Annotated in this window: 43 protein-coding genes and 1 tRNA gene (2 of these 44 cut by a window edge); 37 read left to right on the top strand and 7 right to left on the bottom strand. The window is 47.2% G+C overall.

Annotated features, from left to right (window positions below):
• The 6 genes from dnaE to H5336_RS04590 all read left to right on the top strand — a co-directional run.
• Positions 1–448 carry the 3' end of a DNA polymerase III subunit alpha gene (dnaE, locus tag H5336_RS04615; RefSeq protein WP_185231852.1) on the top strand. It extends 3053 nt beyond the left edge of the window, so only the last 448 of its 3501 coding nucleotides appear in the window; the start codon falls outside the window, past its left edge; its stop codon occupies positions 446–448.
• A 126-nt stretch (positions 449–574) separates the two neighbouring features.
• Entirely contained in the window at positions 575–1531 is a 957-nt protein-coding gene (gene accA / locus H5336_RS04610; protein WP_185231850.1) for an acetyl-CoA carboxylase carboxyl transferase subunit alpha, read from the top strand.
• A 250-nt stretch (positions 1532–1781) separates the two neighbouring features.
• A complete protein-coding gene (gene hrpA, locus H5336_RS04605; protein WP_185231848.1) occupies positions 1782–5864 on the top strand; it encodes an ATP-dependent RNA helicase HrpA in 4083 nt (1360 codons plus the stop codon).
• Between the two features lie 93 nt (positions 5865–5957).
• Complete coding sequence (locus H5336_RS04600; protein WP_185231846.1) at positions 5958–6746, top strand: MlaA family lipoprotein; 789 nt, start codon at positions 5958–5960, stop codon at positions 6744–6746.
• Between the two features lie 249 nt (positions 6747–6995).
• The gene (locus tag H5336_RS04595; protein WP_185231843.1) at positions 6996–8117 is read left to right on the top strand and encodes an efflux RND transporter periplasmic adaptor subunit; all 1122 of its coding nucleotides are present in this window, start codon (positions 6996–6998) and stop codon (positions 8115–8117) included.
• Positions 8114–11251: an efflux RND transporter permease subunit gene (locus H5336_RS04590; protein WP_185231841.1), complete on the top strand. Its 3138-nt coding sequence runs from the start codon at positions 8114–8116 to the stop codon at positions 11249–11251. The genes H5336_RS04595 and H5336_RS04590 overlap by 4 nt, the downstream gene beginning before the upstream one ends.
• A 556-nt stretch (positions 11252–11807) precedes the next feature.
• On the opposite strand, the gene H5336_RS04585 is transcribed toward H5336_RS04590, so the two are convergent.
• A complete protein-coding gene (locus tag H5336_RS04585; protein ID WP_185231839.1) occupies positions 11808–12128 on the bottom strand; it encodes a PilZ domain-containing protein in 321 nt (106 codons plus the stop codon).
• Positions 12129–12509: 381 nt separating this feature from the next.
• On the opposite strand from H5336_RS04585, the gene H5336_RS04580 reads away from it, so the two are divergent.
• The 13 genes from H5336_RS04580 to H5336_RS22610 all read left to right on the top strand — a co-directional run bounded on the left by H5336_RS04580 (position 12510) and on the right by H5336_RS22610 (position 23520).
• Entirely contained in the window at positions 12510–13784 is a 1275-nt protein-coding gene (locus H5336_RS04580; RefSeq protein ID WP_185231837.1) for a SpoIIE family protein phosphatase, read from the top strand.
• A gap of 5 nt (positions 13785–13789) precedes the next feature.
• Positions 13790–14299 carry an STAS domain-containing protein gene (locus H5336_RS04575; RefSeq protein ID WP_185231835.1) on the top strand — a complete coding sequence of 170 codons (510 nt, stop codon included), beginning with the start codon at positions 13790–13792 and terminating at the stop codon, positions 14297–14299.
• A 128-nt stretch (positions 14300–14427) separates the two neighbouring features.
• Complete coding sequence (locus H5336_RS04570; protein WP_185231833.1) at positions 14428–14781, top strand: FHA domain-containing protein; 354 nt, start codon at positions 14428–14430, stop codon at positions 14779–14781.
• A gap of 89 nt (positions 14782–14870) precedes the next feature.
• Positions 14871–17342, top strand: a complete 2472-nt coding sequence (locus H5336_RS04565) for a serine/threonine-protein kinase (RefSeq protein WP_246439027.1) — start codon at positions 14871–14873, stop codon at positions 17340–17342.
• Positions 17343–17386: 44 nt separating this feature from the next.
• On the top strand, positions 17387–17746 hold the full coding sequence (locus H5336_RS04560) for an FHA domain-containing protein (RefSeq protein ID WP_185231831.1): 360 nt from the start codon (positions 17387–17389) through the stop codon (positions 17744–17746).
• A 579-nt stretch (positions 17747–18325) separates the two neighbouring features.
• Complete coding sequence (locus H5336_RS04555) at positions 18326–18865, top strand: hypothetical protein (RefSeq protein WP_185231829.1); 540 nt, start codon at positions 18326–18328, stop codon at positions 18863–18865.
• A complete protein-coding gene (locus H5336_RS04550; protein WP_185231827.1) occupies positions 18858–19418 on the top strand; it encodes a hypothetical protein in 561 nt (186 codons plus the stop codon). Before H5336_RS04555 ends, H5336_RS04550 begins: the two co-directional genes overlap by 8 nt.
• A gap of 73 nt (positions 19419–19491) precedes the next feature.
• Complete coding sequence (locus H5336_RS04545) at positions 19492–19836, top strand: hypothetical protein (RefSeq protein ID WP_185231825.1); 345 nt, start codon at positions 19492–19494, stop codon at positions 19834–19836.
• A gap of 45 nt (positions 19837–19881) precedes the next feature.
• Positions 19882–20466 carry a rhomboid family intramembrane serine protease gene (locus H5336_RS04540; RefSeq protein ID WP_185231823.1) on the top strand — a complete coding sequence of 195 codons (585 nt, stop codon included), beginning with the start codon at positions 19882–19884 and terminating at the stop codon, positions 20464–20466.
• A gap of 69 nt (positions 20467–20535) precedes the next feature.
• Positions 20536–21069, top strand: a complete 534-nt coding sequence (locus H5336_RS04535; protein ID WP_185231821.1) for a hypothetical protein — start codon at positions 20536–20538, stop codon at positions 21067–21069.
• Entirely contained in the window at positions 21066–21227 is a 162-nt protein-coding gene (locus H5336_RS04530; RefSeq protein WP_185231819.1) for a hypothetical protein, read from the top strand. Before H5336_RS04535 ends, H5336_RS04530 begins: the two co-directional genes overlap by 4 nt.
• Before the next feature lie 1164 nt (positions 21228–22391).
• Entirely contained in the window at positions 22392–22754 is a 363-nt protein-coding gene (locus tag H5336_RS04525; RefSeq protein ID WP_185231817.1) for a cupin domain-containing protein, read from the top strand.
• Positions 22755–23373: 619 nt separating this feature from the next.
• Positions 23374–23520: a hypothetical protein gene (locus tag H5336_RS22610; RefSeq protein WP_221627980.1), complete on the top strand. Its 147-nt coding sequence runs from the start codon at positions 23374–23376 to the stop codon at positions 23518–23520.
• Positions 23521–23617: 97 nt separating this feature from the next.
• Here H5336_RS22610 and H5336_RS04515 read toward each other — a convergent pair whose 3' ends face one another.
• Positions 23618–24766 carry an endo-1,4-beta-xylanase gene (locus H5336_RS04515; protein WP_185231813.1) on the bottom strand — a complete coding sequence of 383 codons (1149 nt, stop codon included), beginning with the start codon at positions 24764–24766 and terminating at the stop codon, positions 23618–23620.
• Positions 24767–25367: 601 nt separating this feature from the next.
• Complete coding sequence (locus tag H5336_RS04510; protein WP_185231811.1) at positions 25368–26678, bottom strand: pectate lyase; 1311 nt, start codon at positions 26676–26678, stop codon at positions 25368–25370.
• 913 nt (positions 26679–27591) lie between these two features.
• On the opposite strand from H5336_RS04510, the gene H5336_RS04505 reads away from it, so the two are divergent.
• Both H5336_RS04505 and H5336_RS04500 read left to right on the top strand, forming a co-directional pair.
• Positions 27592–29706 (top strand): DUF6242 domain-containing protein, encoded by a 2115-nt coding sequence (locus H5336_RS04505; protein ID WP_185231809.1) that lies wholly within the window; start codon positions 27592–27594, stop codon positions 29704–29706.
• A 199-nt stretch (positions 29707–29905) separates the two neighbouring features.
• Positions 29906–30832: a hypothetical protein gene (locus H5336_RS04500; protein WP_185231807.1), complete on the top strand. Its 927-nt coding sequence runs from the start codon at positions 29906–29908 to the stop codon at positions 30830–30832.
• Positions 30833–31071: 239 nt separating this feature from the next.
• Here the strand turns inward: H5336_RS04500 and H5336_RS04495 are convergent, their stop codons facing one another.
• From H5336_RS04495 to H5336_RS04485, 3 genes are all read right to left on the bottom strand, one after another.
• On the bottom strand, positions 31072–33066 hold the full coding sequence (locus H5336_RS04495) for a TonB-dependent receptor plug domain-containing protein (protein ID WP_185231805.1): 1995 nt from the start codon (positions 33064–33066) through the stop codon (positions 31072–31074).
• Positions 33067–33205: 139 nt separating this feature from the next.
• Positions 33206–35842 (bottom strand): zinc-dependent metalloprotease, encoded by a 2637-nt coding sequence (locus H5336_RS04490; RefSeq protein WP_185231803.1) that lies wholly within the window; start codon positions 35840–35842, stop codon positions 33206–33208.
• A 103-nt stretch (positions 35843–35945) separates the two neighbouring features.
• The gene (locus H5336_RS04485; RefSeq protein WP_185231800.1) at positions 35946–36644 is read right to left on the bottom strand and encodes an ABC transporter permease; all 699 of its coding nucleotides are present in this window, start codon (positions 36642–36644) and stop codon (positions 35946–35948) included.
• A 118-nt stretch (positions 36645–36762) separates the two neighbouring features.
• Here H5336_RS04485 and H5336_RS04480 point away from each other — a divergent pair, with 118 nt between their 5' ends.
• The 11 genes from H5336_RS04480 to H5336_RS04430 all read left to right on the top strand — a co-directional run bounded on the left by H5336_RS04480 (position 36763) and on the right by H5336_RS04430 (position 48156).
• Positions 36763–37995, top strand: a complete 1233-nt coding sequence (locus H5336_RS04480) for an argininosuccinate synthase (RefSeq protein ID WP_185231798.1) — start codon at positions 36763–36765, stop codon at positions 37993–37995.
• Positions 37996–38289: 294 nt separating this feature from the next.
• Complete coding sequence (gene ccoN, locus H5336_RS04475; protein ID WP_185231796.1) at positions 38290–39735, top strand: cytochrome-c oxidase, cbb3-type subunit I; 1446 nt, start codon at positions 38290–38292, stop codon at positions 39733–39735.
• A 13-nt stretch (positions 39736–39748) separates the two neighbouring features.
• The gene (gene ccoO / locus H5336_RS04470) at positions 39749–40360 is read left to right on the top strand and encodes a cytochrome-c oxidase, cbb3-type subunit II (RefSeq protein ID WP_185231794.1); all 612 of its coding nucleotides are present in this window, start codon (positions 39749–39751) and stop codon (positions 40358–40360) included.
• A gap of 9 nt (positions 40361–40369) precedes the next feature.
• Complete coding sequence (locus tag H5336_RS04465; RefSeq protein ID WP_185231792.1) at positions 40370–40576, top strand: cbb3-type cytochrome oxidase subunit 3; 207 nt, start codon at positions 40370–40372, stop codon at positions 40574–40576.
• Positions 40577–40590: 14 nt separating this feature from the next.
• Positions 40591–41493 (top strand): cytochrome-c oxidase, cbb3-type subunit III, encoded by a 903-nt coding sequence (ccoP, locus tag H5336_RS04460; RefSeq protein WP_185231790.1) that lies wholly within the window; start codon positions 40591–40593, stop codon positions 41491–41493.
• 675 nt (positions 41494–42168) lie between these two features.
• Positions 42169–43605 carry a cytochrome c oxidase accessory protein CcoG gene (ccoG, locus tag H5336_RS04455; protein WP_185231789.1) on the top strand — a complete coding sequence of 479 codons (1437 nt, stop codon included), beginning with the start codon at positions 42169–42171 and terminating at the stop codon, positions 43603–43605.
• Between the two features lie 19 nt (positions 43606–43624).
• Positions 43625–44134: a FixH family protein gene (locus tag H5336_RS04450; protein WP_313556201.1), complete on the top strand. Its 510-nt coding sequence runs from the start codon at positions 43625–43627 to the stop codon at positions 44132–44134.
• A gap of 5 nt (positions 44135–44139) precedes the next feature.
• Entirely contained in the window at positions 44140–46527 is a 2388-nt protein-coding gene (locus H5336_RS04445) for a heavy metal translocating P-type ATPase (protein WP_185231787.1), read from the top strand.
• An 88-nt stretch (positions 46528–46615) separates the two neighbouring features.
• Positions 46616–46831 carry a cbb3-type cytochrome oxidase assembly protein CcoS gene (gene ccoS / locus H5336_RS04440; RefSeq protein ID WP_185231785.1) on the top strand — a complete coding sequence of 72 codons (216 nt, stop codon included), beginning with the start codon at positions 46616–46618 and terminating at the stop codon, positions 46829–46831.
• Between the two features lie 2 nt (positions 46832–46833).
• Positions 46834–47562, top strand: a complete 729-nt coding sequence (locus tag H5336_RS04435; protein ID WP_185231783.1) for a sulfite exporter TauE/SafE family protein — start codon at positions 46834–46836, stop codon at positions 47560–47562.
• Between the two features lie 33 nt (positions 47563–47595).
• Entirely contained in the window at positions 47596–48156 is a 561-nt protein-coding gene (locus H5336_RS04430) for a DJ-1 family glyoxalase III (RefSeq protein ID WP_185231781.1), read from the top strand.
• 16 nt (positions 48157–48172) lie between these two features.
• Here H5336_RS04430 and H5336_RS04425 read toward each other — a convergent pair.
• Positions 48173–48249, bottom strand: a tRNA-Pro gene (locus H5336_RS04425).
• Positions 48250–48763: 514 nt separating this feature from the next.
• Between H5336_RS04425 and H5336_RS04420 the strand changes: the two genes are divergently transcribed.
• From H5336_RS04420 to pabB, 5 genes are all read left to right on the top strand, one after another.
• On the top strand, positions 48764–51787 hold the full coding sequence (locus H5336_RS04420) for a TonB-dependent receptor (RefSeq protein ID WP_185231779.1): 3024 nt from the start codon (positions 48764–48766) through the stop codon (positions 51785–51787).
• A gap of 320 nt (positions 51788–52107) precedes the next feature.
• Positions 52108–53592 (top strand): tryptophan halogenase family protein, encoded by a 1485-nt coding sequence (locus tag H5336_RS04415; protein ID WP_185231777.1) that lies wholly within the window; start codon positions 52108–52110, stop codon positions 53590–53592.
• Positions 53593–53649: 57 nt separating this feature from the next.
• Positions 53650–55224, top strand: a complete 1575-nt coding sequence (locus H5336_RS04410) for an FG-GAP repeat domain-containing protein (protein ID WP_246439026.1) — start codon at positions 53650–53652, stop codon at positions 55222–55224.
• 533 nt (positions 55225–55757) lie between these two features.
• Complete coding sequence (gloA, locus tag H5336_RS04405) at positions 55758–56141, top strand: lactoylglutathione lyase (RefSeq protein WP_185231775.1); 384 nt, start codon at positions 55758–55760, stop codon at positions 56139–56141.
• 30 nt (positions 56142–56171) lie between these two features.
• Positions 56172–57671: the 5' portion of an aminodeoxychorismate synthase component I gene (gene pabB / locus H5336_RS04400; RefSeq protein WP_185231773.1), read on the top strand. The gene runs 621 nt beyond the window's last position; only the first 1500 of its 2121 coding nucleotides appear in the window; its start codon is at positions 56172–56174; the stop codon falls past the right edge of the window.

Raw genomic sequence — 57671 nt, 5'->3', positions numbered from 1 at the left:
CAATATGGCCTTTATTACACTTGATGACCGCACTGGCCGCGTAGATGTGGCGATATTTTCCGACACCTACAATGAATACCGAGAAAAACTGGTAAAAGATGCATTATTAGTTGTAGAAGGCCAGGTGAGCAACGACGATTACAGTGGTGGCTTGAAAATGCGCGCCGATGGCATATTCGACTTAACCGAAAAGCGCCAGGCCAGTGTGCGCGCCATCAAGCTCGCTTGGCACAGCGAAAGCGTGCCGCTAAACTTTGAAAACCAGTTTAAGCAGCTGTTACAGGGCCATAGTCGAGGGGTTTGCCCTTTGATTATCGAGTACCGAAAGGCCGATATTAGTGCAAACTATACGCTTTCGGTTGATTGGAATATGGTGCCAACAGATGAGCTAATGGATGATTTACGGGTACTTTATGGCCACAAAAATGTGGAGTTGCTCTACCATTAAAGCTCAAGTGCCAATGGATTTTCGTTTTTCTTCAAAACAGGTGTTAAACTTGCGTCCCCTTGCCGAGAGCATAAAAAATGCCTCTAGTTCTCGGGTTACGCTACCAGCTAAGGTCGAACCATTGCTATGAATTTAAACTATCTCGATTTCGAACAGCCCATTGCCGAGCTGGAAGGGAAAATCGAAGAATTGCAGTTGGTCGGAACGGATAACGACCTCAATATCAGTGAAGAGATTTCACGCCTGCGCGAAGAAAGCATCAGTCTGACTGGGCGCATCTACTCAAACTTGTCCTCCTGGCAGATTGTTCAGGTGGCCCGCCATCCTCAGCGGCCCTATACCGCAGACTACATACCCCGTATTTTTGATGACTGGGATGAACTGCACGGTGATCGTCATTTTGCCGATGATAAAGCCATTATTGGGGGTGTTGGGCGTTTGAACGGCAAGCCGGTTATGGTTATTGGCGAAGAGAAAGGCCGTTCGGTTAAAGATAAAGTTCTCCGCAACTTCGGAATGCCCAAGCCCGAAGGGTATCGTAAGGCGTTGCGTTTAATGGAGATGGCCGAGCGATTCAAAATGCCCGTGCTCACGCTTATTGATACGCCTGGGGCATACCCGGGGATCGACAGCGAAGAGCGTGGGATCAGTGAGTCCATTGCACGAAATTTGGCGGTTATGTCGCGCTTGCGCACGCCTATTATTTGTACCGTAATAGGAGAGGGTTCATCCGGTGGCGCTTTGGCCATTGGTGTTGGTGACCATCTGAATATGCTGCAGTACTCAACGTACTTTGTTATTTCTCCAGAAGGTTGTGCCAACATTATTTGGAAAACGGTGGAAAAAGCGCCCCTCGCAGCCGAAGCTATGGGGGTAACATCCAGTATTTTGCAGGACCTTGGTATCGTTGATGAAACCATAGCAGAGCCCTTGGGTGGTGCTCACCGCGATATGGATGCGATGGCCGCAAAACTCAAAGAGCGGTTGTCCGAACAGCTCGACCAGCTTGCCGCTGAAGACTTGGACAGTTTGCTAGAAAAGCGGTATCAACGCTTAATGTCTTACGGTAACCTCACCGAATAACCGTCATGAAATGAGCGCCGAAATAGTTTTCGGCGCCAGCTTCCTTCTTGTTTTCATCCCTACCTAAACCCACCGAGTACAATAATTGTAGGCATTTACGGTTGAGTCCAGCCGGCAATTCTCCAAGGCAAATGCGCAGTTCACGTGCTAATTTGGACGGCGTGCTCACTAATTTGCGTCGTTAGATCTTACCGGAATGCCATAATGGCCGCGCCGTGCGTATAATGCGCGCTCGATTTGAGCGTGTGCCATGACCTTCCAAGCAATCTCCACTAACATACCCGAGCAACTTAGCGCAGAAATTGTGCATGCACACCTGCGCTTGTTATGCAGTAACGACCAGCAAATACTGCGCAGGTTGTGGCAGTTTATTAGTCGACGGCAGCAAGAAAACCAGCCCTGTGACCGCAAGCTGGCGGAGTTTCGGCAAAAACTAATGCGCGCTATTACGCGTGTAAATACGCGTAATGAAGCCATCCCGGCTATTACCTACGACGATAAATTACCCATTTCCGCCAAGCGGGAAGCGATCGCCGAGCTTATTCAGCAGCATCAAGTCGTTATTCTTGCGGGTGAAACCGGCTCCGGGAAAACCACGCAAATACCCAAAATATGCCTAGAATTAGGGCGTGGTGTAAAGGGAATGATCGGCCATACCCAGCCGCGTCGCATTGCTGCGCGAACGGTCGCCAGCCGAATTGCAGATGAACTGCAGGTACCTCTTGGTGGCGCAGTGGGTTATCAGGTGCGTTTTACCGATCACTCAGATCACAGCACGTATATCAAGCTGATGACCGACGGCATACTGTTGGCCGAAATCCAGCAGGACCCGCTGTTACTTAAATACGACACGCTGATTATTGACGAGGCCCACGAACGAAGCCTGAATATCGACTTTTTATTGGGCTATCTGAAAGAGTTGTTGCCCAAGCGTAAAGATTTAAAAGTGATTGTAACGTCGGCAACGATAGATCTGGAAAAGTTTTCGGCGCACTTCTCGAGTTTTGGCGAACATAAAGCCCCTGTTCTCGAAGTGTCCGGTAGAACTTTTCCGGTAGAAACATTGTATCGGCCTTGGGATGAAGAATACGAAGATGCGACCGAGGCTATTGTGGGTGCCGTCGATGAAATTCTTCAAAGCTCAAAACAGCAAGGTGGGGATATTTTGGTTTTCCTCAGTGGTGAACGAGAGATTCGCGAAACGTCCCACGCCATTAAAAAAGCTGGCTTTGCCCAGCTCGATATTCTGCCGCTCTATGCTCGCCTAGGCCTTGCTGAGCAAAATCGCGTGTTTCAAGGCCACCGTGGTCGCCGAGTTGTGCTCGCAACAAATGTTGCTGAAACCTCCCTAACCGTGCCCGGTATTCGCTATGTTATCGACCCCGGTCGCGCGCGTATCAGCCGCTATAGTGTGCGCACAAAGGTCCAGCGCCTACCAATCGAAGCTATCTCGCAAGCCAGCGCCAATCAGCGTAAGGGCCGCTGCGGGCGGGTATCTGAAGGCGTGTGCTACCGGCTTTACAGTGAAGAAGACTTTGTTAGCCGTCCGGAATTTACCGACCCGGAAATTCAGCGCACCAGTTTAGCGGCGGTTATTTTGCAGATGCTGCAGTTACGCATTGGTGATGTGCGTAAATTCCCTTTTGTCGACAAACCCGAAAACCGACTGATTAACGACGGTTTTAAATTGCTGGAAGAAATTCAGGCGGTCGATAAAAAAGGCCAAATAACAGTGTTGGGCAAGCAGCTACATGGGCTGCCAGTAGACCCGCGTTTTGCGCGCATTATTATTGAAGCGGGCAAGCTCAACTGCCTAAGCGAAATACTCATTATTGTCAGCGGGCTAAGCATACAAGACCCACGGGAGAGGCCAGCGGAAAAACGCCAGGCGGCCGATGAACAGCATCGTCGTTTTCGCGATGAAGAATCGGATTTTATTGCATTGACTAACCTTTGGCGTTATCTCGAAGAGTTACGTCAGGAGCTATCACAGAATAAATGGGGAAAACGCTGCAAGAAAGAATTTATCAGCTATTTACGTGTGCGAGAATGGCGGGATCTACACCATCAATTACGGCTTGCTATAAAAGCGCTAGGCCTAAAAGAGAATGCGGAGCCCTCCAGTTACGAGAATGTTCATCGCGCGTTGGTGGCAGGCCTGCTGTCAAACCTCGGGTTAAAAAATGAAGAGGGCAAAGGTTCCGATTCCCCGCGAGACACTAAGCGCGAGAAAAGTAAAACGGGCCGCAGTGCTATTGAGTACCTGGGTAGCCGAAACCGAAAGTTTCAAATTTTTCCTGGCTCTTCGCAGGCGAAGAAAAAGCCTAAGTGGTTGGTGGGCGCGGAGTTTATAGAAACTACCCAGCTCTATGCCCATATGGTGGCCAAGGTGGATCCAGACTGGGCGCTAGAGTGCGGCCGGCACCAGTTAAAATACCACTATTTCCAACCCTTTTATGATGCTCTTAGCGGCCAGGTAATGGCCTATGCACGTATTTCCATATACGGGCTGATACTGGTTGAAAAAAAACGTGTGGCCTATGGAAAGATTGACTCGGTTGAGGCACGCACTATTTTTATTCGCGAAGCTCTGGTTGAGGGTAAGTATAGAAAGCATAAAAGTGTATATAAAAAACTGGAAGCCGAAACGAGAGAACTCGCCGATAAAAGCCTTGGTGCCCAAGGCGACCTTCCTGCTACTAGTCACTTCTTTGCCTACAATCAATGGTTAGTAGAGCAGGTACAGTCACTGGAAGCTAAAGCAAGGCGGCGGGACATATTGGTAGACGACGAAATCATATTCGACTTCTATGCTGCGGTTATTCCTGCGGATATTTGCAACCTCGCCAGCTTTGAGCAATGGCGTAAAAAAGCAGAAGCAAATGCCGCTTCGGTACTTAAATTAGTGCCAGAACAACTCATGTTGCACGGGGCCGAGGGAGTAAGTGAAAACCAATTTCCTGATGTGCTGGAGAGCGACGGTTTAACGTTACCGTTGCACTACCATTTTGAACCGGGGCACAGTGATGATGGCGTAAGCGTGAGGGTGCCCGTTGAGTTTTTACATCTGGTACCTGAAGGGCGGTTGGAATGGTTGGTGCCTGGGTTGTTGCGAGACAAATGTATAGCGCTGGTGAAGGCGTTGCCGAAACAAGAGCGAAAAAAACTGGTGCCGGTACCACAATATGTCGATCGTGCGCTGGCGCGATTGAAGCCGAGCAAACGTCCGCTAGCCGAAAGTTTAGCGGAGGTTTTAGAGCATATTGCGAACATTCGCATTGAGCACTGGCCTATCGATACACTTGAAGACTTCTACCGTATGAATATTCAGGTGGTAGATGAGCGTGGAGATGTTATCGACCGCGACCGTGATTTAGCGACATTGCGCGAGCGTTATCGCCAGCAGGTACGCAATACACTCAGTGCTGCCCATCATTCGCTAGAGCGAGAAAATATTACTCGCTGGGATTTTAATGCACTACCGGAAGAGGTGAAAATGCCTCGCGGAAAAATTCAAGTAAAGGCGTTTCCTGCGCTGGTAGATCGAGGGACGCATGTAGATCTTGAGGTGTTAGATAACCCTTTAGATGCGCATTATAGTTCCACAAGGGGTATTGTTCGTCTTGCTCAGCTCGCATTGGGGCCTACGATAAAGTACCTGCGCAAGGAGCTTTTACGTGGAAAAGATTTGGGTTTGGCGGTTCTGAATCTGGGCAAGCGTGACCAAGTAATCGATGATATTTTATTTGCAGCTGTTCAGCGTGCCTGCTTTCAAGGCGAGGGCGAGCTGTTTGAGTTAGTGCGTGACCAGTCGGAATTTGAGCGGCGCTTAGAAGCAGGCCGTGGCGAGGTGGTTGAAATCGCCCAGCAAATTGCCGAATTAGTTGCCGAGTTACTGCCTCTCGCAGTGGAGATACGCAAGCAAATGAAGGCCAATAAAAATGCTTTGGTGCTCGCTTTTGCTTTTGGTGATATTAATCATCAGATGCAGAGCTTGTTCGCCCCCGGCTTTCTTGTGACGACGCGGTGGCACTGGTTAAAACAGTATCCGCGCTATTTACGAGGAATAATCGTCCGCTTGGAGAAAGCACCGCAAAACCCTCAAAAAGACAAAATGCACATCGCCAGCCTCGAAGCTATGTGGCGCAAGCATGCCGATCAATTCGAAAAGGTTGGCATTGCGCAATACACCGAGTGCGAACCTTGGCAGCAGTATCGATGGATGATTGAAGAATTACGGATTTCTCTTTTTGCGCAAACGTTAAAAACCCTCTTTCCTGTATCGGAAAAACGTTTGAATAAGCAGTGGCAATCGGTGCTGGATACCCTCTGAGTACGGCATTTTACATAATGCATGAAGGGGTTGGAGTATAGTGTCCCTTACTTTGTATCGGTCCCAGGGGTTCGCCTGCTAAGGAAGTAAGCTATGAAAATGTTACTCACGTTGTTGCGCCAAAACGTGCGGCGGCTGAAGCGGTTATCGCTCGGGTTCATTACCGCTATTCTCCTCGGGTGCACAACTTCGCCCCAAGCTGCGGACAATACCGATGCGCCAATGCAAATCGAGCATTCACGCGATCGGTTCGAGCGTTTTAATCGCGGGGTCTACTCCTTTAATATGTTTGCCGACAAATGGCTGCTGAAACCTGTGACGAAGGGGTACGTCGCAATAACACCAGACCCGGTAGAATCGGGTGTAAGTAATTTTTTCGATAACCTTAGCGAACTCAATAACATTGTAAACGATGTTTTACAGTGGAAATGGAAGCAGGCTGGAAATGATGCTGGGCGTTTATTGATCAACTCTACGGTCGGCGTGGCCGGGCTATTTGACGTAGCCCGTAAGGCCGGCTTGAGCGAAGCAGACGGAGAAGATTTTGGCCAAACGCTAGCTGTTTGGGGGGTGCCCGAAGGCCCCTACCTCGTGTTGCCTTTATTGGGCCCCTATACCGTTACTGAGGCCGTCGGTTTGCCGGTAAACTGGCAGATCCACCCCGTTTCGAATATCGGCCATAGAACAACACGCTACTCGTTGGTGGCGTTAGATTTTATTGATATTCGCGCAAAGCTACTACAAACCGAAGAACTGATTTCCGGTGATGAATACACGTTTATTCGCGATGCCTATTTGCAGCGAAGAGAGTATTTAGTTAAGGACGGCAATGTAGAAGACGATTTTGGCGGTGAATTTGATGAACAGGAGTTCGATTTTTAAGGCGCTTTGCTTCTCGTTGGGTAACCTGAAGTATTGGTCGTCCGAAATAGCTTTCAAGCGCTTGCTAAACCGGGCTCAGCCGTTGTTAGTCGTATACCGACTGGTTATACTCACTTTTTATTGATCCCCGATAGGGAAGTGTCCGGGAACCTATGTAGGCGAAAAACAATAACGTTCGCCTCCTGTTGCCCTCCCATTCAGAAGTTAATGATTTTTAGTCGATATAAAAACTAAAACAGGAGATATTCCATGCGCATCCTATTTGTATTATTTCTATGCCTCAGCCTTTTTGCCTGCGGCGAAGAGGTCGCGCAGGTAAAAGAAGACCCGGAAGTATTTGTGGTCACGGTCAAGGAGCAACCCTATCACCCATCAAGGGGTTTTAACGGGCGTATTCAGTCCCGTTCGGATGTCGATATTATTGCGCAGGTGTCAGGTGAATTAACCGCCATTCACTTCAAAGAAGGCGATACGATAGAAGACGGGGCGCCTCTATTTGATATCGACCCAGCGCCATACAAAGCTCAGCTCTCAAAGGCCAATGCCGAACTTGCCCGCGCCAAAGCGAACAAGGTAAATGCCGAGAAAAATTATGAGCGCGGTAAAAAGCTGATTAAAGATGGTTATATTTCAGCATCCGAATTCGACACTTTGGAGGCTCGTACCTTAGAGGCTCAAGCCGCTACCCAGTCGGCAGAAGCCGCTGTAGAAAGTGCCCAAGTTAATTTAGATTACACCAGTATAAAGGCGCCTCAAGCGGGTCGCGTTGGCCGTTCCTTGCCGGCAGTAGGCGATATAGTTAGCCCGCAGTTGGGCGCTCTTACTAGTTTGGTTGGTCAGGATGGAACAGATGTGGTGTTCCAGCTGCCAGAAAAACTGCTGATCTCTGTTGTAAACGCGGAAAGCAAGATTACCGTTGAGGATATTACTGTCGCTATTGTGTTGGCCGGTGGCACTGAATACGCCCATACCGGTAAAATTGATTACTTCTCTAACCGCGTAGACAGTAAAACCGGCACAGTAGAAAGTGTGGCTAGCCTGCCCAACCCTGATGACATACTGCGCCCCGGTATGTTTGTACGCGTAATTTTACGCTTAGAAGAACCCTTGATGAGCTTGACTGTGCCGCAGGCAGCCGTGCAGGTTGATCAGCGTGGCACCTATGTTTTAGCTGTAGATGACAACAGCCAGGTCACGCGAAAGAACCTGATTGTGGGCGAACGTTTGGGTGAAAATACAGTGGTAAATTCCGGTTTGGATGCCGGTACCCGTGTGATTGTGCGCGGGGTACAAAAAGCGCGCCCAGGGCAAACGGTAAATGTGTCGGAATATAAACCCGCCACTCAAGCCAGTGAGGGTGGCGAAAAATGATCAGTAAAACGTTTATCGAGCGGCCCAAGTTTGCCATTGTTATTGCCTTGGTCATTACGCTTTCGGGTGTTGTTGCGCAAATGATGTTGCCGATTTCCGAATACCCGGAAATCGCACCTCCTCAAGTACAGGTACAAGCTAAGTGGCCGGGCGCCTCTGCCGAAGTGATGGAAGAGAGTATTGGCCAAATAATTGAAGATGCGGTCAACGGTGTAGAGGGCATGGAGTACATGAGCTCCAACTCTGCAAACGACGGCAGCTATAGTTTAAAAATTACGTTTAATGTGGGCGACGATCCGGACATGGCGCTTGTACGCGTGCAAAACCGGGTAAAACTTGCCGAACCCTCTCTGCCGGTTGAAGTACGCGCGCAGGGTTTAGTCATTCAAAAAATTTCGCCAGACATTTTATTTACCGTCAGCCTTTATTCTCCCGACGAAAGTTTGGACGAATTATTTATAGCCAATTACGGCCTTATTAATATTGAGAGCCGCTTAAAGCGTATTTCTGGGGTTTCCAATGCGGTTGTATTTAGTACGGCCGACTACTCTATGCGCCTGTGGTTGAACCCTGGTGAAATGACGGCGCTGGGTATTACTGTCGACGACATTAGTAACGCGTTAAAAGAGCAAAATATTCAAGCCCCCGCAGGTAAAATTGGCGCGCCGCCCTACACCGGTAACCTGAGTACTGAATACACCTTACAGCTTAAGGGCCGTTTGAAAACCCAAGCGGAGTTCGAAAACATTATCTTAAGGGTGAACGCTAGTGGTGCCATGGTGCACCTTAAAGATGTTGCTCGTCTTGAACTCGGGCAGTTGGATTATAAAGTTAGCGGCAGCTATAAAAACAAACCGGCCACGGTTATGGCGGTGTACACCTTGCCTGGCGCCAATGCTTTGGAAACCGCCAACAAAGTAAAAGCCGAACTTGTTGAAATGCAAAAAGATTTTCCTGCAGGCATGGAGTACGACATAGGCTACGATACTACTCGCTATGTTGAAGTATCAATTTCTCAAGTGGTTACATCGCTAATGCAGGCGGTGGGTTTAGTGGTACTCATCACCTTTATTTTTTTGGGGGACTGGCGACCCACCTTGGTGCCTACCGTGGCTATTCCGGTTTCACTTATCGGCACCTTTGGCGTCATGCTAATGATGGGTATGACTATTAATACGGTCACGCTATTCGGGTTAATATTGGCTATTGGTATTGTGGTAGACGATGCCATATTAGTGGTGGAAAACACTGACCGCCACCTGCGCGCAGACCCTAATATTACCCCCAAAGAAGCCGTTACTAAAACCATGGAAGAGGTGAGCGGCCCTATTGTGGCAACCACCTTAGTGTTACTGGCGGTGTTTGTTCCCGTGGCGCTATTACCGGGTATTACCGGTGTCATGTATAACCAATTTGCGGTTACCATTTGTGTGGCAGTAGTGCTCTCATCCGTGTGTGCTTTGTCACTCAGCCCGGCGGTAGCGAGTTTAGTTTTGCGCCGTAGCGAAAAAGAACCGGGGTGGTTTCGCGTTTTTAACCGTTATTTTGGCGGGGTCACACAAAAATTTACCGGCTTGGTAGGCTTTCTTTTAGCACGTCGTATTTTAGTGGGTGGTCTATTTGTTGGTATTATGGCCGCGTTGGTTCTTGGCGTAAAAATAGTGCCCTCCGCCTTCGTGCCCACTGAAGACAAAGGTGTGCTCATGATTAATGTGCAGCTCCCCGATGCTGCCTCCATAACTCGCACCCAAGCGGTTATGGCCAAACTGCAAACCATGATTGAAGAAGACCCTGCCGTCGAAAGTGCCACGTTTCTTTCTGGCTTCTCCATATTGGCTGGGGCGGCACAGAGTAATGGCGGCGCGGGCTTTATTGTATTGCGTCACTGGGAAGATCGCCCCGACTTTAAAGACGTATCTTTTGCGGTTGCTCGCCGAATTAACGAGCGTGCATACCGCGAAATTCCTGAAGCGTTAATTCAAGCATTTCCGCCTCCTTCCATCCCTGGAATGGGTGTTGTAGGTGGTTTGGAATTAGTGGTGGAAGACACCCAAGGCCGTTCCCATGAGCATCTAGCTGCCGCGATACAGTCTGTCGCTGCAGTAGCGAATAGTTCGCCGCTTATTGCGGATGCTTCCACCACCTTTCGTGCGAATGTGCCACAGTATTTTGTGGATATCGATCGCGACAAAGCGAAAACTTTACACGTGCCGCTCACCAGTATTTTTTCCACGCTGCAATCGCAATTGGGCTCGGCTTACGTCAACGATTTTTCGCTGTTTGGTCAAACTTACCGTGTAATGATGCAGGCCGCACCGGAATTTAGGTCAAATTTAAACGACATTATGCAGTTAGATGTGCGCTCGACCACGGGTGAAATGGTACCGCTTTCAACTCTTGTAAGTACAGAGCCTACGCTGGGTGCCGATGTGGGCACACGCTATAATCTCTACCGTTCGGCAATATTACGGGCTAACCCTGCCGCCGGCGTTGCCAGTGGAGAAGCAATGTTGGAGATGGAGCGCATTGCGGCCGAAACCTTACCCGAAGGGTATACGGTGGAATGGACCGGCATGAGCTACCAAGAACGAAAGGCGGGCAATCAAGCAATAATTGCTTTTGCTTTGGCGATCGTCTTCGTTTATTTATTCCTTGTTGCGCAATATGAAAGTTGGTCGATGCCGGTGGCGATTATTCTCGTTGTCCCTATCGCCGTTACCGGTGCGATATACGGGTTATTGTTGGTGCGCCAGCTAGGTATTCCGCAGCTCGGGGCCTTGGACCTGTTTGCGCAGGTGGGGCTGGTACTCCTAATTGGTCTCGCTGCGAAAAACGCGATTCTGATTGTGGAGTTTGCCAGCCAGCGTCGTGCCGAAGGCCTTAGTATAATGGAAGCCGCCGCCGAAGCCGCCAAGCTACGCTTTCGCGCTGTGTGTATGACCGCCCTATCTTTTGTATTAGGGATTCTACCCTTGGTATTTGCCTCGGGCGCGGGCATGTTTAGCCAAATGAGTTTGGGTCATACCGTAATGTGGGGAATGATTGTCGCCCTTGTGGTGGGCACACCGTTTATTCCGGTGTTTTTCGCCATCGTGCAATCTGTACGTGAAACCGTAAAGGGGGCACCTACCTAGCGTTTTAAGTGAATTGATCGCTTACCCGTTTGTTGTGTGAATAACGGCCCCTTCGTTTAAAACCATTCCCTAGTCAGCTTTAGGGAATGGTTTTTTTCAATGCCCAGTTTTCTAGGGCAAATACGTTTCTGCATCCTTCAAGGGGGCACTTCTACCGCTTTCTTAATGCTCTTCATACATCAACCCGGTATTGAGTGAGAGGCTGGGCTCTGGGTGGCGTGGCAGCATTCAATAATGTTAAGACATATCTACTTTTGAGTGAAATTAACGGCAATAACGCGAGAGTTTAGTGCGGCGTTTTGGTTGAGAACGTTATTGGGAAGGTGCGGAATTTTGAGGGAAGGGTGTTCTGGCGGTGGAAAGGTTACCGCTTTTTTGGGGGGAAGAATCCCCTGCTCGAGCGACAACCGTTGCTCGAAAGTGTTTTACCCGGGGTGACGTTAAGCTGAAACCTACATTAGCCTGCGTTTACTTTTCATTACAATTTTTTGTGTAAACCCCACGGTTTTCTCGAAAGTCAGTTTTATAACTGCTTCGTGTTACAGATATCGAGTGTTCAGCTAGCGAGTACCTCTTCTATTTCCATTCCCAACAAGCAGGGGCGGGCGGTTGTATCGGGTTGCGCTTCAACCCGGCTTACCCGTACCCGTGCATGGAGCATTGGGCTGTGGCCGTGGCTGGATTGAATCGATACTTCGGCAGATGTTCCAATCGGTAGGGCTGTGGGCACTTCAACCAAAAGGCCGCCACCGCTTAAGTCTCGGCAAATACCTTGAAGTGATTCGTGGTCGCGGGTGAGTAGAATATCGATTGGAGTATCAACTTTCATGCGAATGAAATTGCGCTTTTCCAGATAGTCTCTGTTGGCAAGAGTCATAGTACTGTCCTTCTTTTAATTAGGTGTTTATTGAAGGTTTTGACTGGTCGAAGAGCTAATGGATACCCCCCAATCAGCCTTCAAAACAGTATGGCTGATAGTCGAACGCTTTGCTCAACTTATGTGCAACAATATCGCAAAATTCGCGTTTTGGGTAGCTTGCGTGAGCGCCAATATGGGAGTACTGTTAGAGCCTCTATAGCCCATTTTAAAGCTACTTTTTTGTTCTAAACACAGCGACATAAGAAACGAGCAGCGCTCAAAAAAATGTGTATAACGAAAAACGGGTGTACAGCAGGTTGTTTTAAATGAGCGTTAACAGCTTTTAAAATCTCCCCTTCAGAAATGCAATCTAAATCAGAGAAAAACGGACGAATATCGATGGTTGAATCCAATCGGCAGCTGTTGGTGATTGATGATGACACCATTGTGCGCGAAAGCATTGCCGCCTACCTGGAAGATACAGGTTTTCGTGTGCGCCAAGCAGGCGATGCTGCTAGCGGCATGGCTTGGCTACACAATAATACCGTAGACCTGATTACTACTGACCTCTGCATGCCCGAAATTGATGGCTTGAATGTACTGCGAGCCGTACGTAAAGCTTGCCCAGAAGTTCCGGTTATTGTTGTCTCGGGTATGGGGGTTGTGCGCGATGTTGTGGAAGCGCTGCGTTTGGGTGCTGCCGATTACTTGGTAAAGCCTCTTGTGGATATGGAGGTGTTGATACACGCCATTAACCGCGCCTTGGAGCGTAACGATTTACGCCAGGAAAACAAACGCTACCGAGAAAAGCTGGAAACAGCCAACCGCGAATTGCGTGAATATGTTCGTCTGCTAGAGCACGACCAAAAGGCGGGCCGGGAGGTACAGAGCAAATTGATGCCCGACACACCTCGGCAGTTTGGCAGTCTTACGGTTAATTACCGAATGATCCCTTCGCTTTACCTTAGCGGTGATTTCATTGACTACGGTCTTATTGGCGGTCGCTACCTGGCTTTTTATCTAACGGATGTATCGGGCCATGGTGCCGCGCCAGCGTTTGTCACCGTTTGGCTCAAGCAGTTAGTCAGCCGGGTTTTTAGGGAGCATCGCATCTTTCAAACGGAAGAATCTTTCCAGCGCGACGCAGGAACCCTGATGAAACTCATTAATAGGGAAATACTCCATTCCAAAGTGGGTTGTCACCTTACGTGCTTTGTTGGCGTGATCGACACCAAAACCTTGGAAATGCGGTATGTAGTGGCTGGGCATCTACCCTTACCTGTCCTCATAACCGGGAATCGGTCGGAATATTTAGCGGGGAAGGGCAAGCCCTTGGGAATATTCCCCGACGGCGAGTGGGAGGTAAATATTCTTCAGCTGCCGCAGGCATTCACCTTGGTGATATTTTCAGATGGCGTATTGGAGGTGCTCCCGCGCAAAGGTCTCATTGAAAAGGAAAGCTATTTGTTGGAGCAATTAACAGGGAATGAAGCGCTGTTGCCGCAAAATACAAAGGTTGCAACCGAGATAGAAGACCTGTGCCAGGTATTGAATTTACACAATGTTGAAACGATTCCTGACGATATTGCTATATTAAAAATTAGGGGTGGTGCCCGTGCGGGTGCCGCCGAGGATGTTCGGGCTCCCGAAGTACCCACAACCAGCGTAGAGTAGGCAGTATGAGTTCAGGTGAAATCAAGGTAGCGGCACACGACGGCGTTTATGTTATTAAGATGGAGGGGGATGTCCGCCTCACCCTCTGTTTGTCCTTCGATGACTTCATTGAAAAAATGTTTGATGCACCCGATTTTTGCTCGGTAGTGTTCGACCTGTCGGATGCTCAGGCCATCGACAGCACAACATTGGGGCTAATGGCCAAAATTTCCATTAAAGGTCGGGCCCTAAAACACGATGATCCAACGGTACTGTCGGGCAATCCTAGTATTACCCGTTTGCTGGCATCCATGGGTTTCGAGGATATTTTCCGCATCGTTGAAGAGCAGGCAGCCATTGGCGCGGCGGCTTTGGCGCCCGGGGAAGAGCAAGTACTCCATGAAGATATCTCCGATGAGCACAAGGTTCAGCAGCGGGTGCTGGAGGCGCATCGTTTACTCATGGATATGAACGCGTCCAATCGTGATACCTTCAGTGAACTGGTGGATTCGCTGGAAAACTCGACGCACCATTAGTACCCTTTCGGGTGGTGTAGTTGTCACCCAAACTCTCCATTCGCGACCCGGTTCTCGGAACCTTAATACCAATCCCCTTGGCTTGCTGTTACCCTAGAGAGCCGTGAATTCAATGGAGCTTTTAGCCTATGGCCTACCTCCGGCATCTGGTCAATGGCGCTACTGTAACCGTCTACGAGCTGGGTGAAACCACGCTAATTGGCCGCAGTAGTGAATGCCCAATTAAAGTAGAAGACCCAACGGTAAGTAGTATGCACGCAAAAATAGAACCTACGGGTGATGGTTGGCGCGTATTGGATTTGGGTAGTACCAATGGCATTTTTGCTAACGGTGTAAGGGTTTCCGAAGTATTGTTGGAACCCGGCGTGGTGCTCACCGTTGGTACCCACGAATTTGAGTATCTGCCTAAATTACCGAATGATCTCGAACGAACCTTGAAGATTAAAAAAAGCTGGATTCCGGGCGTGTATTATACCGAATAGAAAACGGCGATCCTCGTTTGCTAGGCAAGAGGTTCCCCTGTAGTAATTAACTAACACCCAAACCAACCAAAACGAATTATCGATCGCCAATGCTGGCCAAACTGCCTTTTACCAAGATCGCCAATTTCAGCCTGCGCACCTGGGTGATGACCATTGGTATTCTACTTTCCATCGTGCCAGCTCAGTTTAGTGGTTGGCTGCAAGCCTTCGACCAAAAATTGTTTACCCTCAGCAGCTATTTACTCGAAGCCCCTAAAGGTGGAGCGAACATAGGTATTGTGCGTGTGCCTGATGCTGAGCTGAACAGCTGGCAGCAAGACATCAACAGCGCAGGTAAACTGGGTGCGCTGCTGGCCAACATACTCCATAGCTCAGACGCGACGGTAGGCTTAATACTGCCGGAATCTATTGAGTTACGCGAAGGCGTTGCCGACGGTTTACTTCAACGCATTGGCGCAAGCAGCAACAATTCGGGCTTAGCTGAAGAAGCCGAAGAAATTGTGGTGCGAAAGCAGTTACTTATTGACACCCTACGCAGTAAACGGGTGATTGTTGCCAGCCATGCAGGCGTGCAAAGCGGGCAGAAACCCTTACCCCGGCAGGCCGACATTTTCGACGGTGTTCCCCCTATGTTAATGGGTTGGTTATGGCCAATTGACGAACTTGGGCGAGACCGCGCCGCGCTTGCGCCAACGCCACCGCGCTCTAGCCTTGAACATTACCCCTTACTAGGCGTAAGTGAAAACGAGCGCTACCTAGCTGTTTCCGACAGTGAAAATACGGCCTATGGAGATTTTCTTGCGTATTATTTATTTGCCGTAGAGAGGCGGCAGGGAGAAGCCAGTGACACCAACCCTTGGTCGTTTTATTGGCAGCGCGACCGAGGTTTAACGGTGGGCAACAGCGAGGTCCGCACCTCCGTAGGTGGGCGCTTACTCACCTATCACACGGCTACAGATCGCTTGTCCCCGCTTCTTAACAGCATGTCACTGGAGGAGGGGTTAGCCAGGGGCAAGTTTCCTAGCCATGTCCTTATTGCCTCCAGCTCCTCAGTGCACGTGGAAGCCTACGCTGCCGCGATTTACAGCTTGTTGAACAGTAAAACCGCTTACACGCCTTGGTGGTTTTCCCCCGCAAGCGCAACGTTAACACTGCTCATAACCCTTCTGTTGGTGATTGGTTTGTCCCGTGTATCCGCTGCGGCCGGTAGCGCAATGGTGGCATTAATACTGATAATTCTGTTGGTTGTTCAAATGGTGATGGCCGTGAACCGTGGCTTATGGATGCCCATGGGCGCGCAGATGGCATGGCTAATCGTTGGTTTTGCGCTCATTCGAATTTGGCAAAGCCAGCACCAGCGGTGGCAACACTTACAGGGGCGAGTGGATGAAGCTGGCGTTATTCAAGCCGACATGCTTATAAATCGTGGTCAATACAGCGAAGTGCCCGCCATATTGGACGACTGCTCGCCAAACTCAGCGGTGCTACAGAAATACTATGAGCTGGGTAGTGCTTACGCGGGTAAACGACAGTACCGGTCGGCAATCGACACCTTTAAACACCTTGCGCAACGCAGCAAAGGGTTCCGCGATACCGAGCAAAAAATTGGCGCACTGGAAGCTATGCTGGCTAGCTCCGGCCCCAGTAAAACCCAGGTGGCTTCGGCGGGCGATGCTACGGTGGTTATCGACCAGCCAGAAATCGACAGGCCCGTACTCGGCCGCTACGAAATTCGGCGGGAATTGGGCCGTGGAGCCATGGGTACGGTGTACTTGGGGTACGACCCAAGAATTGCCCGTCAGGTGGCCATAAAAACCTTAACCTATAGCCAGTTCGCGGCGGATCAATTAGACGGCATAAAGTCGCGTTTCTTTCGCGAAGCCGAAGCGGCTGGGCGACTGAACCATCCCAATATTGTCTCGGTATACGATGTGGGGGAAGAGGCCGACCTTGCGTTTATTGCCATGGACTACGTAGAAGGAAAAGCCCTGAGCGCCTTTGTGAATGAAAATCACCTGCTGCCAGTGTTCGAGGTTTACCGCTTAATGGCCGATGTTGCGACAGCATTGGAATACGCTCACGGCTCTAATATTGTTCACCGCGATATAAAGCCCGGCAATATTATGTACAACCCCGCACCCTACCAACTGAAAGTAACCGACTTTGGTATAGCGCGATTAGTAGATGACTCCAGAACCAGTACTGGCGAAATACTGGGCAGCCCCCTGTACATGTCCCCAGAACAATTAAAAGGTAAGCGCGTTAACCATGCTGCGGATGTGTTTAGCCTAGGGGTAACGTTTTACCAATTGCTTACCGGCGGCCTGCCATTTATAGGCGATAACCTAGCAAGCCTCACCTATGAAATAATTCACAGCAAGCACCGGGGGGTGCGTACGTTACGCAAGGAGCTCCCTACGAGTGCGTCGCGCATTACCAATCAGTGTTTGCAAAAAGACATAGAAGACCGCTACGAAAGTGCAGGCGAATTGGCACTGGTGTTGAAAAAAGCAATCAAACGAGACTTCGCGCACGAAGCAAGAAAATCGGGTTATCTATGATGACGCCGTCATCCCATTTAAAGTAAGAGTTAAAGGTACGAACCATGGCGATACTTGCACAACTAGTAGACGACGTTGTTGTCCACAAATTCGAACTTACAGAGCCCTCCACCAGCCTAGGCCGCCATCCCGATAACACTGTAGTTATCGACGACTCTGCCGTTAGCTCTCGCCATGCGACGCTTGAGCAGCGCGAAAACAGCCACTTTCCAGAGTTTAAAGAGCACTACCTAGAAGATGCCGGTAGCACCAATGGCACTTACGTGAATGACCTGCGCATAGAGGGCCGGCAACGGTTGCATCACAACGACATAATTCGTTTAGCGTGGAATAAATTCAAATTTATTGACGACAAAGAAGCGCAGATGGAACAAACAGTACACATGCTGAATAAAACCCTTTAACCGCACTAATTTGATTTGAAGAAACGCCGATAGTTGAAAAAAATATCGGCGTTTTTTTGTGGCTAAAAATCGCCGTAGTAGAATAGGCGGGCTTAAGGCGCATAAGGCAGTAGTCAATAGGGTGCTAGGCCGGACGGTAAAGCTGAATGTTGAACGTGGGGAGAGGCAATACCCTTGAAGAGTTTCCGATGATTTGATCCAGTGTACGCAACGCTCATTGCCTGAAGCGTATTATGTTGGGACGTATAATTATAGGCGCTTGTAGGTTGCTATAGTAGCGCGTGTTAGGTATCTCCCTGTAGGCTCACAGAGCGCTAAGCCCCAGTGAGCGACTATTTTGTTAAATATAGTAAATTCAAAGGGTTGCAAGGGAAAATTTTTCCTGTGTATATAGCCCCTAAAGGCCGACTATTCTTTCTGGGCAAAGGGGATGGAGGCATTTGCATACCAAGATAGCTGTTTTTATGTTTTTTAGCGTACACCGGATGGGAATACACGTCACCTTGACGTACTATTAGGAAATAAATGTCGTTGGGACGTATATTCAAATGTTATGTATTTCGCTAAAGGGTTCACTCATTGACCAATGAATTATTAATTTCTATAGGTGCTTTAGTTGTTGCACTTATTTCTGCATTGTATGCAGTCAGAAGCACTCAGATTGCACGAAGAGCTTTGTCAATTTCAGAGGAAGAGTTTCAATCTAAAAAAGAAGGTTTAAGTCTTTATCTTATTGAGGGCATAAATTATATAACAGAAAAAGAAAAACTCATTTTTGGGTTCAATCTTTCAGTTACAAATAAAGCTACTTCCCCTAATGCAATCCAGAGAATTGAGTTGTTAATATCTTTCGTAAGAGCTGATAATTCTGTAGGCAGTATTATTTTGCAACACGATCAAAACCTAAAAAACTCAATTAAAGGGCATGAAGTATCTCCATTTAAAAATTCAATGGAGATCGCTCCAAAGTCCGCAATAACGAATTGGTGTCTTTTTTTATGTGACTCAGAATTTCATAAATTTGGACGAATTGATAAATATACAATTAGAGTTACCGATTCAAGTGGTGCCATTTATGAGGTTACATCTTATTTAATAAAGGAATATCGAATTGTTTAATAGAGTAATGAATATAAGCACCGTCTCTATTATAGATGATGGCGTTATTATTGAATCTGAATGGGCAAATGGCCGACCTATACCTGCTATTATTGTCAATGCGGATAGGCGCCCCGATATTATTGAATATATAAATGCGCATAAAAATCAGCCTCCGGGTGATGTAGTAGTCCAATGGGCGACTGCTTTATGTTCTAAAAAGAAGATTTCTTTAGTCATTAAAAGTTCACGCCCTGTTTCATTAGAGTTTGCAATTGAAATTGACGCCAATAAACATCACGCATTAATTGATGGTGTTATGAGAAATAATGGCTTTTATTTATTAGAAGGAAAAGCAGGGGACAAGGTAAGTACTCTAATAAGTAACCAAAGTGGAAGAATTATTATTGAAGTGCCTGCCACTGGATTTGAGCAAATTTGGGAAGGCATTTTAAAAAAAATAATTGAGAAGCGTTTTAAGAAGCAAGGGCTTAGTAGAAAAGGTGTAATTAATGCTACCAGCGATTATATAAAAAGCATGCGTGAATTCTGGCAGTTAAGAAAAAATACATAACAAGTACAGCAAGGCGACGCTGAAAAGCGCGCGCCTTCTGTAAGCGTTAGGTTTATCAAGGAAGGATAGAGTAATGAGGTATTTTATTCGGTATATGGTTCTGATTGTTTTAGGATTGATCGCATCAATTCAAGTTAGTGCAGAGTCAATACGCCAAGGCACAGAAAAAGATGTTGATATGCTTCTAGACGCAGCGTCTGGTAAAAATTCCGCGTATTGGGCATCGTATATTGGCAACACGCGTGGTCGTACATATATCCTTTATGAATCAGCTGTACACACTTCAAGCCTCTTGGGAAAGAAATTAAACCGTGTCATATATTGGTTTCCAGAAGAGGTTGTTTCGGAAGAAAATATTGTGCAATTCAAGCAGTTCAAAGAGACGCACTCGAGTGACGAGCGAAAATCTAACAAGTAAAGCCAGCCACGCCGCTGCTTAAAGCGTTAGCTCTATGGAGGTGGGATGAAGGAATTGCCAATAGTATCCATTGGTTTGGGCTTAGTAACACTGGTTTGCTCAATAGTAGTGGCATTCATTGTATCTGGTTCATTTATTGGAACAGCGACAATGATTGATTTGAATACGTACGGAGGAATTACTGTATCTAGCCTTTCAGCCTGGGAAATTTGGAGGCTATTTACGTGTCAGCTTGTACACGCAAAGCAATACCATATGTTTTATAACGTGTTATCTATTATCGTTTTGGGATTCTTTCTGGAGAGGCGCATTGGCTGGGGTATTTTCCTCATAGTTTGGTTTTTGGCCGGCGCCTCGGGAACTCTATATAGTACGCTATTTGTTGAAGCTCCTTGGAATACGGGAACAGGTGCTTCGCAGGGAATATTTGGACTCGCAGGCTTTGGTATTATTCTTACAACGTTAGCGAAAAATAATCGCGGATTAGTTTACGCTTTATTATTTGTATTAATCCCTGCCTTTTCTCTAGATCTGATTTTTGCCAATTATCCGAAGCCGGGGCACGTACTAGGGCTAGCGCTGGGGATGCTGCTAGGCGTTATTTACATCAACAAGCTAACAAGGGTGTAAATAATGACCTCATTACGCTACGCTTCATTCGGCATATTACACCAACGTTAACTCAAACAAGGAGTAAGAATGTTAGCAACTCATGAGATCGCAATTTTAAAGTATGGAGAAACTAGAAAAGATGCCAGGAAGGTGGCAGAAGATGCTCTTCCAAACTACTTGAAAGGGAAACTCAACTTAAAAGGCGTTGATTCAGCTGCGCTAGCTGCGTTTACAGTATGGCAGAATACTCCGGAGAGAATGGTGGATTGGGACTGGAACTTTGCCTCTAGGTACTGTATTCGGTACCCAAAGGCATTTGATTTATCTGTTTGGTATGGAAACTCGTTGTGTTCCTTGTCACTCGGGCGCCCAACTTTCAGGGGGACAGAAATGAGGCTGGACTTTATAGAGAAGTCGCCGATAGTGAACCTGTTTAGTCGCGAAATGTTCGGTGTTTCACTGCTTGCATACGAAACATACGGGGACCTAATTGGTGCCAAAAAAATTAGAATAATGGAGCCAGCCAACAAAAAGTTAGTTGACTACTATACGTCCCATGGCGGTTTTCGTTATGTTGCGGCTAGACAAGGGAATCCACATTATCTTGTGAGGTCACTATGAGTGACAATGATCGTTTAGAAAAGGCAAAGACGCGAGCTAAAAAGCGCGCGGAGGAGTTGTTTAAGCCTGCTCCTAAAGAAATTGAAGAAGAGCTTAAAAAAGAAACCACGCTGGGTACCCCTAAAAATTTGGTTCGCCCGGATAATAAGAGTGAATAGTTAACAAGGCTAGCAAGCAGACCTTTCTGTTTTAGCGTTGGTCGCTACGCTACCGCAAAAACCTACATCTTCAATGCGTCCTGCTGCTGCAGGGGGTTATGTGTCATCAGCGCTTTGAGAGATTTGAATGAGAAGATGGATTTTATCGGTGTTGCTGTCACTAATTCCTGTTGTTTGCCTGTTATTCTATTTTTATGGGAACATTCAGCATGCGGTATGCTTGAGTTCTGGTGGTAAATGGTTGGGTATATATCGAGGGTGTGATTTAGCAATAGATCAAGGTTTCTACTCCTTGACAATAAGTCCATTTTTTGCGGTGATATTCGCAGCGTTTTGGTTGTTGCTTGCCTTGCTTATTTACTTGGTCTTAAAGCACTTTCGGGTTTTAATGGCCTGAATAACAACTAATGTTTCGCAGGTAGGGGAAAGGTTCGATTGTCAAACGTCGCACATACAAAGTCGTCATGCACCGCCAGCAAGCTGGCTGGACAATCTTTCCGTCGCTTGTTTGGCGCTTTAACGCTAGCGCAAAACAATCAACAAAAAATTTGCCGCTTCTGGCGGACGTTATGTGGCCAGGAAGGATTCGGAATAAATTTTAGATCGTGGCGGAGTTATTTAATTTTAGGAACGCGGTAGATACAACGCAGCGCTATATATTGAATGACGATTCTAAAGAGTTTTTAAATTCTATTCGCGATACCTGTGGAGATCGTGAACGTTTTTTCAGGGCTGAAAATAGTGTCTGGCGCGCACAGAACGGACGCTCTTGGTGACCTTATTACCAACATGACCCTAAAGCTGACGAAGATATACATGTTGATGATTTTCCAGCCTCGTTCTCGAAGGGGCGAATGAAACCACTAGTAGATTGTGCGGCCGAAGGTCGAGCTAATTGGTCAGATATTGATAATGCTTTCTCAAAGCCAACTAAAGCTTCTGATGTGAAGTCAGTATATGCTCCGACTCAAATAATCTCAGAATTCATAAAATAAAAGGGGTATGACGGTACCGCCTATAAGAGTGCATTGGCAAAAAGGACATGACATATGCCTTTTTGAGTTGAAATCAGCAGACGTCATCAATTGCTTTATATACCAGCCTACCAAAATAAGTTTCGCTTTTGGGCTGCTGTGTAGCGGTGGTAAAAAAACTGGAGGTTTAATGAAGACAACGAAAGAATATTGGAACACCTTGGCTGAGGAAAACTCCGGAATGTGGGAGGTTATAGAGGGCTCAGATGGAAACCTTACTCAATTAACAATTGCTCAAGACCCGAGTTCGGGTGATTACACCCGATTAACGAAGTTTAAGGATGGGTACTGCACTAAATGCTTTGGAGAAAAGTCTCATAATTATCCAGAAGAGATATTTGTTGTGTCTGGGCGTTTATATGATGAGGCATTTGATCAGTGGTTAGAGCCAGGATTTTATGCGAGTAGACCGCCGGGTGAAATTCATGGCTCCTTTACGGCCGAGGGGGAGGTCGTCATCTTAGAGGTGTCGTTCCCCAGTCAGGCGGTATAGAAAAGTAAGTAGGTAACAGGTCGGGTAACCGGTTCAAAGTGCAGAGTGCCAAACAGTAATAGGAGTGTTCTGGCGGAACTAGGGTTTTCTTGATTTTTAAGGGGCATTTATGACGTTAATCTTTGAGTTGTATTCAAGGACTTAAAACCATGCAAAAGTGTCGCGCAGTCAGAGTGGGGTAAAGCGCTATTTGGGGTTGGCTCCTAGGTAGGCTTGGAGCTCCACTGGGCTGGTTATGCTTTAATTCGTGAGATCTTGTTGCCCGTTGTAATGCTCGGTTGCATATATCTGTGTTTTTGGTGGTTTTGTGCGCGCGCTGAGCTCTCCGAGCGATCCAACTACTTTGTAGAAAGGTTCTGAAGGGGCGGGGATCTTGACTGGCAGAGGGAGCTTGATGTAAACAGTATTCCTACCATTACTACAAAAGGATAAGGCTGTGTTTTCAAAAGAATGCCCATGGTGCGGGAAGAAAATAACTTTTAGTCAGCTGGGTCAGCGTCCCTCTAGTATTGTACCAAGGTGGTACCAGTTTTCACGTAGTGTAAAAGTATGCCCGTATTGCTCGGGTGCGGTGAAGGTAGGTGGCCGAGGGCTTTGGTGTTTATTCTTAGTTGCGCCTATGTTTATTGCCTATGTTATTGAAATATTTTTTGGCGTAGACCCCTTTATTGTTAAGTTCATGCGGGAGTTTTTTTGGGGTATGTTGGCTGTGGGGGTTTTCGGCGCCTATTGGTTATCTACTTTTGAGAAATCAGAAAACACGTAAAGCCTGCGTGAGTAAGTGCGGCTTTGGCAAGCACTTGCCGGTCGGCACCCGTTGAGCCGACAATGATTCAAGTTAATCATAGCGGTGTTGGTGCCAGTCAGTGTTTCAACGGCACTTCCAGTATGGCTTTCAGAGCGGGCTTGGCTTTTTTGTCGCGATCGTAGACTAGTGGGTAATTGGTGCGCTTTGGAATGGGATAATTGTTTTTCCAGCTCATCGTATCGTGTACTCCCCAGAAGGTTACGCGGTCAATTTTGTCGCGACGGCCATAGAATATTTCGAATAATGCTTTGTATCGATCGCTGAGTTGTTGTTCAACCTCTTTTGGTAGGCCGTTAGCGTAGGGGTTTAAGAACTCAACAAACTCCTCTTGTTGAAATTGTGGGTGCATCATACCGGTGCCAATAATCTGCCCTTCTTTTGTGAGTGGCAGCACATCCACGTCCAGCTCTGTGATCATCACTTTAACGCCCAGTGCAGCATAGGCGTCAATGGCGGCTTCAATGTACTCTGTTTTGGGGTAATTGAGCCCCCAATGGCCCTGAATACCAACGCCATCAATACGAATATCGGCTTTTTGCAGCATTTTTACCAAGCGTACAATACCCTCGCGTTTTGCTGGGCGCCAGGCGTTGAAGTCGTTGTAATAGAGCTCGGTATTGGGGGCGTATTGTTGGGCATACCGAAATGCCGCTTTTACCATTTCGTCGCCGCTGCCAACGGCATTTACCCAGGTGGTGGGCCTATAGCTACCATCGTCGGCTATCACTTCGTTCACTACATCCCAAGCGTGAACTTTACCTGCATAGCGGGCGGCAACAACTTCAATATGACTGCGCATACGCTCTAGCTGTTCCGCTGGCGAGTTGGCTGTTCCTTCTTTTGTTTTAAAAAACCAGTCGGGCGTTTGGTTGTGCCATACCAGTGTGTGACCAACAATAAACAGCTTATTCTTTTGGCCGAAAGTAATAAATGCATCGGCAGGTTCAAAATTGTAAACGCCCGGTGTAGGGTTAATGGACTCGGCTTTCATGCCATTCTCCAGCGTAATACTGTTGAACTGGCGGCGTACAATCGTGTGGGTTTTTTTGTCGGTTGCCGAAACGATATCGCCATTGACCGCGGCGCCGATGTAAAAGGCATGTTTGTAATTGTGCTTGAGGGTTTGCTGGGTTAATTCTGCGTAACTATTTGTAGAGCAACCCAAAACGGCGAGTACAGTGGTGATGATAAGTGGTTTATTCATAGGTGGGCCTCATATTCAATTAGGCTTTTGAACTTAGCTGCCAAGTGTTCAGTACTAGGTTTGAGCGTGGCGCAATAGGTTGATAACCCCAATAGTTCGACCCGTAGCGAAAATACTTAGCAGCAGCGCTTTATCATAGCGGATTTCTTCGGTGAAAAAATAGAGCCGCGCGGTTAACGAAGGAATATCGACTGGTGGAAAGTGGGGTAGTCGGTCTGAGGCGCCCTATAGACCTCTATGGGGCGTGGGTCTCGGGCATCAGCTTTTTTGATGCGGGTACTGCGCGTGGTGATTACTTAATGCAGTATGGACACTCAGTCTTATGCAGAGTGTTTTTAAGGGAATAAAATACGGTTTGCAACCGCATTGGATACGTCCTCCCGCTAATAGCTTAAAGCGATGCAGAAAAGTGCGGTGTAAATAGCGAGGGCAGTGTGGACAGCGGCAGCAAGGCTGGGCTTCTAAGCTGGGTTATTGTTGTTTTTCGTGGGTGGGGAGTAGTAAGTAGTGGTTTGGAAATAAATCTAAGCTTGTAAATAGAAAAGAGCAAAAGCCAGGCTGGCCAACTTTTGCTCTTTAGGGTAGGAGATCTAATCAAATATTAGTTACTAATACCTGAAGAACTACAGCTTTTCCATTTGCCGATACAAATGTCTCCAGCATTTTTCAACGTACTGTTTGTGATTTTTGCAGTGCTGTTACTTGAATCACTACGGAAAATTCCCTCTTTCATATTGGAAATCTCGCAATTATCTACCGTAACTGAAATTGGGAATGTCTTTCCGCCGTTTTGACGTAAGAACTTGCCCATATTTTTAACAATACAGTTAGATACTTTGAGGTTGGTTTCGGCATTAACCTGAATAAACTTGTCTGAGCCATCATAACCTTCAACATTTTTAACTGTAACGTTGCCTTTAGACTTAACGGTCATGGCGTCTTCGCCTACGTTGGTCCAGCGGATGTTATCCAAAGTACCGCCACCGTATACGTGAATACCGTCAACACCGTTGTTACCGATGATTACGTTCTTCAGCGTACCGCCTTCTACTCTAAATGCTGGCTTCTGGCTTTCTGACTGGCTGCCGTCACCTAATGCGGAAGTTGGGTTAAAGGTTTTACACTTACCATCGTAAGTTCCTGTGACCTTGATGGTTGAAGAAACAGACTGGCTTCCGCTTGAGTTACAAGAGGATCCTTTTCCGCCACTGCTGCCACCGGAGTCGCCACCGCTATCACCACCAGAATCGCCGCCGGAATCACCACCGGAAGAAGACCCTTTCTGGGCTGAAGCTGCGCCAGAGTTGTAGTAGCTGCCTGCGCGGAATTTAACCCAGTAATAATAGGTTTTTCCACTTGAGGCGCTGCTATCGGTATAGCTTCGGGCATCTTTGCCTACTGTGGCAAGACGTGTGCGGCCACTAGGGTTGGAATCGGTATCGCGGTAAATTTGTGCGTCGGTAATGGAGCCCGATACTGACCACTTCAATGCTATAGAGCTACTGCCACCGGTTGCGGTTAAGCATACAGTCGCCCCACCACCTGAGCCACATTTACTGCCGCTTGAACCCGATCCGCTGTCGTTACCACTGTCGCCACCGCTATCGCCACCGCTATCGCCACCGCTATCTCCACCACCACTACTACCGTCTGATGGTATAGAGCATTCTTTTACAGATTTACTTGGGATTGGATCTGAGCCGAAGGTTGAAACGCTACAGCTGAAAGAACCGTTAAGCACTTTATAAACAAATTTCCCAGAAGCACCAAACGCCACATTGGTTGATTGAGACACAGAACAGGTATTACCAATTTTACAAATGGTTGTGTACCCGCTAGGCCGGTTGGATGCCGCAAACACCTGGCTGGCACATGCGACAAGCACGGTTGAGAGCAAAAGTTTCTTATACATTTGAGTGTTTTCCCATTATTAGGATTATTAAGGACTTTAAGTTGGTGGCAACTCCAAAATTGGTTAGGGTAATTTTGAGTATGTTGATCGAGCTACTTACCACGCAAATAGCGTATTAAAACTATGAGCCAATTATTTGTGGCGTCACAATCTGGAAAATCGGTCAACAGTATTGCCATGCCAATATACATCAATTGGCATGGCAATATTCGCATCATGAAATTGACCGTGCAAGATCAAAAATTCAATTTTTGGTCTTGCCAATATTTTTGTTTCGGTATTAAGGTGGTGTTGTCTGTGCCGTTTGGCGACAAATACCTTGCTACAAATGCAGGTTGTTTTCTGAACAAAAGGGTGCGGTTTGAGCGATATTGGTATTAAATTTACAGTTCTTGATACTTGGTTCTTGTTTTTATACGAAATTCAATACATCCATATGGGCATTTATAATATTTTTTATTGTTACTGGTAGATGTTTATTCTGTATTTTATTTTTGATTTGATGTCGTTTTGTAATATCAAAATGGGTATTACATTTTAAATTAATCTAGATGAATAAAGTTAAATGTTAGAATACGGTAGAAGTAAGTAATAATTACGGCAGAAAATGGGGGCTGAAAATAAATATTTACAGCGGTTTTCTTTGAAAGCAAATAATTTAAAAATATTTTAGTTTGCACAACCTTACAATACGGTTAGTGGCGATAATAATTGCGGTAGTTGATTGCTTTTTATGTGGATATTTAAATTACATTATTACTTGGTCAATGGTTAAATTTATTTTTTGTTGTATTTTATTGTGATGAGTCTGAGTGCCAAACAGTACGCATTGCGTTAAGTTAAGTCATCGGAGGTCTTAATGTGGGCCTTAAACTAGATTTCTAATAGTGCGAAAGCTTTCGTGGGTGCATTTGTGGGTTTCATAATTACTGTTTTTGGGCGCTGCACTATTGCGCTAACGCTAGCGTTATTTCTTTGTGCTTGTGATATGCGTGCAAGCGAACGAAATATATCGGCGCAGGGTGTGTTCGTTGTTAATCCAGATTATGTTGGTGGTATATACGATAGTGAAGTCGATCAGTATATTCTTTGGGGGAGTGACGGCGTAATTTCTCGTTCTCGCGATGGCGTTAATTGGAGGCAAGCAAGCGGTGAAACCCCGAGCACCATTCGCCATATTGCAGTTAGCGGTAGTCAATTGCTGGCTGTGGGCGATAAAAATACGCTTTTGGAATCTACAGATGCCGGTAGTACTTGGGTGCGAGTGGAACAGCCCAGCGGTAGTGCTAATTATTTGGTTGCCCTTATTCGTAGGAATGGCGATAAAATAATCGCTGACTCAAAAGGCCATATTTTTTTGAAAGCTTTAGGGGTTGAAGAGTGGCAGGAAGTGAGTATTGCTGCTTCCGCGATTACGGCGTTGGCAGAGCATAGCGATACGTTAATTGCCAGTGGTGAGAATGGTTTTCTGGCTACATCTAAAAACGGTGTGAAGTGGCAGAACGTTGATACTCGGCTGGAGACTAGCATCTCCCATATTATAGTGGGTAATACGCGAGTGCTCGCTTTGGCCGCGCAGGGGTATTTTCTGCTTTCAAATGACGGTGGTAACTCATGGCAAGCGTTTCACTCTGAAGTATCGGCCCCCTTCAGTGCTGCCGCATTTTCAGCGGATGAAAGCGTCTTAGTTATAGCCGCCCAGAATGGACAAACAGTATTTACTGATTTTGAGAATGACTCTTGGCAACAAGGGGAGGTTAAATTCGGCGGTGAGGCACTTGGGGTTAGCGACATAATTTATGACAGTGAACAAAAAAGGTTTGTTGCGGCGGGTCATAGTGGGCTTTTTGCTTATTCTCTAGATGATGGGGTTTCGTGGGTAACAGAAAGAGTAAACAATTCTTTTGGTGGTCAGAACCTTCTTTTTAACCCTCGTTTGAAGCAGCTGGTTTCCTACGGCAAGGGTGGTGAGTTACACATTACCAGCAGTACGGCGTATAACTGGAAAACTATTCAGCAAAATCTTGCCGGTTATTATCGTATCAGCCATTCTCTCCCGCGCCATTGGCTTGCTTTTGGTACGGTGGGGGAGGTTGTTACAGCCAAGCACACGATTGAAGGTGCCTATAGTGGTAGGGCGGTGGTGCCATGGGTTTCTCAGGCGGTGGACTACCCCAATAAAACAACGCCACCCTATTATCGCAGTTTACTCGTGTTGCCAAATCAACATTTGCTCGCCGCGGGGCCAACGGGTGCGATTATGCGGTCGGTTGATGAGGGGTTAAATTGGCACCCGGTGCTGTGGACACCCTTTGAGAATAATGAAGCGTTTACCCAGCTGCTGTATAACCCCTTTAATAGTACTGTATTGGCCGTTGAGGCGGACGGTCGGTTTTATATTTCCGCGAACAATGGAGAAGCTTGGCAAGCGCGATTGGTTGAGACACCTTACCGGCTTTGGCAGGCCGATGTGAATCCTGCTACGGGAGCGGTAGTGGTTGTCGGGCAGAATGGGCAAACTGCGGTGTATCAAGCCGACACGAATAGTTGGCATGACTATAAAATACCCGATGCACCAGATCTATACGCCTGCTTTTTTTCGCAAGCGAGTCAGGCCTTTTTTCTGGCTGGTGAAGGCGGCGCGTTGTATTCAGGTTCCGCGAATGGAAAGCACTGGAAACGGATTGATACCGAAATGAAAACGGCGCTGCGGGGTATTAGTGAAACGCCCAGTGGCCATTTACTAAGTTTTGGTCAGCAGCAAACAATTCTTCGTAAGCCTAGCCACGCGGACGACTGGGAAGTGGTGCATATAGGGGGGAGGGGTGAATTAAGAGCACTGCATCGTCATCCTCGAACGGGTGAGCTATTTATTGTGGGTAGCCACGGATTATTGTTGTTAAGCAAAGACGAAGGGCTCACCTGGGAAAATATTCCTTTAAATACGCATGCAGGTTTTAGGGGGCTAGCGGTAAACGGTAATAGGTTACTGCTTAGCGGGGAGCGTTTGGTGTTGGTAGACTATTGATTATAGTCCTCTGGCACTAAGTTTTGTGTTGCAAGCTTAGTGGGAATCCAGTGCTTTCTAATCGGTATGGTCTCTCCGTTAGGCTTTTGTTGCGCTTAGATTGCGCGTGTTACATATAGAAATCCAGAAACCGTGTGCTTCGGTATTTTGTATGGGTACCTTAAGGCGTGCTGCACACAATACAGTGAAAGAGTGTTGTATGAAAAATATTCCATCTATTGTTGCCGTTCCTGTAATCATTGTTTTGGGCTGGGGAGCTGTTGCCGTTTGGATGCAAAATGGTAGCCTCAAAGCCAATATTTCGACATTGCAGAGCGATATGGCTATCCAAGAGGATGAGCACAAAGATGCTGTCCGTCAGCTGCAAGAACTACAAGCTGAAAGTAGCCGCTCTATGCCTCGATTGGCGCAGTTACCATTGCCTTCAGGAGATCTGCAGGCCGCTAAGAAGCGCGGCCCTTGTGTCGAATCTCTGGAGGAGGGCGCTGATGAATTTGTTGAAGGTATGGAGGCGTTCCATGTTAGTGAGGCGGTTTCGAGAAAGTATCAAACAATGCTCGAAATGTTGCAGTTAGAGGGCGGGGGAGAGCAGGCTCTACTCGACCTGCTTGCGCAGCGAGAGCGCGTTCTTAATATGGTTTCACACGGCTATTTTACCAATCCACTGGACTCAGAAGTGGCTTTGCTTGAGCGGGAAGAAAAACTATCAGAGCTAGATGACCAGGTGGGTTCGCTGTTGGATTCTGAACAGTATGACAGTTATGAGCTGCTGAAAGATTCGGGTTTTGAGCAGTATCAGGTGCAAGAATTTGATGACACTCTGGATGCGGGTGATTTGTTGGATGATGATCAAATTAATAGGCTTTTAGTCTCGAAACTACAGTTCAAAAAAGACTATATTCAAGCAATTAATGTGGCCAATCAGCTGATTAAAGACGGAAAGAAAAATCTCGGATTTAAGGCCTTTGATCAGGCCATTGAATTGTATGAAACGAATTATATGAGTGCTGCTCGGAATGAATTAACTGATACTCAGTTCGAAAGACTAAAAGAGTTCGAAGAAAATCGTTTTTCTCAAATGCTGTTAAGTTTGAAGGCACCTTATGAGGATAGGGCGTTTGACTAGCTGATAGTAAGCAATAGCAAATTCTCCCAAACAATGGGGGGCGGGTTTATCCATAAGCTGGCTGCTCTTTTGTCGCGCATTTTTTTCGGTGAGATGCTCGAGGGTGTTGGCGAGCCCTCAAAGTAGTAGTTAAATTTATTTAACTACTAACGATAACCTAGCTGTAGTGTAGGGAGTAGTTGTGTGCTGGTTGCAGGTATAGGTTAGCCGTTTAAAAGTAGGGGGTAAAAGTAGGCTCTTTAAAACGTGTAATACACGCCGGCATGAACGCGTTGTTTGTCTACCCCTTGTATTAATATATCATTGCCTGATCTCACATCAGGAAATATAACATCTTCCGCCAGAATGTTTTCAATGCCAATTGATAACTTCCATGCGCTTAGCGTGTAGGAGTAGGACGTATTCAGCCAGTGATAGTTTTCGGTGCCTCGTCTACCATCGGCACTTCGCAGTGACACGCCAATCATATTCCTATTGTAACGATAACTAAGGCCTGCATCAATCTGCCATTGCGAAGTGAATTCGGCCAGCGAATCTACAGTGGAGCCCTGTGAAATATTTTTTTCTAGACCAAAAAAATACGAGGCACCAGAATAAATTTTTAATGGCCCTTGACGGTATTGATAGTCTAATTCAAGGCCCTTGCGCTTAAGCGATTCTGCATTGGTAAAGCGCGCTTGCTGCTGTACTATACCCTCATCCAGTTGAAGCCAAAAAGCATTTAACACAAATTGATTTTTCTGCGTTGTTAGCGTATATGCGAGATCAACTGATTCAATTAATTCCGCCGTTAAATCGCTGTCGACTGGTTGACCAAATTGATCGGTTGCGGAGGTTTGCGCAAAGGTTGGTGAGCTAAAACCTACGGCGTAAACAAATTTTATTGATTGATTGTGGCGTAGGGGTTTTACAGCAGAGATGCGCGGTAGCGTTTTACCCCCATACGCTGAATTAATTACATGGCGCAAGCCAGCTTTTAAATTCACGCCGGCAAACTCTCCGCTCAACTCAAGATAAGCTGCCTTCTCGTTGTTACTCGATTCCTCTATTAATAAAATGGAGCCGTCCTCTTGGATTTCGAATCCAAGAGGGGCTAAGGAGTCCAGCCCGCTGTAATTGATAAAACGTCGGTCTTCACTGCTGCGATGCTCGTATACTAAACCACTTAGCAAAGTGTAATTGTGGTGAGTTTGGTATTGTAGTTGGCCTCCTGTACGCCAGCGGACATTGTTGTTGCCGCTGTTATCAAAACTATACTCGCCGTTGCCTGGTAGCCCTAGAGTCGCATTTGCATTACTAGCACGGTGAAGCACATAAGAATTGTCCCAATCGCTGAATAGTTTCCAAGTTGATTGACCATAGTTTCTTTCGAAGTTCGTACTGAGAACTAAACCTCGCTCTATGCGCTTCTGAGGAGAGAGTAAAGATCCATCCGAACTGCTTGAATTTGTTGCTTCGTATGCGAGTAGAGCGGTTTCAAAGCCCATCCAGCTGTAGCGTGCATGTGCAGACCATTTATCTTCGTATATCAGTAAGTTGCCGTCGCTATTGCTGGGGAAGCAAAAACAGTTCATATCCAATGCAGAAAAGGCGTTTGCTACCTGGGCTTCGTATCCCTCATCGCTTTGGTACTCAAATGCCAATGAAAGCTGCATGTTTCGCGCTGAATTTAAAGTGGTGTTTGCGCCTATATTACGATAACCATGCTCGCCCAGCGAAAAGGATGTGCCGCGTTGACTTTTTTTTGTAACCACATTTATAACGCCCGCCGACGCGTTAGACCCATAAATGATAGCGCTCGGGCCGCGCATTACTTCAACGCGGTCAATCGCCGCTAGAGGAATACCCGATAAGGGTACATCGGCGTGCGCAGATGACCAAGTAGGCACCCCGTCGACCAAAAACAGTACTTTTTGATTGTGGCTATCCCATAGCCCGCGCATCGCGATGGGTGTGACTCCTGCGCTTGAGCGGTTGACTCGCACGCCAGGAACAAAGTCGATAAAGTCTTTCAGGTCTTTTAGGCCGAGGTCAAGAAGTTCTTGTGCCTGATAGCTTGAAACAATTGCCGGAGCGAGCTTTAAAGATTCAGGTTTTGCCGAAGCGACCTCAATGGTCATCAGCTCCTCTAGGCTAAAGGATTCTAGGTCAAAAGACTGTGCCCAGCAGGAAGCCGCCCACAGGGGGGAAGAGATATAGAATAGGAATTGAAGTGCGATGAAGTTGCTGCGCATTGGATGCTAACATTCCACGATCACATGTTCAGGAGTATAGCTGATGGCAATATCTTTTGGCGTTTTTCGCTGCGCAGCTCGCCTTGCACTATGGCTTACCAGACTACGCAGCGATTAAAATCAATTAATAGAGGCGCCTTTAGCTTAAATCTAGCCCTTTCTCTATTTTATAGCGCACATGCTGCCTATGGGCTTTTGTTGCGGTATTGCCACGCTTGTTCTTCGCCATAGCTTTATCTATCCAGCGCAAACGGTCTAATGCTACTGACTGGGCTGTTGGCGAAAATTTGGAATTGTTAAGCATATCCAGCAGCCGCTGCACATAACCTAACTGTAGGTTTTGTCGGTAGGTGTTTACCTCTGATTTTAGATCAGCAGAAAAAATAGCAGCGGTTAGCTCTTCGTAAAAATCGACAAGGGAATAGGTGTTGCCATAATGCACGCTGTCGAGTAAGCGCTCTACTAGGTCACGATGCATAAATTGATTTAGCATGTCTTTTTGAATTGCCCACACCATTTTGTGAAGTTTTGGGTCTTCGGTTTTACTGTAGTGTGAAAAACCGCGTCTCTGCGGAAGTAGCTTGTTTGCATGTACATTAAAATTGTCGAAGGCGTTTGGGGCAAATACATACTTTTCAATAATGGATAAGGCTCGGCGTTGATCATCTTCCGGAACCGGTGTTAAGGGCGCCGTGGCGCCGGGTTGACCGACCATGGAGCGGTCCACATATACGCCACCGATAAATCGCGCAAGTGTACTGCTGGCTCTTCCAAGCCTATAGGATGAAACGCGGTGGCCAATTAATAGTTTTTCGTATGATTCGCCTTCTACTAATAATTTTGTGGCCATTTTTTCTTGAATGTAATTCACGTGCTCAATTTGCATTTCGGAGAAACCGATCGGGTCACTACTGAGGTCCCAAATATTTACCCGGGGATCGATACCTTTGCCGGGGGCGCGCATGTCTGCACCATCGTTGGCGTAGGCCAATTCCGGTTCGGTGGAGCGGGTTAGAATCGCGTTCAGGCGTTCTTGTTCGATTTTTTCACCGGCTTGCGCGAGGGAGTAGCCGTATTCAATTGCCCAAAGGTCGTAGGGGCCGGGTTTTTTTGTCCAAAACTGATAATTAGTTTCGTCGCTATTGTTGGCATTAAATGCTACGGCAGGGTAGTCCATAACCGAGCCCAGCAAGCCTTCGGCGTAGGTTTTTTCTGGGTTAAATATGTCGACCAGTGAATGCAGGTGACTGGAACGGAAGTTATGGGTAAGGCCAAGGGTGTGGCCAATTTCATGGAGGGTAAGAAAGTACAAAAATTCTTCGAGCATACGTTGCTGTTCTGCGGAGTTGGCGCCGAGTGCACGAAGGCTTGTCATGCCGTAAAGCAGGTTGTTGTGCGCTTCGGCGGCAACATTACAGGTGTTTTCTGTGGAGGAGGCCAAGCTGCCTGCACCTAATATTTGCTGAGTCAGAATTTGATCGGTAATAACCGCGTGCTCCAGCATAATGTCGGCACCCAGTACTTCACCAGAACGAGGGTCGATAAAGCTTGGCCCGTAACCGCTATAAAACCGAGAGGGTGAAGACACCCATCGAATAACGTTATAGCGCATATCACCCGCTTGCCAATCCGCATCGTCTGGCTGAATTTTGACGACAACAGCATTTTTAAATCCGGCTTTTTCAAAGGCGATATTCCACTGTAATGCGGCGGCTTTAATAATGGGACGGATTTCTTCTGGTGTTGTATTTTCGAGCCAGAAGGTTATGGGTTTTACGGGTTCGGAGAGTTCAGCCGTTGGGTGTTTTTTTTCTAGGCGAAAGCGTCGAATCATATCCCGGTAGGGCAGTAATTCGGTTGAGGAAAGATCGGTTACCTCGTGGGTAAAATAACCCATTCGAGGGTCATCAAAGCGAGGGGCCATCGGTGTTTCGGGGGCTTCCATAAGTGTGTGCTGGGCAACCAGCGTGATGTAGCGAGGGTCGGTAACTTCTGCACCGCCGTCGTTTTTGGGCGCGCTGTTTTCGTATATGTACTCAACGATAATATCGGTATTTTTGGGGTGGTTTCGTACATTGCGAATTTTGCTTTTTTCTTTGCTGAGCTTGCCCAGTTTAAAGCCTTCGTCTTTTTTCTGTTTACCTTGCGGAATGGGTTTGTAAGGATAAAACGCTTCGGTTAAAAATAGTTTGTCTGCTTTTATGAGTAGATTGCCGCTTTTTTTATCTTCTGCTTCAATTTTTTCACTAAAGATTACGGCAGGGCTAATGTTGGCATCCGCTGCGCGGGAGATAGCTTTTTTGGGGTCGAAGTAATAGCTAGTGTTGTACTCAACAAACTCTAGGCGGTCGTAGTAGCGATGTACTTTAAAGAGCTTTGCAGCATAGGTATGGTATGAGCCGCGCGTGCGTCCCCAGCCCGCCGCTGCAACGCCATTTTCGATGTAAGTAAAGTAGAGAAATTCTTTGTCGAGTTGTTCTTGCTTGATTAGCAAGCGGGTTTCACCGGTTTTTTTGTCGCGATAAATGCTGAATAGGCCATCTATAAGGGCGCTTTTCTTTACGAGCTCTTTAATGGTCTTCTTTTTTTTGTCTTTCTTTTTATCTTTAGGTTTGTCTTTTTCGGTTTTTTTACTGCTTTCCTTTTCACTTTTTTGCTCATTCGTGTCTGACGTGCTCTCATCGTCTTCGGCGGAAGCGGTGAGCGGCATGCCAAGCAATACAAGGCAAGCGGCCAAAACAAGCGTTATTTTTATTGACGTTAGGTGATGAAGCATCCCTTTTTCCTCAATTCGGTGGGGGAAATATAGTACAGGCCTTGGTCTGGCGTGTCCTAGCTTGAACATGAAAAGACGGTGGAAATACTTTAGGGCATTTTTATTATCTAGGTTTGATAAAACGGCATGTTATCAAACTTAGGTAAATGGCAAGGCTAAGTGCAGATGTGCCCGCCACCATACTCATCACCATTATCTGATAGCGGACGGCTTCCATTGGGGATATACCCGAGAGTATTTGCCCGGTCATCATCCCGGGTAAGGACACTAGGCCAACCGCTAGCAGGGCGTTTACCTGAGGAATCATTGCAGCATTGAAAGCGATGCTGGCGGCGTTGTGGCGTTGGTGCTCCATCTCGGATTCGTAACGCTCTGCTCCCAAGCTGAGGCTGTTCATGCCATTGGCGAACACCATGCCTGCCAGGGGAATCACAAACTGAGGTTGGTACCAGGGTGAGAGTTTGAGTACTACGGCAATTATCCAGGTTAAGTGCACTACACTGGCAATGAACAAGGCGAGCGCAGCAAAGCCAAAAAGCTGCAGTGAGCGCCGCTTGAGCGGCCGAATAGCGATGGCGGCCGCGACCAGTGTCATAAACGTGAGTACGGCCAAACCCAAAATGTTTAGTTTGTAGTCAAACAGGAAGCTTAGCAGGTAGCCCATAGCCAGAAGCTGCAGAATCATGCGGGCGCTGGCTACCATAAGGTCGGTGCAGCGGTTGAGTCTCCACTGGAAAATACCCATTGCTAGCAGTAGCGGCAAAGTGGATAAAAATGTGTCGAGTAGGCTTAGCCTGATCATGGGCAACTCTAACCTCGCTGTGGATTGACAAAATAACCCTCGAAATGCTGGAGTTCGGGTATTCTTTCCAATAAAATTCGCGCCCTCGAATCTTAATCTTTCCTTGTGTGGAGTTTCCATGTCCCTCGATAAGTCTTCAATCAACAAAGTTGTTCTCGCCTACTCTGGAGGCCTCGACACGTCTGTTATCGTTCGCTGGCTGGAAGACACCTACGAATGCGAGGTGGTTACCTTCACCGCCGACATTGGTCAGGGGGAAGAGGTTGAACCTGCGCGCGCCAAGGCCGAAGCTTTGGGGGTTAAGGAAATCTATATTGAAGATTTGCGTGAAGAGTTTGTTAGGGACTATGTTTTCCCGATGTTTCGCGCTAATGCCATTTACGAAGGTGAGTACCTGCTGGGTACCTCTATTGCCCGTCCGCTGATTGCTAAGCGCATGATCGAAATTGCCAACGAAACCGGCGCCGACGCGATTTCACACGGTGCAACCGGTAAAGGTAACGACCAGGTGCGTTTTGAGCTCGGTGCATACGCACTTAAGCCAGGTGTAAAAGTGATTGCACCTTGGCGAGAATGGGATCTCACCTCCCGTGAAACGCTAATGGCCTACTGTAAAGAGCGTGACATTCCGGTGGATTTTGCCAAGGCCAGTAAGAAATCACCTTACTCCATGGATGCCAACCTGTTGCATATCTCCTATGAGGGCGACATTCTGGAAGACCCATGGAGCGAAGCTGAGCCCGATATGTGGCGCTGGACAGTTTCACCAGAAGAAGCGCCAGATGCCCCTGAATACATGGAAATCAGCTTTGAGAAGGGTGACCCCGTTGCGATTAATGGTGAAGCCATGTCACCTGCCACCTTGCTTGAAACCCTCAATAAAAAAGCCGGTGCCCACGGTATTGGTCGTTTGGATATCGTAGAAAATCGCTATGTAGGGATGAAATCTCGCGGTTGCTATGAAACGCCAGGAGGCACCGTTTTACTTCCCGCACACCGTGCGATTGAATCTTTAACGTTGGACCGCGAAGCGGCACATCTAAAAGACTCGCTGATGCCAAAATACGCCGAACTAGTCTACAACGGTTACTGGTGGAGCCCAGAGCGGACAATGCTTCAAGCTCTTATCGATGAAAGCCAGCAGTTCGTGAACGGCGACGTTCGTATGAAGCTCTATAAAGGCGCCGTTACAGTAGTGGGGCGCCGTTCACCTAACAGCCTCTTTGACGAAAGTATTGCCACTTTCGAGGATGATGCAGGTGCCTATGATCAAAAAGACGCCGCTGGCTTTATTAAGCTAAATGCACTGCGCATGCGAATTGCTGCGCAAAAGGGTCGTAAGCTCGACTAGTCTATATAGGTGCTTTAGTTAATAGGTGATTTAGCTGTGCCCAGGTTTTTTAAAGCGCTGAAGAGCTGCTGGTTGAGCGGAAGGTGTTAACCCTTGCCATAACACCATTATTCATGGTGTTTATGGCGGAGCTTGATGGTAATCAAATGAATGATCTCTTCGGTGTTTATAATCGTCCGTAATTGCGGCCCGGAATCTAACCTGTTACCAATACGCACTTAATAATTAGGTAATAGCACACTCGTATACTCGGGTAACTCTTCTTTTACAACACAACACTAATAGGACTGAACCATGAGTGATGGCTTGGCAACTGAGCAGCCAGCATACAACTACAAGGTCGTACGTCAGTTTACGATAATGACCATTGTTTGGGGTATTGTTGGGATGGCCGTAGGAGTGCTGCTGGCAGCACAACTTATGTGGCCGGAGTTGAATGATATTTTTCAACCATTCTCGCACTTTGGGCGCTTACGGCCGTTACACACTAACGCGGTGATTTTTGCCTTCGGTGGTTGTGCGTTGTTTGCGACCTCTTTTTATGTCGTACAGCGAACATGCCAGGCCAAGCTGTTTGGCGGTTTTCTGATCCCATTTACCTTCTGGGGGTGGCAGCTGATTATCGTGCTCGCGGCTATTACATTGCCCATGGGTATGACTTCAGCTAAGGAATACGCCGAGCTTGAATGGCCAATTGATATTTTGATCACCTTGGTGTGGGTGTCATACGGTATTGTGTTCTTTGGCACAGTTGTTAAACGAAAAACGTCTCATATCTATGTGGCTAATTGGTTTTTCGGTGCTTTTATCGTAACCGTTGCACTGTTACACGTTGTAAACAGTATGGCAGTACCGGTTTCTCTCACAAAATCTTATTCTGCTTATGCCGGCGCCATGGATGCGATGATCCAATGGTGGTATGGGCATAATGCGGTGGGCTTTTTCCTCACTGCCGGCTTTTTGGGCATGATGTATTACTTCGTGCCGAAACAAACGGGTCGGCCTGTGTTTTCCTATCAGCTTTCTATTGTTCATTTTTGGGCGTTGATAGCGGTGTACATCTGGGCTGGTCCTCACCACTTGATATATTCCTCGTTGCCCGATTGGGCGCAATCGTTGGGTATGGTCATGTCACTGATTCTTCTGGCACCCAGCTGGGGCGGTATGATCAACGGTATTATGACCCTTTCGGGTGCTTGGGATAAGCTGCGTACCGACCCGACCCTGCGCTTTTTGGTGGTTTCCTTGTCCTTCTACGGTATGTCTACCTTCGAAGGCCCAATGATGTCTATTAAGACCGTAAACGCGTTGTCACATAACACCGACTGGACCATTGGCCATGTTCACTCCGGTGCTTTGGGCTGGGTCGCGATGATTTCCATTGGCGCGGTATATCACTTACTGCCCGTGCTGTTTAATAGAACGCGTATGTGGAGTGTGAGCTTGGTTAACACTCACTTCTGGCTTTCAACTATCGGTACCGTGCTTTATATCTGCGCCATGTGGGTAAACGGTATTATGCAGGGCTTAATGTGGCGTGCCTTTAACGCCGACGGCACCTTAACCTACAGCTTTGCAGAATCGGTAGAAGCCAGTTACCCCGGTTATTTTGTACGCTTCCTTGGTGGTTCTATTTTCCTCGTAGGTATGTTGATTATGGCTTACAACACCTATAAGACCGTTGTTGAAGAAGAGCCTGCGGAGGAAGATCTTCCTGCCGCTCAGCCACAAGTCGCGTGAGGGGAAAACGACAGTGAAAAATCATGACATCGTAGAAAAGAATGTTGGTTTGATGGTTCTGCTTGTGGCCGTGGCCATTAGTTTTGGTGGCCTAGTGCAGTTGGTACCGCAATTCTTCCTAGAAGAAACTACCGAGCCGGTTAAAGGTTTAATGCCCTTAGCCGCCGTAGAGTTGGAAGGTCGCGATATTTATATTCGCGAGGGCTGCCATGTATGCCACACACAGATGGTTCGCCCACTGCGTGCCGAGGTAGAGCGTTATGGTCACTATTCAATAGCCGGGGAGTCTGTATACGAGCACCCCTTTCTGTGGGGTTCCAAGCGCACCGGGCCAGATTTGGCGAGAGTAGGGCAGCGGTATAGCGATACTTGGCACAAAGCGCATTTATATAACCCGCGCAACGTTGTTCCTGAATCCAATATGCCAGCCTTCCCATGGCTGTTCGACAATATTTTGGACGGCAAAGAAACCGCCACTAAAATGCGGGCCCTGCGATTAGTGGGTGTGCCTTACACCGAAGAAGATATCGCTAGTGCAGAAGTGGCGGTAGCGGGCACATCGGAAGTGGATGCGTTGGTCGCTTACTTGCAGCAACTGGGTACTTTACTGACTCACAAACGATAGGGCGACACTATGGAAACTCAGGAAACTCTCGGAAGTTTATCGGTGGTACTGGTTGCCATAGCCTTCGCAGGCGTTTGCTGGTGGGCGTTTTCGCCTAGCCGCAAAAAGAAGTTTGAGGAAGCAGCCAATTTACCTTTTGCCGACGAGCCAAAAGAGAGCCACAACGAACAACAAAAAACTGAAGATTCAGATCTTCAGTCAGCTGACCAAAAATAAGGGCGGGGCTGATTATGAGTACATTTTGGAGTCTTTGGATTATTGTGCTGACACTTACGTGTTTGGCACTTGTGTGCTGGGTGCTGTTTGCCAATCGCAAGGTGGCGATTCGCGACGATGATGAGCCCGAAAATAAAACGACCGGCCACATATACGACGGTATTGAAGAATACGATAACCCGCTACCACGCTGGTGGTTTTTAATGTTTGTTGGCACGCTGGTTTATGGCGCGATTTACTTAGCGTTTTATCCGGGTTTGGGTAGCTATAAAGGCATTAAAGAGTGGACGTCGCGTGGCGAACTGAAAATGGACCAGGATAAAGCTCAGGCGGATTTAGCCAAATCTTTTGGTGTGTATGCGCAAATGCCCATTGAAGAGCTTATTCACGATGGCCGTGCTATGAAAATGGGTGTGCGATTGTTCTCTAACAACTGTGCTGTTTGCCACGGTGCGGACGGTGGCGGTAACTTTGGTTTTCCCAACCTGACAGACAACGACTGGCTTTATGGCGGCAAGCCAGAAGATATTATGCACAGCATTAAAGAAGGCCGAAAAGGTGAGATGCCTGCGTGGGGGCCCATTATTGGTGAGCCAAACGTGGTGAGTGTTGCTGAGTATGTGTTGAAGGTGTCTGGACAGGAGCATGACAGCGCATTGGCGGTTACTGGGCAAGTGGTATTTAATCAGAACTGTGCTGCTTGTCATGGGGCCGATGCCAAAGGCATGCATGTTCTGGGCGCCCCCAATCTTACCAGCGATACGTGGTTATACAGTGGTACTCGAGAAGGTATCCAGCATTCCGTTCGTAACGGATTGAAAAACCAGATGCCCGCGCAGAAAGAAATGCTACGTGAAGATAAAATCCACATATTGGCAGCTTACGTATATTCCTTATCTTTTAATTATGATGAGTAAAAACGAAGGCTCTGCCTGAACGTAAACGGAAGCCCTATAACAGCGCTTCCGTTTTTTTGTACAGGGATGTACTTATGCCGTGGAGCACATGGATGTGCGGGAACGGCGTTACGGGATGTACTTATGCCGTGGAGCACATGGGCAGCTCTATTGCATCCATGCAACCGCTGCATTAGAGCATCCATGCACGTGATGTGCGGGAACGGCGTTACGGGATGTACTTATGCCGTGGAGCACATGGGCAGCTCTATTGCATCCATGCAACCGCTGCATTAGAGCATCCATGCACGTGATGTGCGGGAACGGCGTTACGGGATGTACTTATGCCGTGGAGCACATGGGCAGCTCTATTGCATCCATGCAACCGCTGCATTAGAGCATCCATGCACGTGATGTGCGGGAACGGCGCTGAGGGATGTGATGCAGTAAATTGCTCGACTTTGTCTCTGGGTCGTTCTAACGATTACATCCTTTTAATCGTCCTGTATTTTATGGCCTTCCGCCATGGACTTACCCCGCGAACGAAGTGAGTGAATTGGGTGTCGCAATGCGTATTGATGCAAGCGCTATATTGGTTGGCGCTATGCAATTTATATGCGGTAAGGCGAATGACCTGAAATTTACGTGGTAGTAGTATATATTAGATTAAACTAATTAAAGTCCGGAGTGATTAAAGTGTCCGATCAGTCGTCCCCCGACAAAGACAGCACGATCCGTTACCGCAACCTCTATGAAGCGCAGGGTAAAGTCTACACCCGTAAAATTAGTGGTTTTTACCAGTCCATTCGACGGTACACGGGTTTACCTCTTATTGCGGCTTTTATACTACTGCCTTGGCTGATTATTGATGGCCGACCTGCCGTGCACTTCGACCTTCCTGCGCGCCAATTCCATATTTTTTGGATGACCTTCTGGCCTCAGGATTTTATGTTATTGGCATGGCTGCTGATAATAGCGGCATTTTTACTTTTTACCGTTACGGTATTGCTCGGGCGTGTGTATTGCGGGTTTACCTGCCCGCAAACGGTGTGGACGCTCATGTATATTTCGGTAGAGCGTTTTTTCCAAGGTGACCGCAACAAGCAAATGAAGCTTGCTGGGCAAGATTGGTCTTTCAATAAAATATGGCGCAATGTGGCTACCCACAGTGTGTGGGTGTTAATTGCCTTTATCACGGGCGCAACCTTTATTGGCTATTTCGTACCCATTCGCGAACTATTAATGGGGTTGGTTCCTCATGCCGATGCTGAAACGGGTATTCTTACGATTAGCGCGCACCCCGTTGCCGCTTTTTGGACTTTGTTTTTCGCCTCGGCAACATACATAAATGCTGGCTGGATGCGAGAGCAGGTATGCAAATACATGTGCCCCTATGCCCGCTTCCAGTCCGTTATGTACGACGAAGATACACTTGCGGTTCAATACGATACCAAACGTGGTGAATCTCGAGGGCCACGTAAACCAAAAGATAATTACAAAGCAAAAGGCTTGGGAGACTGCATCGATTGCTCATGGTGCGTGCAGGTGTGCCCCGTGGACATTGATATTCGTGACGGTCTGCAGTATGAGTGTATTAACTGTGGCCTGTGTGTAGATGCGTGTAATACCGTGATGGATAAAATGCAGTATCCTACCGGGCTCATTCGCTTCACTTCAACAGACGAATTGAAAACCGGGAAAACTAATTTTTTCCGCCCGCGATTGTTTGGTTATTCCCTTGCCGTATTGGCCATGATTACCGCGTTTACTTACACCATTGCTACACGTACACCGCTGTCGGTTGATGTTATTCGTGACAGGGGCGTGCGTTTGTATCGCATTAATGGTGACCAGGTGCAAAATGTGTATACCGTAAAAATCAATAATATGGATAGGCAAGCCCATACCTATAAAGTTACGGTAGAAGGCGATTACCCCTTCAAGATCAAAAATTATCGTGCTGTTGAAATTGAAGCAGGGGAGGTGTTTACTGTGCCGCTCAGAATATCGGTGCCGAGAAAAGTACTGACTACCGAAAAAGCCGCATTAGTTTTAAAGGTTGTTGCCGTGGATAACGACAAACTAACGGCGATAGAGGAAACTAACTTTATTGGCCCCGCGTTGCGCCGTTGAATTATTGAGAGAGAAAATTGTGAATACTCTGATCACGAATAAACCCTGGTACCGAGAGCGTTGGTTGTGGCTGGTTTTGGCACCTTTGTTTTTCGTTTTTTTTGTTTGTTCTATATTGATAACAGCGGCTATTAAATATGGTGATGATGTAGTGACGGATGATTACTACAAAGAAGGCCGGTTAGTGAACCACCATTTTGCTGCGGAAACAGCCGCGGTTGACCTGGGCGTTGAAGTCGAGTTGATTTTAAATAAAGTTGATAGTCGGTTTGAGTTACAGCTAAACCAGCCTTTAAGTAGCGACGATACAATCAAGCTGGAACTTTCCCATCCTGTCGAGTCTGACTTTGATCTTTTCTATGTGTTGAAACGCAAATCTTTGCGTGGTTATTATGCCGATTTGAATTCTCTTCCGGAGGGGCGTTGGTATGTTCGAATAGAGGGCTCATCGCCTGAATCTAATGAGCTAAACTGGCGCTTGAGTAGCGAAGTTGATTTTAACCAAACTAGTAAGCTCTCACTTCAATAAACTATATGAGCGCCTGCTTCCATTGCGGCCTGCCAGCCGATGACGCAATTGCCACGGACATTCTGGGGGAGCCTCGGGTATTTTGCTGCCAGGGTTGTATGTTTGTCGCCGAGGCCATTCATCAGGGCGGATTGGATAATTATTACCAATTTCGAGATGCCCTTGGTGAAAAAGCCGCAGAGTATTCTGACAATTTTGTAGGTTATGATCTTGATGAAGTGCAGCAGGCATTTGTGCGTGCCGAACCATCTGGGCTAAAAACAGCGCGGCTTAGTGTTCAAGGTATTAGCTGTGCAGCCTGCGCTTGGTTAATAGAAAGCCATTTGCATAAACAGCCTGCGGTTGAAAGTGTTAGGGTAAATGCTACGTCGCGTACCTGTTTGTTGCGCTGGGATGAAAAAAAGCAGCCGCTTAGCGAATTAATGGCTGCCCTTACGCGTATTGGCTACCGCCCACAGCCTGATCGCCAGCAGGATGCCGATGCGACCCGCCGGCGTGAAGCTCAGCAGTATATGATGCGCCTCGGTGTAGCGGGCATTGGCATGATGCAAGTGGGTATGGTTGCGGTAGCGCTCTATGCCGGCGGAATTCAGGGTATGGAAAGCCACTGGCAAAGTTTTTTTCGCTGGGTGAGTCTGGTCATTGCAACGCCTGTTGTGGTTTTTTCCGCCCAACCCTTTTTCCTTAGCGCGTGGAGAGCTGTTCGTGCTCGCCACTTAAATATGGATGTCTCGGTTTCACTCGCTATAGGTCTAGCTTATGGTGCAAGCGCTTGGGCCACTGTTTACCAAACTGGCGAAGTCTATTTCGATTCTGTTTCCATGTTCACTTTTTTTCTTCTGCTGGGTCGATTTCTAGAAATGCGCGCGCGGCACAATAGCGCATTTGCCCGGCAAGATTTACAGCAGTTGTTACCTTTAACTGCGGCACGCGTTAAAGACAATGCACATGATTTAGTGCCGCTGGCTGCAATTGGTTTGGGCGATCGCCTTTGGGTGAATGCTGGTGATGTTATTCCTTCCGACGGCGTTTTGATCTCCCCGCAGGCGCAAATAGATGAATCTTTACTTACCGGTGAATCGATTCCGCAACAAAAAAAAATGGCGGATGAACTGGTTGCAGGTACTTTAAATACGGATACAGCATTGGTGATGGAGGTAACGGCCACCGGCGACCACACCCAGCTCTCTGCGATTGAGCGCATGGTTGATCAGGCAAGTTTGGAAAAACCCCGACAGGTGGCGCTGGCGGATAGAATTGCCGGGCGTTTTGTTGCGGTTGTACTCATTATTGCGCTTGTCGTTGCTTGGGGGTGGTGGCAAGTTGATCCGGGCAAAGCGCTTTGGGTGGTATTGTCGGTATTGGTTGTTACCTGCCCCTGTGCGTTGTCGTTGGCCACTCCTGCGGCGTTGACGGCGGGTGTAAATCGCGCGCGTAAATTAGGGTTACTGATTACCGGCGCGCAATCGTTAGAGGCGCTGGCCAAAGTAGATGTAGTGGCTTTCGATAAAACTGGAACCTTAACCGAGGGCAGGTTGCGAGTGACTCAGCTCAGCGCTGTGGTTCCCGAGCAGGCGCATAATATCGATTATTGGGTAGGTGTGATTACCGCGCTGGAAAAATTTTCCCAACACCCGATTGCTGGCGCTTTTAGCCAGAGCGAAAAGGCTCCAGACGCAACGGAAGTCGAGGTGGTTGAAGGGGAGGGGGTTGCTGGCGTAGTTGATGGCCGCCAGTATCGATTTGGAAAACTGGAATTTGCCGATAAGTCTTACGGTTACTCGCAGCCAGAGCAAGAAGGTATGTGGCAGTTATTGTCATCGGATCATCAAGGGAAGTTCACTCCCCTGATGTGGGTGTGCCTGAATGACAACCTTCGTACGTCTTCCGCACAATGCGTGATGCGATTAAAGGATTCAAAGCAACAGGTCAGTACGGCGCTGCTGAGTGGGGACAGGCCTGCTCAAGTAGAGCGGATTGCAAAAGTATTGGGTATTACCGAAAGTGTTCCACAGGCTCGTCCTGCCGACAAACTCACTTGGGTTCAAAACCAGCAGCGAAGTGGCCACCGGGTGTTGATGGTGGGAGATGGTATCAATGATGTACCGGTACTGAGTGCGGCGGATGTGTCGATGGCTATGGGGTCGGCTACACGGCTGGCACAATCAAAAGCCGATTGTGTTTTGTTACACAGTAACCTGCTGGCTATTCCCGATGGTTTAGCTCTAGCGCGACGGGTACAGGCTATTGTGCGTCAAAACCTGAGTTGGGCACTGCTGTATAATGTTGTGGCTTTACCGGCGGCAGCGGCGGGTATTTTACCGCCTTGGCTTGCGGCTATTGGCATGTCTTTCAGCTCCTTGATCGTGGTGTTAAACGCGACTCGCGTGTGAGTTGCTGATCGTTTAGTCGGTTTTGTGTTTGGTATTCGGTTTGTTTCAATAATAGTCGGCCTCACTTTATAGGAGTTCCACCGTTTCCATGCAGAGTTTACTTATTCTCATTCCCATTGCCATCGTGTTTGTGATTATCGCCGTCGCGATTTTCTTTTGGGCGGTTCGGTCGGGGCAGTACGAAGATCTCGAAACGGAGGCTCGGCGTATTCTTTTTGAAGATGATAGCGCTACCAACAAAAAGCCCGCTGACGGCTCTGGTAAGGTACCTGCTGAGCGGGGAAACCAAAAGAAGCTTAATTAAAAATGATTGAATCACAGGTTCTGCTTACGGCGTTTGTTCTTGGTGTTATGGGAGCAGGGCACTGCCTAGGGATGTGTGGCGGGCTTGCAGCTGCTCTGGCTTTTGCCAATAACGGCCGCGGCCGAGCGCACAGAATAGCCATTCTGTTGGGTTACAACTTTGGCCGGGTGTGCAGTTACGCATTGATTGGCGCTTTATTTGGCTTCGTTTTCGGTAATTTTCAGCAGCTATCCCCTGTGCCCATCTTAAGAACATTGTCGGGTGTGTTGCTGATTGCCATGGGCCTCTATTTGGCTGATTGGTGGCGGGGCCTCGTTAAGTTGGAGAAACTTGGTTCCGTGGTGTGGAAGCCGCTTGCGCCCCTAGCAAAAAAATTAATGCCGGTTACTCATATTCAACAATCGTTGATACTTGGTTTGATTTGGGGGTGGTTGCCCTGTGGGTTGGTATATTCTGTATTGGTATTGGCGGCTGCTCAGGGAACTGCGCTAGCGGGGGGGGTAACGATGCTGGCTTTTGGGTTTGGCACGATACCGGCGGTGTTTGCCGGGGGGCTCGCAAGCCAAACCCTGAAAAATGTTGTGACGAATGGCTATGTTAGGCAGGTTTTTGGTACGGGCTTTATTGTTTACGGGATCTATACCTTGTGGCCAGTTGTAATCATGGCGCTGGTAGCGATGGGGCTACTTGAGCCTAGTATGCATAGCGCTATGGATCACGCACATCATTAACATTAAAAAAATCTAACCAAAGGAATCTAACCGATGATCACCGTATTGGTTCCAATCGCTGATGGTATAGAGGAATTAGAAGCCGTCACGCTTATTGATATGCTGCGCCGTGCAGGGGCAGAGGTATTTGTTGCCTCGGTGATGACGACGCTACAGGTTCAGGCCTCTAGGGGCGTTCTGCTAGTTGCGGATGGGTTTCTGGATGCGTGCAGCGAGCAAGACTGGGATCTAATAGCTCTACCGGGAGGTATGCCCGGAGCCGATCACCTAGGTCAGAGTGCTGCTCTGTTGGAGTTAGTTAAAACGCAGTTAGCGTCAGGAAAGTGGCTAGCGGCTATATGTGCCAGCCCTGTCGTGGTGTTGGCTAGAAACAGTTTGATAGAGGGGAAAACGGCCACTTGCTACCCTAGTTTTCAGGGAGAGCTAGCGTCGCTCAAGAGTATTGTCAGCGAACAGACAACGTTAGTGGACGGTAACCTGATTACTAGTCAGGGGCCCGGCACCGCAATGGAGCTATCACTCACCATTATCGAGGCCCTGATGGGGGCAGAGCAAAGGGTCGTCGTTGCAGAAGCTGCTCGCGCGCGCATATAAAAATACGGGCACAAACTGGTCGGAGCGAGAGGATTTGAACCTCCGGCCCCCGCCTCCCGAAGGCGGTGCTCTGCCAGGCTGAGCTACGCTCCGAATTGATTTGGTATCATAAAAATCTGATATCAACCTGCCAGTTAATAATTATATACCTCTTGCTACGCTTCCGTAGATTACTCCGCCCTTCCCCGCTTTTGCTAACTGTTGACGTAAATAGTGTTAACTATTACGCCGGCTATAGCGCTTAACTTTTATAAGTAAAAATAATTTTACCTGCAATATCATTATAATTTATAATGTTTATAGTTTGTGCTAGATTTTTGATGCCTTATTGTCAAGTTGGTTAAGTTGTTGACAGCGCTATCAGTAAGAGTAATATTCGACCACCACCTCATCAATTCTGCTTATTTTTAAATATAAGAACTAGAACCTCGTGGGGAGTAACACTGAGGTTTAATAATAAGATAAGTAAGCAGGTGGTCATAATTATTAAAAAGCAAAAATATGCCTAGCCTTCCTTCAGTACGTAGCAGGGAAAACAAATAACTTAAAAGCTAAATAAGTTCGAAGGTCTATAAAAACTATCTCTAATCGTGGAGTGAGAGTGTCTATGTTTAAGAAAAACAAGCTATCAAGTGCCGTTGTTGGCGTACTGGCGGCTTCAGCCGTTGTGTCTCCGGCTTTTGCACAAGAACCTGTTGAAGAAGTATATGTAACCGGTATTCGTGCCAGTTTGGAAGCGTCTATGGATGTAAAACGCCAATCTGCTGGTGTTGTTGATGCTATATCATCAGAAGATATCGGTAAATTTCCTGATACCAACCTTGCAGAATCTTTGCAGCGTATTACTGGCGTGTCCATCAATCGAGTAAACGGTGAAGGTTCTGAAGTAACTGTTCGTGGCTTCGGAGCAGATAAGAATATGGTCACCCTGAATGGCCGCACCATGCCTTCCGGTGGTGCCTACGGCGGTGGTTCTGGTGCCGATGGTACTACAAGGTCTGGGGGTGATCGCGCATTCGATTTCTCCAATTTGGCAGCAGAAAATGTTAGCGGTGTAGAAGTCTACAAGACCAGTAAAGCGAATATTGCGACTGGCGGTATCGGCGCAACTATTAACATTAAAACCGCCCGCCCGCTTGATAATCCTGGTTTCAGAGCATCTGTTGGCGCTAAAGCAATCATGGATACCACAAACCGTTATAACAGTGATGTCACCCCGGAGTTGTCTGGACTTGTGAGCTGGACGGACGATAACGAACAGTTTGGTGCCGCACTTTCTCTCAGCCACCAACAGCGAGATTCCGGTTACACTGGCGTTACTGTAAATGACTGGAATATCGGTGTATGGGGAGAAGATAACCTGTATAACAACGACGGTGATATTTATGAAAATCAGCCCGTCGACGGACAGTTATACGCGCGTCCAAACGATTTTCGTTATGCATTTTCTGATACCCAGCGCGAGCGCACGAATGGTCAGTTAACCCTGCAATTTGCGCCCACCGAGCATTTTACGGGTACCATGGATTACACCTATGCCAAGAACGATGTTGAAGAATACCGAGGCGAGGTTACCAACTGGATTCAGAACGGAAGTAATGTTGCTGGTGTAGAGTTTGATAACTCCGCCGTTGCCACCCCCATTTCAGTGACAGAAGCTTATAACGGTACTGTGGATATCGGCTACGAGCAGCAATATCGCTCGCAATCCAATGAACTCAATTCTTTGGGTGTAAATTTGGATTTTCAGTTAACCGACACTCTTTCGTTCACTTTTGATGTTCACAACTCTCAGATGGATTCAGATCCTACTGGCCCGGACAATAGTGGTGAAGTTGCCATTGGTCTTGGATCTCCAACGGTCTCCGGTAAATCACTCTACTTTGATGGTGATATACCGACCTATACTTACGAAACGACAGTTCCGGATAACGCCATTACGCCAGCCAATATAGGCTCTTCTATTGGTCGAGTTCGTGGTGCAGGGTCATCTAATGAAATCACGCAGATTAAGCTGGATGGTACCTTGGAGTTTGATCAGGGTCGATTTGACTTTGGTGTAGAAACGCGTGCCATGGAAATGGCTGCCTACCAAACCTCAGGAGCGAACCAAACTCTGGGTAACTGGGGCATTGCTAATCCGGGTGAATTTGCCGACGATTTGTTCACTAAAGTGAATGTTCACAGTGAGTTTGAGGATGCCAACGTATCACGAAGCCCTACGGTTGCCTGGAGAGCTGATGCGGTTGAATTATACGAGTTTGCTGAAACGTTTTACCCAGATTCAGCTTATCTTCGCGTTGAAGAAACTTTTTCTGCGAATGACATCGTTAACGAAGACACTACGGCTGCATATTTCCAGGTTGCACTTTCCGGCGATCTGGGCGGAATGCCGGTCAATTTCCTAACTGGCGTGCGTTATGAATCGACAAAGGTTGAATCTGTATCTGCGGTGACGCCTGTAAGTTACCTTGTGTGGGAGAACAACAATGACTTCTCTCCCTACACAGACCCAAGTGCGGATGTCGTAAACTTAAATGTATCTACGGACTATGATCATCTCCTGCCAAGCATGGACTTTGATATTAGCTTCAAGGACGATTTGATTGGTCGGTTCTCTTATAGCAAAACCATTGCTCGCGCTGGATACGGTCAGATGCGCGTTTCCCCAAGTAATTTCGGTACTTCAGGTTCTACATTCAACGGTACTCGGCCTACGGCGGACTCCTTCAATCCCGCGCTACTGCCGCTTGAGTCGGATAACCTAGACCTTTCCTTGGAATGGTACTTCGGTGAAACCAGTTATGCCTCTGCAGGATTGTTTGAGAAGCGTGTTGCCAACTTTATTGGTACGGGTCAAGTTGATCAGACGCACTACGGAATTCTAGATCAGACCAATGGCCAGCGTGTAATGGATGCAGCGGGTGATTTGTCCGATCTTAGTTTACCGTCGGATGATACTAACCTTTACGCAATGGTTGTGCTCAATGAGCACCCAGAAGCACTCGATGCAACTAACGACGATGGCGACCTAATATTCCCCAATGGTGTATTTGAGGCTACGACAGAGCAGCTATTGCTATTAGGGGAAACCGATGGGTGGGATGTCGTTCCTGAAGAGGGTGACCCTGAAATGGTCTTCCGCACGAGCCGCCCTGAGAATAATAAAGAAGCTACAATATACGGTGCTGAATTTGCCGTACAGCACTTCTTTGGTGATACAGGCTTCGGTGTGTTAGCGAATTACACATTCGTCAATGGCGATGTAGGCTTTGATAACCTTGCTCACCCTGACGATTCTCAGTTTGCTCTGACTGGCTTAAGTGATACCGCGAACCTAGTGCTGATGTATGAAAACTATGGTGTTCAAGCAAGGTTGGCGTACAACTGGCGCGATGAGTTTCTTGACGAAGCGAATTTTAAGGGTTCGAATAACCCGCGTTATGTTGAAGAGTACTCACAGATTGATTTGAATGTAAGTTACGATATTACCGATGATTTAGCTGTGTCCTTTGAGGGGATTAACATCACTGGAGAAGACTATCGTCAGCATGCTCGCAACTCTCGCCAGCTATGGTATTACGATGATTTGGGTGCGCGCTGGCAAGCCGGTGTTCGTTACAAGTTCTAATTTGTTAGCAAAAGCTTAATGCTACTCTGATACCCTCCCTTGGAAAGGCCGCTATACTTAGCGGCCTTTTTTTATTTGAATGCACATTTTTATGGGCAAATAAGGGGGTGCTGGTAGGGTGACCATTTTGTCTTAGCCTTGGAGGATTCGGTACAGCGGTTACTTGTACTGTTTTTAGTTCTGAATGGCTGTGGCATTAGTTTGATCAACAACAACGTAGCTTATTTTGTATGCTGGAAGATGTGACTCGGAATTACAAACTATGACTTAAGCATGGCATTAGTACTGTAGTGTTTTGGTCGAGCCTCTTGGGGGGAATAATGAATAAGAAGATTAAAAAAGTAATTATAGCCGGTGGGGGAACCGCAGGCTGGTTGGCTGCGGCTGCGCTTTCGAAAAAGTTGGGGGATATCCTAAGTATCACATTGGTTGAATCCGATATGATCGATACGGTGGGTGTGGGGGAGGCGACTATTCCTCCAATGCGCACGTTTCACAAATTATTGGGTATAGATGAGCAGGAGTTTATGCGTCGCACCAGTGCGACGTTCAAGTTGGGTATCAGCTTCGAAAATTGGGGACGGCAAGGTTCATCGTATATTCATTCTTTCGGTAAGACCGGGGCTGGGGCGTGGCTGGCAGAATTCCATAATTTTTGGTTGCGAGGAAAAGAGCAAAATATTGCCAAAGATTTCGATGAGTATTGCTTTGAGTTGCAAGCTGCGAAGCAGAGCAGATTTGGGTTTTCACAAGAAAGTAGTATTAATTATGCCTACCATTTGGACGCTGGTCGGTATGGGAAGTATCTTCGGGAGTTTAGTGAAAAACTTGGTGTGGAGCGAATGGAAGGCACTATTACGGGAGCCAATCTATCGCCGTCTACTGGCTTCATTGAATCTTTACAGTTACAGAGCGGAGCGTTAGTTGAGGGGGATTTATTTATTGATTGTACCGGTTTTCGTGCGCTCCTGATGGAAAAGGCGTTGCATGTCGGATATGAAGATTGGTCTCATTGGTTGCCGTGCGACAGTGCCATTGCCGTACAAACAAAGGCAATAAATCCTGCGGTACCCTATACGCGGTCGATCGCACACGATTCGGGATGGCAATGGCAGATTCCGCTGCAACACCGTGTAGGTAACGGGCTGGTTTATTGTAGTAACTATTTAGAAGATGAATCGGCCCGGACGCTGCTGTTGAAAAATATAGAGGGTGATCCAATAAATGAACCCCGAGTAATCAAATACCGTACGGGGCGGCGCAGACTTGGGTGGAGTAAAAACTGTTTAGCTCTGGGGTTGTCTAGCGGGTTTCTTGAGCCCTTAGAATCTACCAGTATTCACCTTTTTATGACGGGTATAACACGTTTAATGCAATTATTTCCGTTTGATGGGGTTGATCAAACTACCGTTGATGAATACAACAGCCGTCTAAAAATTGAAATGGAACAAATCCGTGATTTTATTATACTTCACTATCACGTAACCGATCGCACTGATAGTCCGTTTTGGCGCCATTGTCGATCAATGACTGTTCCCGATACTTTGACCCATCGATTAAATTTGTTTGAGAGAACGGGACACTCATTTCAGGCGGAAAATGAATTGTTCAGAATAGATTCGTGGACTCAAGTAATGATGGGGCAAGGTCTAATGCCAAAGCATTACCACCAGTTGGCAGCTACTATGACAGATTCGGAGCTGGGGAGGTTCCTTGATGGAATAAAGGCTTCCGTAGATGGGCAAGTTGAAAAATTGCCTTCGCACCAAGATTTCGTAAATCAATATTGTAGGGTTGATTCTTAGCTCTAAATATTTTCGATTGTGATTAAATAAGTGATCACTGTATTGGTATCTATATCTATGAGCGTAATTAAAAGTCATTCGATAATGCTAGTGTTTGCGTTTTTGGTCTTGTCTTGGCCTCCAATTTCTGATGCCGATGATAAAAAAACATATGGGCAGGTTGCAAAGATTGTCGAACAATATTGCAGCGGGTGCCACTATGCTCCGTCACCTAGCTTGATGCCCAAGAAGAGCTGGCCATACGTTGTTAAAAGAATGGCAGAGATAGCCGAAGATAAATACGGTAAACCCTTTATTTCTGAAGCACATATCCGAGATATTACGGCTTTTTACTACGGGAATAGCCCTGACGCCTTACCCGTACTTCCTTATGTGGTTTCGGGAAATAAAGGGGTAATGCATCGGGTAAACGAGATCGGAAGGAAAGCGAAGCTACCTTTGGTTATCAACTTGAAGGCTGTTGAGCTGACTGGTTCAGCTGGGCAAGAGTTTCTGGTTTGTGATGGTGAAACTGATACCGTTTCTCATCTTGTTATAGACGGTTCGAAGTGGACTGAGACTATATTGGCTAAAGTTAAAGTGCCCAGTAATGCTACCGTAGTTGATATCGATAATGATGGAGATAATGATGTTTTAGTTTCATCTCTTGGTCTTTTTTTTCCGCCAACGGGGGTTTACGCCGGGCGTGTAGTTTTGTTAGAACAAGTTAAAAAAAACAAGTTCGAAAAAAAAGTTATTTTGAAAAATGTTGGTCGTGTAACAGACGCCCAGCCATTGGATATGGATGACGATGGTGATCTAGATATTGCGGTGTCAATATTTGGTGGTGATGTGCCAGGTGAAATTGCTTGGTTGGAAAACCTTGGGGTAGGTAAAGGTTATAAAAAACGGACCTTGTTTAATATTGGTGGGGGGTTAAATATAACGCCAGTTGATATCAATAATGACGGAAAGCTGGATCTCGTGAGTTTTCTCACTCAAGAACATGAACAAATTGTAGCTTTAATAAACCGAGGAGGGGGTAATTATGAGCAGGCCCTCTTATTTCAGGCCTCTCACCCAATGGTAGGGCCTACTGCGATAAATTTCTATGATATTGATATGGACGGTGATACGGATATATTATTCACCAATGGTGATGCACATGATTTTCAGCATGATCCAAAACCTTACCATGGAGTGCAGTGGCTGGAGAATAGAGGAGGTTTGGAATTTGAGTATCATGATGTTGGTCGATTTTATGGGGCATCTAAAGCGCAGGTCGGTGACTGGGATAATGATGGCGACAACGATATTGTGGCCAGCAGTTGGAATAACTATTGGGAGGACGAAAAACGGCAAACTCTGATTTGGTACGAAAATGATGGAAAGCAAAATTTTCATGCTCGTCCCATTATTCACGAGCCAAGTAGTATTGTTTCCTTTGAGTTGGTGGATATTGACGGTAATGGTGATCTGGAAATTTTGGCAGGATTGTTCGATATAGATTTGTTGAAAAAGTTTATGAATTTGCAGTTTATTGATCGGGCTAGGGCGAAAGATATCCTTAAAAACGAAAACAAAAAACCTCGAATAGTGAAAATCTCAAGAGAAAAGCCCGTAATGCAGCTACAGGATAGCGCTACCAAATGATTTTATCCTCTGCGCATCCCTGTAAGTACTAGTGCAAGGGGGTTTGCTTAGAGGGGGCTTGGCCAACGCGTGATAAGATTTTCTAGCCTGCGGACTTCAGGGCTTTTCGTACGCTTCATGGAGGGGGCTAAATTTTTTCGACAGGCCGCCCTATGCCGGTAACCTCTGTTCTATCTAAACTGTTGTGCTAGCATTTGAAGGTGAGGTGCTCGGTTTTTGCTCAACACATGAGGTGGTGGGTAAATACCCTTTTAGGGGGGTGGCGGCACACGCCATAGCTGATAGAAAGTTTTGTCATCGACCTACTCGGCTGTGCTATTAAGGCGTAAGTGCAACGAATTGCCGTAAATTATACCAAGTACCTATGGGGCGTTGTGTAGGGTTTCATCGTAGCGCCTTTAGCGTCGGCAGAAGTACTTTCCTGTAACCGTTTTACTGAGAGCCATAACCCTGCTCGCTAACCCATTATTTGCCAACTCAGGTCTCCAGCAGTATTCTTCACCCCCTCTGTTTTAATTGATTAAGGGTGACCTATGCAATTCCTCCACACCATGCTAAGAGTAGGTGATTTAGACAAGTCTCTGGCTTTTTACACCGAAATACTGGGTATGAAGTTACTGCGTAGGAAAGACTACCCAGAAGGGAAGTTTACCCTAGCTTTTGTGGGGTATGGCGATGAGGCGAATAGTACGGTGCTCGAATTAACCCATAACTGGGATACTGCGGAATACGAATTGGGCTCTGGTTTTGGTCATTTGGCCATCGGCGTGGTGGATGTGTACGCGGCCTGTGACAAAATCAAGGCTGCAGGAGGTAAAGTCGTACGCGAAGCCGGGCCAATGAAGCATGGGACAACCATCTTGGCTTTTGTCGAAGACCCCGACGGGTATAAGATCGAATTACTCACCTGTAAATAATGCCCAAAGCTTAGATGAAGTAATTCGCCCTTGAAAACCTTATTAATCGATAATTTTGATTCCTTCACCTATAACCTCTATCAATTAATTGCAGAGGTCAACCGAGTGCCTCCGGTTGTCGTGCGCAATGATGAGTTAAGTTGGGCGGAACTGAGGCGTAGAGGGTTTGACAACATTGTTATCAGTCCTGGGCCGGGGCGCCCAGAGCGCACCGACGACTTCGGTATTTGTCGGGACGTCATCGAGCAGGCAGAAATCCCCGTTTTAGGTGTTTGTCTCGGGCATCAGGGGCTGGGTTATTTTTGTGGTGCGCGTGTCGATTACGCACAGGAAGTCATGCACGGGCGCATAAGCTCTATACATCACAGTAAAATGGAACTGTTTAAGGATATCCCTTCGCCTTTCGACGTGGTGCGCTACCATTCCTTGGTGATTACCGATTTACCCCAAGAGCTAGAAGTTTCGGCGTTTACAACCGACAACACGGTAATGGCCATTCGCCATAAAACTCGGCCCATGTGGGGGGTACAGTTTCATCCTGAATCCATCTGTTCGGGGTATGGTTATCAGCTTGTACAAAATTTTCAAGACCTCACTGTTGCCTGGTATAAGCAAAACCCTCCTACGGATGAAAGTCGGGCTCTACCAAATGCACCTCCCCCGGCGCCTCACGGGGTTGGCTTGAATAATCCCCGTGTAGATTCAAGCAAGATGCGTCTCTTTCATCGACGCCTGCCTTATTTTGTAGAGCCGGGTGACGTTTTTGAAAAACACTTTGGTGGTTCAACGAAATCATTCTGGCTCGACTCATCCTTGATTGCTGGCGGTGCTAGATTTTCGTTTATGGGCGATAATTCTGGCCCCTTTTCAGAGCTTGTCAGTTATAAAGTGCAGGCTGGTGAAACCAGAATAGAGCGGATGGGTGCGGTAGAGCGATATCCAGGCTCTGTGTTTGACTATCTCGACGCGCAATTAAAACAATTTGACAGTTTTGATGCAGATTTCCCCTTTGATTTTAATCTCGGCTACGTGGGCTACTTTGGTTACGAGATGAAGGCCGAATGTGGCTATCCTGAAAATCATGTAGCCGATACGCCCGATGCTATGTGGCTGCTTGCCGATCGCGCTTTGGTTTTTGATCACCTCGAAGAAGTGATTTATCTCCTAGTGATGGATACCGTGTCGTCTCAACCCAGAGCTGAAGCTTGGATGAGTCGCTGTGAGGATGAATTACAGCGTGTCTTGGCTGTGGCTTCAAAAGCGCCGCACCAAGATCCAGAGGTACTTACAGATCCAATAAGTATGAACTCGTTCGAGAGAGCGCTGAATGAGCGTGAATACTTAGAGAGAATTACCCAGGCGAAGCAGTTTATTCACGAGGGCGAAACCTACGAAGTTTGCCTAACCAATAAGCTGAAAAAATCGACACAGGTTGACGCTCTGAAAACCTACCAAATATTGCGGGCAAGTAACCCCGCGCCCTATAGTGGCTATTTGAAATTCTCAGATGATTTGACGGTACTCTGTGCT

It is taken from the genome of Teredinibacter franksiae (assembly GCF_014218805.1).
Classification (GTDB): Bacteria; Pseudomonadota; Gammaproteobacteria; order Pseudomonadales; family Cellvibrionaceae; genus Teredinibacter; species Teredinibacter franksiae.
Note: the sequence above shows the minus strand (reverse complement) of the source record. Positions and strands in the feature narration are given on the sequence as shown.

Excerpts from the sequence above, each read along its gene's own strand:
- accA (WP_185231850.1), top strand. The coding sequence starts at position 575 with ATGAATTTAAACTATCTCGATTTCGAACAGCCCATTGCCGAGCTGGAA.
- hrpA (WP_185231848.1), top strand. The coding sequence starts at position 1,782 with ATGACCTTCCAAGCAATCTCCACTAACATACCCGAGCAACTTAGCGCA.
- H5336_RS04600 (WP_185231846.1), top strand. The coding sequence starts at position 5,958 with ATGAAAATGTTACTCACGTTGTTGCGCCAAAACGTGCGGCGGCTGAAG.
- H5336_RS04595 (WP_185231843.1), top strand. The coding sequence starts at position 6,996 with ATGCGCATCCTATTTGTATTATTTCTATGCCTCAGCCTTTTTGCCTGC.
- H5336_RS04590 (WP_185231841.1), top strand. The coding sequence starts at position 8,114 with ATGATCAGTAAAACGTTTATCGAGCGGCCCAAGTTTGCCATTGTTATT.
- H5336_RS04585 (WP_185231839.1), bottom strand. The coding sequence starts at position 12,128 with ATGACTCTTGCCAACAGAGACTATCTGGAAAAGCGCAATTTCATTCGC.
- H5336_RS04580 (WP_185231837.1), top strand. The coding sequence starts at position 12,510 with ATGGTTGAATCCAATCGGCAGCTGTTGGTGATTGATGATGACACCATT.
- H5336_RS04575 (WP_185231835.1), top strand. The coding sequence starts at position 13,790 with ATGAGTTCAGGTGAAATCAAGGTAGCGGCACACGACGGCGTTTATGTT.
- H5336_RS04570 (WP_185231833.1), top strand. The coding sequence starts at position 14,428 with ATGGCCTACCTCCGGCATCTGGTCAATGGCGCTACTGTAACCGTCTAC.
- H5336_RS04565 (WP_246439027.1), top strand. The coding sequence starts at position 14,871 with ATGCTGGCCAAACTGCCTTTTACCAAGATCGCCAATTTCAGCCTGCGC.
- H5336_RS04560 (WP_185231831.1), top strand. The coding sequence starts at position 17,387 with ATGGCGATACTTGCACAACTAGTAGACGACGTTGTTGTCCACAAATTC.
- H5336_RS04545 (WP_185231825.1), top strand. The coding sequence starts at position 19,492 with ATGAGGTATTTTATTCGGTATATGGTTCTGATTGTTTTAGGATTGATC.
- H5336_RS04540 (WP_185231823.1), top strand. The coding sequence starts at position 19,882 with ATGAAGGAATTGCCAATAGTATCCATTGGTTTGGGCTTAGTAACACTG.
- H5336_RS04535 (WP_185231821.1), top strand. The coding sequence starts at position 20,536 with ATGTTAGCAACTCATGAGATCGCAATTTTAAAGTATGGAGAAACTAGA.
- H5336_RS04530 (WP_185231819.1), top strand. The coding sequence starts at position 21,066 with ATGAGTGACAATGATCGTTTAGAAAAGGCAAAGACGCGAGCTAAAAAG.
- H5336_RS04525 (WP_185231817.1), top strand. The coding sequence starts at position 22,392 with ATGAAGACAACGAAAGAATATTGGAACACCTTGGCTGAGGAAAACTCC.
- H5336_RS22610 (WP_221627980.1), top strand. The coding sequence starts at position 23,374 with ATGTTTATTGCCTATGTTATTGAAATATTTTTTGGCGTAGACCCCTTT.
- H5336_RS04515 (WP_185231813.1), bottom strand. The coding sequence starts at position 24,766 with ATGAATAAACCACTTATCATCACCACTGTACTCGCCGTTTTGGGTTGC.
- H5336_RS04510 (WP_185231811.1), bottom strand. The coding sequence starts at position 26,678 with ATGTATAAGAAACTTTTGCTCTCAACCGTGCTTGTCGCATGTGCCAGC.
- H5336_RS04500 (WP_185231807.1), top strand. The coding sequence starts at position 29,906 with ATGAAAAATATTCCATCTATTGTTGCCGTTCCTGTAATCATTGTTTTG.
- H5336_RS04495 (WP_185231805.1), bottom strand. The coding sequence starts at position 33,066 with ATGCGCAGCAACTTCATCGCACTTCAATTCCTATTCTATATCTCTTCC.
- H5336_RS04490 (WP_185231803.1), bottom strand. The coding sequence starts at position 35,842 with ATGCTTCATCACCTAACGTCAATAAAAATAACGCTTGTTTTGGCCGCT.
- H5336_RS04485 (WP_185231800.1), bottom strand. The coding sequence starts at position 36,644 with ATGATCAGGCTAAGCCTACTCGACACATTTTTATCCACTTTGCCGCTA.
- H5336_RS04480 (WP_185231798.1), top strand. The coding sequence starts at position 36,763 with ATGTCCCTCGATAAGTCTTCAATCAACAAAGTTGTTCTCGCCTACTCT.
- ccoN (WP_185231796.1), top strand. The coding sequence starts at position 38,290 with ATGAGTGATGGCTTGGCAACTGAGCAGCCAGCATACAACTACAAGGTC.
- H5336_RS04465 (WP_185231792.1), top strand. The coding sequence starts at position 40,370 with ATGGAAACTCAGGAAACTCTCGGAAGTTTATCGGTGGTACTGGTTGCC.
- ccoP (WP_185231790.1), top strand. The coding sequence starts at position 40,591 with ATGAGTACATTTTGGAGTCTTTGGATTATTGTGCTGACACTTACGTGT.
- H5336_RS04445 (WP_185231787.1), top strand. The coding sequence starts at position 44,140 with ATGAGCGCCTGCTTCCATTGCGGCCTGCCAGCCGATGACGCAATTGCC.
- ccoS (WP_185231785.1), top strand. The coding sequence starts at position 46,616 with ATGCAGAGTTTACTTATTCTCATTCCCATTGCCATCGTGTTTGTGATT.
- H5336_RS04435 (WP_185231783.1), top strand. The coding sequence starts at position 46,834 with ATGATTGAATCACAGGTTCTGCTTACGGCGTTTGTTCTTGGTGTTATG.
- H5336_RS04430 (WP_185231781.1), top strand. The coding sequence starts at position 47,596 with ATGATCACCGTATTGGTTCCAATCGCTGATGGTATAGAGGAATTAGAA.
- H5336_RS04420 (WP_185231779.1), top strand. The coding sequence starts at position 48,764 with ATGTTTAAGAAAAACAAGCTATCAAGTGCCGTTGTTGGCGTACTGGCG.
- H5336_RS04415 (WP_185231777.1), top strand. The coding sequence starts at position 52,108 with ATGAATAAGAAGATTAAAAAAGTAATTATAGCCGGTGGGGGAACCGCA.
- H5336_RS04410 (WP_246439026.1), top strand. The coding sequence starts at position 53,650 with ATGAGCGTAATTAAAAGTCATTCGATAATGCTAGTGTTTGCGTTTTTG.
- gloA (WP_185231775.1), top strand. The coding sequence starts at position 55,758 with ATGCAATTCCTCCACACCATGCTAAGAGTAGGTGATTTAGACAAGTCT.